At 66.9% G+C, this 55713-nt stretch carries 57 protein-coding genes (1 of these 57 cut by a window edge); 22 read left to right on the top strand and 35 right to left on the bottom strand.

Going from position 1 to position 55713, the window contains the following annotated elements; translation table 11 throughout:
- Positions 1-97: 97 nt before the first annotated feature.
- Complete coding sequence (locus NATPE_RS14040; RefSeq protein ID WP_006181170.1) at positions 98-1063, bottom strand: MBL fold metallo-hydrolase; 966 nt, start codon at positions 1061-1063, stop codon at positions 98-100.
- 268 nt (positions 1064-1331) lie between these two features.
- Here NATPE_RS14040 and NATPE_RS14035 point away from each other — a divergent pair, with 268 nt between their 5' ends.
- From NATPE_RS14035 to NATPE_RS22755, 3 genes are all read left to right on the top strand, one after another.
- Complete coding sequence (locus NATPE_RS14035) at positions 1332-2072, top strand: SDR family oxidoreductase (RefSeq protein ID WP_006181168.1); 741 nt, start codon at positions 1332-1334, stop codon at positions 2070-2072.
- A gap of 59 nt (positions 2073-2131) precedes the next feature.
- Positions 2132-2326: a methylmalonyl-CoA mutase family protein gene (locus NATPE_RS14030; protein ID WP_006181167.1), complete on the top strand. Its 195-nt coding sequence runs from the start codon at positions 2132-2134 to the stop codon at positions 2324-2326.
- Positions 2327-2426: 100 nt separating this feature from the next.
- Positions 2427-2564: a hypothetical protein gene (locus NATPE_RS22755; RefSeq protein ID WP_006181166.1), complete on the top strand. Its 138-nt coding sequence runs from the start codon at positions 2427-2429 to the stop codon at positions 2562-2564.
- A 1-nt stretch (position 2565) separates the two neighbouring features.
- Here the strand turns inward: NATPE_RS22755 and NATPE_RS14025 are convergent, their stop codons facing one another.
- The 4 genes from NATPE_RS14025 to NATPE_RS14015 form a co-directional block, all read right to left on the bottom strand.
- Entirely contained in the window at positions 2566-2814 is a 249-nt protein-coding gene (locus tag NATPE_RS14025; protein WP_006181165.1) for a DUF6684 family protein, read from the bottom strand.
- Positions 2815-2842: 28 nt separating this feature from the next.
- Positions 2843-3253, bottom strand: a complete 411-nt coding sequence (locus tag NATPE_RS14020) for a DUF7541 family protein (RefSeq protein WP_006181163.1) — start codon at positions 3251-3253, stop codon at positions 2843-2845.
- 174 nt (positions 3254-3427) lie between these two features.
- Positions 3428-3565 carry a hypothetical protein gene (locus NATPE_RS22750; RefSeq protein ID WP_006181161.1) on the bottom strand — a complete coding sequence of 46 codons (138 nt, stop codon included), beginning with the start codon at positions 3563-3565 and terminating at the stop codon, positions 3428-3430.
- A gap of 79 nt (positions 3566-3644) precedes the next feature.
- The gene (locus NATPE_RS14015; protein ID WP_015299149.1) at positions 3645-3866 is read right to left on the bottom strand and encodes a hypothetical protein; all 222 of its coding nucleotides are present in this window, start codon (positions 3864-3866) and stop codon (positions 3645-3647) included.
- A 146-nt stretch (positions 3867-4012) separates the two neighbouring features.
- On the opposite strand from NATPE_RS14015, the gene NATPE_RS14010 reads away from it, so the two are divergent.
- From NATPE_RS14010 to NATPE_RS13995, 4 genes are all read left to right on the top strand, one after another.
- Complete coding sequence (locus NATPE_RS14010) at positions 4013-4567, top strand: GMP synthase subunit A (RefSeq protein ID WP_006181159.1); 555 nt, start codon at positions 4013-4015, stop codon at positions 4565-4567.
- Between the two features lie 573 nt (positions 4568-5140).
- Positions 5141-5647, top strand: a complete 507-nt coding sequence (locus tag NATPE_RS14005) for an LUD domain-containing protein (RefSeq protein ID WP_049804891.1) — start codon at positions 5141-5143, stop codon at positions 5645-5647.
- Between the two features lies 1 nt (position 5648).
- On the top strand, positions 5649-7976 hold the full coding sequence (locus NATPE_RS14000) for an LUD domain-containing protein (protein WP_006181157.1): 2328 nt from the start codon (positions 5649-5651) through the stop codon (positions 7974-7976).
- A gap of 79 nt (positions 7977-8055) precedes the next feature.
- Positions 8056-8496: a hypothetical protein gene (locus NATPE_RS13995; protein ID WP_015299148.1), complete on the top strand. Its 441-nt coding sequence runs from the start codon at positions 8056-8058 to the stop codon at positions 8494-8496.
- A gap of 39 nt (positions 8497-8535) precedes the next feature.
- On the opposite strand, the gene NATPE_RS13990 is transcribed toward NATPE_RS13995, so the two are convergent.
- From NATPE_RS13990 to surE, 12 genes are all read right to left on the bottom strand, one after another.
- A complete protein-coding gene (locus tag NATPE_RS13990) occupies positions 8536-8790 on the bottom strand; it encodes a hypothetical protein (RefSeq protein ID WP_006181155.1) in 255 nt (84 codons plus the stop codon).
- Positions 8791-9183, bottom strand: a complete 393-nt coding sequence (locus NATPE_RS13985; RefSeq protein WP_015299147.1) for a prefoldin subunit beta — start codon at positions 9181-9183, stop codon at positions 8791-8793.
- 85 nt (positions 9184-9268) lie between these two features.
- Positions 9269-9817, bottom strand: a complete 549-nt coding sequence (locus NATPE_RS13980; RefSeq protein WP_006181153.1) for a DUF2243 domain-containing protein — start codon at positions 9815-9817, stop codon at positions 9269-9271.
- A gap of 60 nt (positions 9818-9877) precedes the next feature.
- Entirely contained in the window at positions 9878-10144 is a 267-nt protein-coding gene (locus NATPE_RS13975; RefSeq protein ID WP_006181152.1) for a KEOPS complex subunit Pcc1, read from the bottom strand.
- 1 nt (position 10145) lies between these two features.
- Positions 10146-10280 (bottom strand): DNA-directed RNA polymerase subunit P, encoded by a 135-nt coding sequence (locus NATPE_RS13970; protein WP_006181151.1) that lies wholly within the window; start codon positions 10278-10280, stop codon positions 10146-10148.
- A gap of 17 nt (positions 10281-10297) precedes the next feature.
- On the bottom strand, positions 10298-10564 hold the full coding sequence (locus NATPE_RS13965) for an eL43 family ribosomal protein (RefSeq protein WP_006181150.1): 267 nt from the start codon (positions 10562-10564) through the stop codon (positions 10298-10300).
- A 75-nt stretch (positions 10565-10639) separates the two neighbouring features.
- A complete protein-coding gene (locus NATPE_RS13960; RefSeq protein ID WP_006181149.1) occupies positions 10640-10846 on the bottom strand; it encodes a hypothetical protein in 207 nt (68 codons plus the stop codon).
- A gap of 138 nt (positions 10847-10984) precedes the next feature.
- The gene (locus tag NATPE_RS13955; RefSeq protein WP_006181148.1) at positions 10985-11740 is read right to left on the bottom strand and encodes a DUF2103 domain-containing protein; all 756 of its coding nucleotides are present in this window, start codon (positions 11738-11740) and stop codon (positions 10985-10987) included.
- A gap of 81 nt (positions 11741-11821) precedes the next feature.
- A complete protein-coding gene (locus tag NATPE_RS13950) occupies positions 11822-13396 on the bottom strand; it encodes an Ig-like domain-containing protein (RefSeq protein WP_015299146.1) in 1575 nt (524 codons plus the stop codon).
- 2 nt (positions 13397-13398) lie between these two features.
- Positions 13399-15684: a type II secretion system F family protein gene (locus tag NATPE_RS13945; protein ID WP_006181146.1), complete on the bottom strand. Its 2286-nt coding sequence runs from the start codon at positions 15682-15684 to the stop codon at positions 13399-13401.
- 3 nt (positions 15685-15687) lie between these two features.
- On the bottom strand, positions 15688-17511 hold the full coding sequence (locus tag NATPE_RS13940) for a type II/IV secretion system ATPase subunit (RefSeq protein ID WP_006181145.1): 1824 nt from the start codon (positions 17509-17511) through the stop codon (positions 15688-15690).
- A gap of 81 nt (positions 17512-17592) precedes the next feature.
- The gene (gene surE, locus NATPE_RS13935; protein WP_006181144.1) at positions 17593-18432 is read right to left on the bottom strand and encodes a 5'/3'-nucleotidase SurE; all 840 of its coding nucleotides are present in this window, start codon (positions 18430-18432) and stop codon (positions 17593-17595) included.
- A 153-nt stretch (positions 18433-18585) separates the two neighbouring features.
- On the opposite strand from surE, the gene NATPE_RS13930 reads away from it, so the two are divergent.
- On the top strand, positions 18586-19107 hold the full coding sequence (locus tag NATPE_RS13930; RefSeq protein ID WP_006181143.1) for a hypothetical protein: 522 nt from the start codon (positions 18586-18588) through the stop codon (positions 19105-19107).
- 15 nt (positions 19108-19122) lie between these two features.
- Here the strand turns inward: NATPE_RS13930 and NATPE_RS13925 are convergent, their stop codons facing one another.
- The 5 genes from NATPE_RS13925 to NATPE_RS13905 all read right to left on the bottom strand — a co-directional run bounded on the left by NATPE_RS13925 (position 19123) and on the right by NATPE_RS13905 (position 23191).
- On the bottom strand, positions 19123-19449 hold the full coding sequence (locus NATPE_RS13925) for a hypothetical protein (protein ID WP_006181142.1): 327 nt from the start codon (positions 19447-19449) through the stop codon (positions 19123-19125).
- Positions 19450-19535: 86 nt separating this feature from the next.
- Entirely contained in the window at positions 19536-19832 is a 297-nt protein-coding gene (locus NATPE_RS13920) for a hypothetical protein (RefSeq protein ID WP_006181141.1), read from the bottom strand.
- Positions 19833-19961: 129 nt separating this feature from the next.
- Positions 19962-21338, bottom strand: coding sequence for a tRNA pseudouridine(13) synthase TruD (truD, locus tag NATPE_RS13915; protein ID WP_006181140.1), 1377 nt, complete (start codon positions 21336-21338; stop codon positions 19962-19964).
- Positions 21339-21425: 87 nt separating this feature from the next.
- Complete coding sequence (locus NATPE_RS13910; RefSeq protein WP_006181139.1) at positions 21426-22199, bottom strand: ABC transporter permease; 774 nt, start codon at positions 22197-22199, stop codon at positions 21426-21428.
- A complete protein-coding gene (locus tag NATPE_RS13905) occupies positions 22196-23191 on the bottom strand; it encodes an ABC transporter ATP-binding protein (RefSeq protein ID WP_006181138.1) in 996 nt (331 codons plus the stop codon). The genes NATPE_RS13910 and NATPE_RS13905 overlap by 4 nt, the downstream gene beginning before the upstream one ends.
- Positions 23192-23554: 363 nt before the next feature.
- Between NATPE_RS13905 and NATPE_RS13900 the strand changes: the two genes are divergently transcribed.
- The gene (locus tag NATPE_RS13900; RefSeq protein ID WP_006181137.1) at positions 23555-24511 is read left to right on the top strand and encodes a TIGR03557 family F420-dependent LLM class oxidoreductase; all 957 of its coding nucleotides are present in this window, start codon (positions 23555-23557) and stop codon (positions 24509-24511) included.
- Between the two features lie 66 nt (positions 24512-24577).
- On the opposite strand, the gene NATPE_RS13895 is transcribed toward NATPE_RS13900, so the two are convergent.
- On the bottom strand, positions 24578-26203 hold the full coding sequence (locus tag NATPE_RS13895; protein ID WP_006181136.1) for a potassium channel family protein: 1626 nt from the start codon (positions 26201-26203) through the stop codon (positions 24578-24580).
- A 177-nt stretch (positions 26204-26380) separates the two neighbouring features.
- Here NATPE_RS13895 and NATPE_RS13890 point away from each other — a divergent pair, with 177 nt between their 5' ends.
- Together NATPE_RS13890 and NATPE_RS13885 are read left to right on the top strand one after the other, a co-directional pair.
- Positions 26381-27400 (top strand): aldo/keto reductase, encoded by a 1020-nt coding sequence (locus NATPE_RS13890; protein ID WP_006181135.1) that lies wholly within the window; start codon positions 26381-26383, stop codon positions 27398-27400.
- Positions 27401-27501: 101 nt separating this feature from the next.
- Positions 27502-27939: a cupredoxin domain-containing protein gene (locus NATPE_RS13885; RefSeq protein ID WP_015299145.1), complete on the top strand. Its 438-nt coding sequence runs from the start codon at positions 27502-27504 to the stop codon at positions 27937-27939.
- A 184-nt stretch (positions 27940-28123) separates the two neighbouring features.
- Here NATPE_RS13885 and NATPE_RS13880 read toward each other — a convergent pair whose 3' ends face one another.
- Positions 28124-29320 (bottom strand): M24 family metallopeptidase, encoded by a 1197-nt coding sequence (locus NATPE_RS13880; protein ID WP_006181133.1) that lies wholly within the window; start codon positions 29318-29320, stop codon positions 28124-28126.
- 99 nt (positions 29321-29419) lie between these two features.
- On the opposite strand from NATPE_RS13880, the gene NATPE_RS13875 reads away from it, so the two are divergent.
- The 3 genes from NATPE_RS13875 to NATPE_RS13865 all read left to right on the top strand — a co-directional run bounded on the left by NATPE_RS13875 (position 29420) and on the right by NATPE_RS13865 (position 33132).
- Positions 29420-30568: a LolA family protein gene (locus NATPE_RS13875; protein ID WP_006181132.1), complete on the top strand. Its 1149-nt coding sequence runs from the start codon at positions 29420-29422 to the stop codon at positions 30566-30568.
- Positions 30569-30608: 40 nt separating this feature from the next.
- Positions 30609-31904, top strand: a complete 1296-nt coding sequence (gene aroA, locus NATPE_RS13870) for a 3-phosphoshikimate 1-carboxyvinyltransferase (RefSeq protein ID WP_006181131.1) — start codon at positions 30609-30611, stop codon at positions 31902-31904.
- Positions 31905-31989: 85 nt separating this feature from the next.
- Complete coding sequence (locus NATPE_RS13865; RefSeq protein ID WP_006181130.1) at positions 31990-33132, top strand: thiolase family protein; 1143 nt, start codon at positions 31990-31992, stop codon at positions 33130-33132.
- Positions 33133-33509: 377 nt separating this feature from the next.
- Here the strand turns inward: NATPE_RS13865 and NATPE_RS13860 are convergent, their stop codons facing one another.
- Entirely contained in the window at positions 33510-34085 is a 576-nt protein-coding gene (locus tag NATPE_RS13860; RefSeq protein WP_006181129.1) for a DoxX family membrane protein, read from the bottom strand.
- Positions 34086-34240: 155 nt separating this feature from the next.
- Positions 34241-35413, bottom strand: a complete 1173-nt coding sequence (locus tag NATPE_RS13855; RefSeq protein WP_006181128.1) for an MFS transporter — start codon at positions 35411-35413, stop codon at positions 34241-34243.
- Positions 35414-35668: 255 nt separating this feature from the next.
- Between NATPE_RS13855 and aroC the strand changes: the two genes are divergently transcribed.
- Positions 35669-36820 (top strand): chorismate synthase, encoded by a 1152-nt coding sequence (aroC, locus tag NATPE_RS13850; RefSeq protein ID WP_006181127.1) that lies wholly within the window; start codon positions 35669-35671, stop codon positions 36818-36820.
- A 137-nt stretch (positions 36821-36957) separates the two neighbouring features.
- On the opposite strand, the gene NATPE_RS13845 is transcribed toward aroC, so the two are convergent.
- Positions 36958-39987, bottom strand: a complete 3030-nt coding sequence (locus NATPE_RS13845) for an MMPL family transporter (RefSeq protein ID WP_006181126.1) — start codon at positions 39985-39987, stop codon at positions 36958-36960.
- A 538-nt stretch (positions 39988-40525) separates the two neighbouring features.
- Between NATPE_RS13845 and NATPE_RS13835 the strand changes: the two genes are divergently transcribed.
- Positions 40526-41134, top strand: a complete 609-nt coding sequence (locus NATPE_RS13835) for a TetR/AcrR family transcriptional regulator (RefSeq protein WP_006181124.1) — start codon at positions 40526-40528, stop codon at positions 41132-41134.
- A 797-nt stretch (positions 41135-41931) separates the two neighbouring features.
- Here NATPE_RS13835 and lonB read toward each other — a convergent pair.
- Positions 41932-44088: an ATP-dependent protease LonB gene (gene lonB, locus NATPE_RS13830; RefSeq protein WP_006181123.1), complete on the bottom strand. Its 2157-nt coding sequence runs from the start codon at positions 44086-44088 to the stop codon at positions 41932-41934.
- Between the two features lie 323 nt (positions 44089-44411).
- On the opposite strand from lonB, the gene NATPE_RS13825 reads away from it, so the two are divergent.
- Both NATPE_RS13825 and NATPE_RS13820 read left to right on the top strand, forming a co-directional pair.
- Positions 44412-45440 (top strand): LLM class flavin-dependent oxidoreductase, encoded by a 1029-nt coding sequence (locus NATPE_RS13825; RefSeq protein ID WP_006181122.1) that lies wholly within the window; start codon positions 44412-44414, stop codon positions 45438-45440.
- A 96-nt stretch (positions 45441-45536) separates the two neighbouring features.
- Positions 45537-45962: a zinc ribbon domain-containing protein gene (locus tag NATPE_RS13820; RefSeq protein ID WP_006181121.1), complete on the top strand. Its 426-nt coding sequence runs from the start codon at positions 45537-45539 to the stop codon at positions 45960-45962.
- Between the two features lie 24 nt (positions 45963-45986).
- Here NATPE_RS13820 and NATPE_RS13815 read toward each other — a convergent pair whose 3' ends face one another.
- Entirely contained in the window at positions 45987-46583 is a 597-nt protein-coding gene (locus NATPE_RS13815) for a TetR/AcrR family transcriptional regulator (protein WP_006181120.1), read from the bottom strand.
- 319 nt (positions 46584-46902) lie between these two features.
- On the opposite strand from NATPE_RS13815, the gene NATPE_RS13810 reads away from it, so the two are divergent.
- Both NATPE_RS13810 and NATPE_RS13805 read left to right on the top strand, forming a co-directional pair.
- Complete coding sequence (locus NATPE_RS13810) at positions 46903-47715, top strand: polyprenyl synthetase family protein (protein ID WP_006181119.1); 813 nt, start codon at positions 46903-46905, stop codon at positions 47713-47715.
- 190 nt (positions 47716-47905) lie between these two features.
- Positions 47906-48238 (top strand): hypothetical protein, encoded by a 333-nt coding sequence (locus NATPE_RS13805; RefSeq protein ID WP_006181118.1) that lies wholly within the window; start codon positions 47906-47908, stop codon positions 48236-48238.
- Positions 48239-48313: 75 nt separating this feature from the next.
- On the opposite strand, the gene NATPE_RS13800 is transcribed toward NATPE_RS13805, so the two are convergent.
- Complete coding sequence (locus NATPE_RS13800) at positions 48314-48607, bottom strand: PadR family transcriptional regulator (RefSeq protein ID WP_006181117.1); 294 nt, start codon at positions 48605-48607, stop codon at positions 48314-48316.
- Positions 48608-48800: 193 nt separating this feature from the next.
- Here NATPE_RS13800 and NATPE_RS13795 point away from each other — a divergent pair, with 193 nt between their 5' ends.
- Complete coding sequence (locus NATPE_RS13795) at positions 48801-49628, top strand: HpcH/HpaI aldolase/citrate lyase family protein (protein ID WP_006181116.1); 828 nt, start codon at positions 48801-48803, stop codon at positions 49626-49628.
- A gap of 47 nt (positions 49629-49675) precedes the next feature.
- Complete coding sequence (locus NATPE_RS13790) at positions 49676-50398, top strand: class I SAM-dependent methyltransferase (protein ID WP_015299144.1); 723 nt, start codon at positions 49676-49678, stop codon at positions 50396-50398.
- Positions 50399-50428: 30 nt separating this feature from the next.
- Here NATPE_RS13790 and NATPE_RS13785 read toward each other — a convergent pair whose 3' ends face one another.
- The 5 genes in view from NATPE_RS13785 to NATPE_RS13765 are tightly spaced (at most 48 nt apart) and all read right to left on the bottom strand, a layout consistent with a single transcriptional unit that may run on beyond the window.
- Positions 50429-50893, bottom strand: coding sequence for a MaoC family dehydratase (locus NATPE_RS13785; protein WP_006181114.1), 465 nt, complete (start codon positions 50891-50893; stop codon positions 50429-50431).
- A gap of 28 nt (positions 50894-50921) precedes the next feature.
- Positions 50922-52676, bottom strand: a complete 1755-nt coding sequence (locus NATPE_RS13780) for an acyl-CoA carboxylase subunit beta (RefSeq protein WP_006181113.1) — start codon at positions 52674-52676, stop codon at positions 50922-50924.
- Positions 52677-52681: 5 nt separating this feature from the next.
- Positions 52682-54454 (bottom strand): acetyl-CoA carboxylase biotin carboxylase subunit, encoded by a 1773-nt coding sequence (locus tag NATPE_RS13775; protein WP_006181112.1) that lies wholly within the window; start codon positions 54452-54454, stop codon positions 52682-52684.
- Positions 54455-54456: 2 nt separating this feature from the next.
- A complete protein-coding gene (locus tag NATPE_RS13770) occupies positions 54457-55623 on the bottom strand; it encodes an acyl-CoA dehydrogenase family protein (RefSeq protein ID WP_006181111.1) in 1167 nt (388 codons plus the stop codon).
- 48 nt (positions 55624-55671) lie between these two features.
- A protein-coding gene (locus NATPE_RS13765) for an acyl-CoA synthetase (RefSeq protein ID WP_006181110.1) crosses the window boundary here: on the bottom strand, positions 55672-55713 show its 3' portion. The gene runs 1692 nt beyond the window's last position; 42 of the gene's 1734 nt are visible here — the last part of the coding sequence; its start codon lies beyond the right edge, outside the window; the stop codon is at positions 55672-55674.

Genomic DNA, 55713 nt, shown 5'->3' with positions numbered 1-55713 from the left:
GGCACCGACAATACTTCGGCTCAGACGCTCTCGAGCGGCTCTTGAGAACAGTGAATACGTGTGGTGTTTGTGACTTCGGACGCCGTCAGTCAGCGGCTCAAACGATCCGTTCCGTAGCGTTCGGTTCCCGCTCGAGGCGATACGTGCCGCCATCGGCCGTGACAAAGCCCTCGTGGCGGAGGTGATCGAGGTGGGCGTAGGCCTCGCCGGGACCGTGGACGATGTGGATTCCCTCGAGGTCGCCGAACAGGTGGGCACTGATCGTCCAGGCATCGGCCGGCCCATGGTCGGCCAGCAACTCGACGATCGTTGCCGCCCGCTCGCGGTGATGCTCGAGGATCGTCTCGGCGCGGGCAGTCGGGTCGTCGATGGGGTCGCGGTGGCCGGGCCAGGCCCGGTCGTAGTCGCGGTCGGCGAGTCGTTCCAGCGTGTCGACGTACTTTGCGAGGGGGCGCTCGACCCGGACGTCCGCGCCGCCGACGTTCGGGGTGTACACTGGTAGCAAGGCGTCGCCGACGAACGCCTCGTCCCCGTCGTCGATCTCGAAACAGCACAGGCCCGCCGCGTGGCCCGGCGCGTGGACCGTCTCGAGACGGTGGCCGCCGACCGCGAGGACCTCGCCGTCCTCGATGGGCGTCGGCTCGGCCGGCGGCCCCTCGATCTCGGCCGACTCGAAGAAGGTACGCAGTTCCCGCCGGGCGTCCTCGGGGACGCCCCACTCCGCGAGCAGTTCGCGACGGCGATCCTCGACGGCCGCGACGGCGTCTTCCGCCCCGGCGACGAGCGGGGCGTCGGCCTCGTGGACGTAGACGGTGGCCCCGCTTTCGGCCTGAATCTCGCCGGCCAGTCCGGCGTGGTCGGCGTGGAAGTGCGTGAGGACGATGTCGTCGATATCGGCAATCTCGTAGCCGCGGTCGGCCAGCCCGTCACGGAGGTCCGTTCGGACCGGATCGACCGCGATCCCCGTATCGACGAGCGCGAGTTCGCCCGCGGCGTCGTCGGCGAGAACGTAGGCGTTGTTCCGACCCTCGAACTCGTCGTTGCCGAGCGAAATTCGATCCATGTCGGCTATCAACATGTCCCCAGTTAATAATTGGCGCGGTAACGGATCGGGGGACTACGACGGCAAGACGATCGGTCGACCGACTCGAGCCGGATCGGGATTCGGTCCGGCCGACCATCCCGACTGCGAAGTTCGTGACCTGTCCTCACCGGCGAACGACGCGTTCGGTTCCGGTCGTGGCATCGCCCGGCGTCTCGCACTCGGCGGAGACTGTCATGCCCACCGACCGCTGCTGAGGGTTTTCCGTGTCGATCCAGTACCTGATTCGATGACCGACTCCCACCCACTCGACCGCGTCCTCGTCGCCGGTGCCAGCGGGGCCACCGGCGAGGAACTGCTATCCGTCCTCCGACCGACCGATCTCACGGTCCGCGCGACGACGCGCTCCTACGGGAACGTCGACACGCTCGAGCGCCACGGGGCCGACGAGGTGATCGTCGCCGACTTCTTCGACTCGGGCGACGCTGTCGCGGCCGTCGAGGACTGTGACCTCGTCTGCTGTGCGCTCGGGACGCCGCCGGGCCTGCGTCACACGATCGGCACTAAACTGGTCGATCGGACCGGCGTCATCAACCTCATCACTGCCGCCGTCGCCGCGGACGTTTCGTACTTCGTCTTCCAGAGCGCGATCGGCGTCGGCGACTCGAAGGCGGGGCTGTCGCTCCCGGCTCGGCTCTTGCTCCGGAGTTCACTCCGGGCCAAACGGGACGCCGAGACCACGTTGCGCCGATCCGGACTGGGGTACACGATCGTGCGCCCGGGACGACTCACGGACGATCCGCCAAGCGGCGACGTCGTCGTCGGCCAGGGCGGGGACTCCGTCACCGGCTCGATCCCCCGGGCGGACGTCGCACGGATCATGGCGGCCGCACCGTTTACCCCCGACGCACGGAACCGGACGTTCGAGATCGTCAGCCGCGACGGACTCTCGGGCACACCACACCACCGCGTCGACGTCGACTGGGCCGACGACATCCTTACGGCCCGACACGGTCACCGACACGCTTGACCTCGCCGTCGAGCCCGAACGGTGGCGTTCGAAGCAGATCCATCACCCCCGACCGTTCATTGACGCTGGCGGCAAATATCACGAGCAGGTACGACGACGAGGATCTCGAGGCGCTCGACGAGGCCTGCGAGCGCGGCGCGAACGCGATGCCGTACATCGTCGACGCGGTGAAGGCCGACGCGACGCTGGGCGAGATCATGGGCGTCTTCGAGGAGCGGTACGGTGCCTACAGCGAGGAGATCGGGCTGGCTTGAGGGGGTACAAAACCGGCCCCGACCGCGACCGGTGACGGCGGGGACGATTACACCGGCCCGGGAAACGCTCTTTTGGGGCCGCGGTGTAGCCGTCGTGAGAATGTCTCCGAACGAGATCGACGACGGGACCACTCGGGACGCTCGCGGCCGACTCGCGGAGAAGGAGCTGTTTCTCCTTTTGCTGGTCGGCATCGCCGTCCTGATGGCGATCACCGGGTTCGTGTTGGTGATCAACTGAGTCAGGTGTCGCTCGTGTCGTGGCGGGTCCGATCGTCGGTTTCGATCACCCGCGCGGCCAGATAGGTCGCGACCGCGAGCATCCCCATCGTCGCGAACAGGATCGAAAACTGGAGCGCCGACTGGAGCGGATCGACCCCCCACGGGTTGAAGACGGCAAAGACGCCGACGAAAAACGCCATGATCAGGAACGGCAGCAGGTTGACCGCGAGGTCGAGCGTGACTTCGGCGTCGAAGGCGCGTCTGCTCATTGTCTTGGTCCTCGAGTGGGTTGTGTGGTTATCGATCTGGGCGTTCGTCCGCCGGTCGCCGCGTCAACAGCAGCCCCGCACCGCCGATCGTCACGAATCCGGCGACGACCAGCGCCGCGCCGCGACTCGCGAGCCCGGAGAGTGGCTCGAGGGGTGCGATCGGCACCGTTCCGGTTCCGTGGGCGGTAAGTACCGCGCCGACGGCCACGAACGCCGCGCCCGTTTTGGCCGCGAACGGAAGCAGCCGAGCGACGTAGCCGGCATCGGCCAGGATCCCGGCGATGCTGGCGGCGAACACGACGAGACCGGCGACGGCGACGGGACCGAGGCCGACGACGATGCCGACCTCGGAGCCGGCGAGGCCGAGGGCCACGAGGACCGGCCATGGACTCGTCCCGTCGGCCCGCTCGGGCTCGATTCGCTGCGTGTGGTCGCTCACAGGCGACCGTCCACGTCGAGGGAGTAGTATCTGGCCCTACCCCTCAGCGGCCGTGACTGTCGTGAGAACGGATCCGAGAGGACGCGAGCGACTGTCCGGAACTCGTTCGTCGCCGCGAGTGGCACAGGAGTTCCTCACGGTGGGACGGTGCCGACTGACATCGAGGGCCGTCGCCTACAGCGCCGAGAAGACGAGCCACGGGACGATGAACATGGTCAGCGTCAGTACTGCGAGGATCAGCGCGTACCCGAGGCCGGTTCCTGCCACGGTAAGCCACGACGGATGATCGAATTGACCGAGATCGACTGCCATACCGTTGGCATCCGGTGACGAACGCATAAACGTACCGGAACGCGCAACTCGAGCGGTGCGATCCCGCCGCGGGATCGGCTCAGCGGTAGATGTTTTGATACCGTTCGCGGTACTCTCGGAGTGCGAGTCGGGCCCTGCGCCGGGAGGTAAAGCCGAAGCCGACCGCCACGCAGTGGTCGGCATCGCACTCCCAGCGGAAGGTGTCGGAGTCGGGATCTCTCCGAACCGAGACGTCCGTCCCGCAGCGGGGACAGGTCCAGCCCCATCGCACGTCGCCTGCGTGTGTTCGCCGTCGGCTCATGCTGTCTTCGAAACACGTGGTGGCGGCGTTCGGAAACGCGTTCACCTCCACCCGTGGCCGCTTTATAAGACCCAGTCTGTCGGCGCGAGGACTCGCGAGAGCGCGTTCCGGACTGCTTTTATCGGCCCGTCCGCTACAGACACCCAATGACGAAGATCGTCGTGGTGGACAACCACGGACAGTTCACCCACCTCGAGGGCCGGGCGCTTCGCGACCTCGGCGTCGACACGGAGATCGTAGACAACGACACGCCGCCCGAGGAGGTCGACGCCGACGGCGTCGTCCTCTCGGGTGGCCCGGACATGGACCGGATCGGGAAGTCCGCCGACTACCTCGAGGCGGACGTGCCGGTACTCGGCATCTGTCTGGGGATGCAACTGATCGCCGCGGAACTGGGCGGCAGCGTCGGAAGCGGGGAATACGGCGGCTATGCGGACGTGACCGTCGACATCGTCGACGACGACGACCCGCTGACGGGCTCGCTACACCCCGAGACCCGCGTCTGGGCGAGCCACGCCGACGAGGTCACGGAACTGCCCGAAGGGTTCGAACTGACCGGCCAAAGCGACGTCTGTGACGTCGAGGCGATGAGCGACACCGACCGCGACCTCTACGGCGTCCAGTGGCATCCGGAGGTCGCCCACACCGAAGAGGGCGAGGAGATCTTCGAGAACTTCCTGGCGATCTGCGAGTCGCAGTAGGCGTCGTCGGCCCCTCTCGATCGGCGACTCCATCGTTTTCGTTGCACGCTCGTCGTTTGTCAAATAGAAGCTGTCCTCTCCGGCGAGTGCTATGACGATCGTCTCGACCGAACAGTTCTTCATAGATGGCCTGAGGCAGGTATATTACACCGAACTACGATTCGTCGACACTCCCGAGGGCCTCGGGCGAGGAACTCGTCTCGAGCTTCGCCGAATGCCGCGAGGAGACACAGCACCACCGAGCGCCTCGAGGACGTGTTCCAGCGGGTCGACGTCAACGCCGAGGCGAGTGAGGGCCCCGTCGTTGAGCGGATGATCGAGGCCCACGGGGAGTTCCTGGCCGAGGAGTTCAGTTAGGAGGCGATCGACCGGTTCAACGCCGCGGCTATAGTAGCCACTGAAACGATTCACACACTGATCGCAATGCTGTCGTACGATCAGGTGTGCAATGACTTTCAGTGGCTACTATAGGAGTCCGAAGGCTACGAGATCGCCGGTCGATCGAGGGCTCTCCGTCAGTCGGTCCCGACCCGACCGTCACGCTCTTGCCGGTCCGCCCGGATGTGGGAGACGATGACAGTCGACACTGTCGGTCGGTTCGAACGCGCACTCGAGGGACTCGAGGTGGGACTCGAGCGCGTGTCGGCCGCCGACGCGAGCGAGCGGATCGAACGGATCGTCGAAGAGCCGGCAGTCGGCGCGTCACTGCCGTTCGAGGGCGTCTCGCTCCCCGAGGGCGTGACGACCGAGCCGACGGCGGGAGAACTCGAGGCGGCCCGGACCGGCGTCACGCCGGTCGGGTTCGCCGTCGCGGAGTACGGTACCGTCGCGGTCGAGTCGACGGCCGACGGGGCGGAGCCGATCAGCCTCTACCCGGACCGCCACGTGGCCGTCGTCGCCGAGAGCGACGTCGTCCCCGATCTGAGCGCCGGCTTCGAGCGGCTCGCGGAGGGGTTCGACGCGGGCCGGGACAGCGTCGTCTTCGCGACCGGCCGGAGCGCGACCGCCGACATGGGCGACCTCGTCCACGGGGTCCACGGCCCCGGCGATGTCGACGTGATCGTCTTGGAGGACCGATAAGATGGCACAACGATCCCGCGCGGGGACGGCCGATCGCATCCGCCACTTGCTCGAGACCGAGGGCGAAGCTATCCACGCACAGGCCAGTCACTCGAACGAGCGCCGCGGTGCGGCCTACGAGGCGACCGACGACATCGAGGCACTGCGAACCGAGGCCAGGGCGATCAAGGAGGACGCCATCGACCGGCTGCCGGACCTGATCGAGACGGTCCGCGAGGCCGTCGAGGCGAACGGCGGCACCGTCTACGTGGCCGACGACGCCGCGGACGCGAACGCCTACGTGGCCGACGTGGTCGAGAACCGGACCGAGGAAAACGGGGTGGCCGGGGAGACCGACACGCCGTCGGTCGTCAAATCGAAATCGATGACGACCGAGGAGATCGACCTCAACGACGCGCTCGCGGCCGAGGGGATCGACGTCACGGAGACCGACCTCGGCGAGTGGGTTCTCCAAGTCGCGGACGATACCCCCTCCCACATCGTCGGCCCGGCGATGCACATCTCCCGCGCGGAGATCGCCGAACTGTTCAACGAGCGGTTCGACCCCGACGAGCCCTTCGAGACCGCCGAGGAACTCACGCGGTTCGCCCGGGACCACCTCGGCGAGATCATCACCGAGGCCGACGTGGGGATCACCGGCGCGAACTTCGTCGTCGCCGACAGCGGGACGATCGCGCTCGTGACCAACGAGGGCAACGCCCGCAAGTGTGCGGTCACGCCCGACACCCACGTCGCGGTCGCCGGCGTGGAGAAACTGATCCCGACGCTGTCGGACCTCGAGCCGTTCGTCGACATCATCGCCAAGAGCGCGACGGGCCAGCCGATCTCCCAGTACGTGACGATGCTGTCGCCGCCGACGGACTCGCCGACGCTGGATTTCGACTCGCCGGACGAGCCGATCATGGGCGACGGGGCGGATGGAGTGGATGGCACGGGAGCGACCGATGGAACCGGCGATCCGGACCGGGACTTCCACCTCGTCCTGCTGGACAACGGCCGCATGGACATGCGCGAGGACGATCAGCTCCGGGAGACGCTGTACTGCATCCGCTGTGGGGCCTGCTCGAACTCGTGTGCCAACTTCCAGTCCGTCGGCGGCCACGGCTTCGGCGGCGAGACCTACTCGGGCGGGATCGCCACCGGCTGGGAGGCCGGCGTCCACGGCCAGGAGTCGGCGGCGGAGTTCAACGACCTCTGTACCGGCTGTACGAACTGCGTCGACGCCTGCCCGGTGAAGATCGACATCCCGTGGATCAACACCGTTGTCCGGGATCGCGTGAACCGCAGCAGCGAGCCCGAGTCCTACGATTTCCTCGTCGACGGCCTCACCCCCGACGCGGAGTCGGGCGGGCTCGATCCCGGCAAGCGCTTCTTCGGCAACATCGGCACCGTCGCGAAGGCCGCCAGCGCGACTGCACCCGTCTCGAACTGGCTCGCCGACGCCGGTCCCGTCCGCGCGGCGCTCGAGCGAACCCTCGGGATCGACCGCCGGCGCGATCTGCCGACCTTCCAGCGGGAATCTCTTGTCGACTGGTTCGAGGACCGGGGTGGCGTCGCCGCCTCGAGCCGACGGGCGGACCAAGCCGCCGCTCGGAGCGGCGGGACCGACCTCGAGCGCGAGGTCGTTCTGTACCCCGACGTCTACACGAACTACGTCGACGTCGAGCGCGGGAAGGCCGCGGTCGAAACCCTCGAGGCGCTGGGGGTCCCGGTCCGCGTGCCGGACCTGCCCGAGAGCGGGCGGGCCGCGCTCTCACAGGGGATGATCGCGACGGCGGACGAGCAGGCCAGCCGGCTCTACGCCGCCGTGGCCGAGGACCTTGATGCCGGCCGGGACGTGGTCGTCGTCGAGCCGTCGGACCTGGCGGCCATGCACCGCGAGTACGAGCGCCTGCTCCCCGAGGCCTCCTTCGAGCGGCTCCGCGAGAACAGCTACGAGATCTGCGAGTACGTCTACGGCCTGCTCGAGAACGGGGCCGCCCCCTCGGCGCTGTCGACCGGCGACGGGGCCGAGCCGATCGCCTACCACTCCCACTGCCAGCAGCGGACCCTCGCCCTCGAGGCACCCACTGTGGCCGTCCTCGAGCAGTGTGGGTACGCGCCCACGACCTCCGACGCCGAGTGCTGCGGAATGGCCGGCTCCTTCGGCTACAAGCGGGAGTACTACGAACTCAGCGTGGACGTCGGCGAACGGCTGGCGACGCAGGTCGAGGACGCCGAGACCGTCGTCGCGTCCGGCACGTCGTGTGGCGACCAGCTCGAGGCGCTGCTCGAGCGGTCGGTTCCGCATCCGATCGAGTTGCTCGCTCCCGACGGCCGGCGGACGTAGCGGGCGCTCGGCCTCGGTGCCGACCGTCGCTCGCGGTCGAGCCTCCAGTATTACGTAGTTCCGGTGACGCCGTACCGGTATGCAGTCACTTTCCATGCGCGATCACGTCCGGCCGACCGACGGCGACTATCCGGGCGGAATCTACCGCGCCGTCGGGACGGGCGACGCCGTGACCCTGCTCCGGGTCGGTGACGCCGACGGCCGGCGGGTCAACACCGGCGAAATCGTCACCGTCGAGGAAAGCGATCTCGAGGCGTTCGAACCGGCCGACAACCCCGACGGGAACCGGCCGCTCGGGGCGACCGTCGCCTCGAGCCTCGAGATGCTCTACTGGCGGCTCAGAGCCTTCGAACAGCAACTGGTGGCACACCTGATCCCAGCCACCGCCGTAGGGGCGCTCGTCGCGGTCGGGTACGTCGGTGACTCCATCGGTCCCCTCTCGGGGTCCGTCGCAAGCGTGGTGCTGTTGATCGGTGCCGTTGGACTCGCGTTCGTCGGCGGCGGCTATCTGGACCGATGAGTCGAGAGAAGGGGCGATCCCGACCGCCGAACCGGGCCGCTACGCTTCGAACAGGTCGTCGACGGCCTGTCGCGCGGTGAGCGCGGCGTCGTCGGCGACCTGCTCGGGGTCGGGCTCGTCCTCGCCCTCCGGCGCGTTGAGGTAGACGTCGACTTCCAAGACGCCGTCCTCGAAGACGACGGTGACGTCGTAATCGCGCACGTCGGACTGTTTGTACTGTGAAAAGATGACGCCCTCCGCGGCGTCGGCGGCCGTCCGAACGACGGTCTCGTCGGACGGCTCGTCAGGTGACATTTACGCGCCGCCAGCGCCCGGGCCGCCGGGGCCGGCCGGTCCGCCGCCCATGCCGCCGAGCATGTCCTCGAGTTCCTCCTGCAGGCTCTCGAACTGGTCCTGTACGCGCTCTTCCTGCTTCTCGAGGGTCTCGAGGCGGATCTCGAGCGAGTCGACCTTCTCGTCGAGGTCCTCCTCGGCCTGCTCGTAGTCGGTCTCGACGAGGAGTTCGCCGACGTTTCGGTACATCGTCGTCCCTTCGTCGATGTTCTCGAGTTCGTCGAGGGCGTTCTTGGCTTCGGTAAGGTTCGATTCGGCTTCCTGCTTCTGGACGGCGACTTCCTGTGCCGTCTCCTGCAGGTCCTGGAGCTGCTCGATTTTCTCCTGGGCTTCAGGAGGCAGATTTCCTTGCATGTCTCGACCGTCGCCCTCCGGACTGATAAAGACCAGCTTTGTCTTCCGGTCCGATCGCAACCGGTCGACGCCCGCTTGGCCCGCGTTACTCCGGGCCGCGTCCATCGGCCGCGACCGCCTCGTCGCCGGCCGTCGCCGCGGCCACACCGTCGGTTCGGATCACGAGGTAGCCGCCGCCCAGGAAGAGTAGCCCCCACAGCAGGAAGAGCATGTCCCACAGCAGGAGCGGGCCGGGGCCGGCGGGCCAGACGTGGTGGAGCCCCAGCAGCTGGTGGTCGACGAGTCCCTCGACGACGTTGAACGCGCCCCAGCCCATGATCGACGCACCGAGCAGCGTTCGTCCGGACCCGGGTACCGATGGCAACCGCCATGCGCGAAACAGGAGGACCACGCCCATGATCGTGAAGGTGTAGGTCGCGAGGTGGAAGATCCCGTCGGCCATCACGTTGAGTTCCAGATCAGTCGCGACGCTCGCGTCCGGATACGACGAGAGCATGTTGTGGATCTGGAGGATCTGGTGAAAGACGATACCGTCGAAAAACCCGCCCAGCCCGATGCCGAGTGCGAGCCCGGCGATCACCAGCGGCTTGGCGGCGGCGTCGAGCCCGAGCCACGTTCCGTTCCGGTCGGCCATAGGTCGGGTTCGGTGACGGGAACGAAGACCCCGCTGCCTGCCGGTACAGGGGAGGTGGAACTATCGGGACTCGAGTGCCGTCTCGCCGACGTCGGCTGTCCGTTCCGCGACGTCGATCAGCGAGAACCAGGTGTTCAACGCCGCACGAAGGGCGATGACGTCGTCCGCGTCGATCTCGACGAGAACGCGCGAGTCCGTCCGTTCGAGGGTCGTCCGCGAGCGGTCGTCGTCGATCTCGCCGATCTCGCGGGCGACCGATTCGGCGACGAGCGCGGCCCGCGACGGCCGGTCGTAGTCGAACTCGAGGGTCGCCTCGTGGGCGGCCACGTTACTGAACGTCGACTTCCTTGACGTCGCGGCTGCGTTCCTTCAGGAGGACGCGGTGGCCGCAGTAGGGACAGCGGACGCCGCCGTACTCGTCGAGTTGGACGTCGCGTTTACAGCGGGAACATTTGTAGCTCATACTGGGATCGAAGGGAGTTATTCGTCGTCGTCCTCTGCGAGGGCAGCGCGGATCGAGCGCTGGGCGGTGCGGCCGGCGGGGGTCTCGGGGCGGTAGGCACCGCCGGTAAAGACCTTGCCGGTCTCCTCGTTCTTCCAGATGCCGGTCCCAACGCGGGTGACGTCGTCGCCGTCGACCTCGGCGTTTTCCATGTCGTCTTCGATCTCGCTGACGCGGCGTCGCGCGACGCGACCGTAGCGGGCACCGAAGCGGCCGGCGCTACCGACGCTTCCTTTCTTGGCCATAGTGACCGTCACTATCGGCAGCGGATTCTTAAACCTGTTGAGTCGCACCGATCCCTGAACTCCCCGTGTCGGCGATCACGAGCCGCCGACCCGTTCGGCGACCGGCCACGCGAGCAGTTCCAGAAAGACGACGGCGAGCGCGGCGAGGTAGCCGGCCACGGCAAGCGGTGCAGTGACCAGCCCCGTCCCGACGGTCGGGGCCGCAAGTAGCGTCCGAATCCCGAGGCCGCTGACTGCCAGCAGGGGGATCAGCGTCAGTACCGCGTCCGGTCGCTCGAGCATGCTAATTATATCTAATTACACCGGGCCCATTAAGGCTCGGACAACCAGCAGGAACTGACTCCTCCACCGATTCGGTACAATACTTGCCTCGAGAGAGTCACGGCCGGACGACTGCCGTCGGGACCGAAATCGACGCCGTCACTGGAATTCCGCGTCCGAGAGGACGTCGTTCAAGTCCTCGCGGATGCGCTCGCCCATCTCGCGATCGCGGGCGGTCGTGACGACGCGGTTCTCCTGGACGCTCGAACCGTCTCGGAGCAGCATGCGAACGTTGCCGCCGTCGTCGGCACGGGTCACCTTCGCGCGCATGCCGGACTGAGAGCCCTTGCCGCCGGCGTCGATGGGGCCGGGGATCACCTTCTTGACGTGTGGGTGTCCGGCGACGGTCTGGATAGCGCTCATCCCCGTTCGGCCGCCGATCAGCGTCGAGTGGCTGCCGCCGATCTTCTCGGCCGGCGGCGTCTCGACGACGTCGAGCGCGCGATTCCCGCGACGCTCGAGGACCGCCTGCACGGGATCGTCGTCGTCGACGCGATAGAACGGGTGGTGGACGTCCTCGCGGACGGCGCGGATCACCGCCCGCGACCCGCCGGCGTAGACCTCCTCGGGGCGCTTGCGGCGGATCTCGTCGCCGATCAGCCCCGCGAAGTTCCGGAGTTCGATCGGCTCGTTCTCGCCGTCTTCCGGCGTCGTCGTGATCGTCGTCTCCCCGAGGACCAGTTCCTCGGGGTCGGTTGCGTCCGGATCGCGCTCGTCGGGCTCGCCGGCGAGCATCGTAATCGTCGCCCTGTCGCGTGCCGCCTCGAGGACGATCGCTTCCGTGTTCGCCTCCCGGCAGACCAGACAGAAGTCGCCGGGTTTCTCGAGGGGCGACGCGCAGTGACGACACTCCATACTCGCCGTTGAGGGGACGGACCTAAAACAGACTTGCGTTCGAACGGGCACGGCGGCGGTCGCCCGTTGCCGCGGCTGGCGTCAGCCGCTGACGATCCGCTCGTCGCTCGCGACGTTGCCGGCCCCGTCGGTGACGGTCGCGACGATCCGGTAGCTTCTGCGGCGGTCGTTCCCGCGTGCCGTTAGTCTCGCGCTCGCGGTGTCGGCGTCGCCGCGCAGGCCCCGTTCGACCCGGTCGATGACGGTTCCGGTGTCGGGATCGCGCAGTTCGAACACGGCCCCCGCGAGGTCGCCGTTGACGTCGGTCGCGTTGAGCGTGACGTCGTAGCGGTCGTTCCCGCCGGTGTTTGCGACCACATCGGTGATCGTCGCGCCGGGCGCGACGGACGAGGTGGCCCCGTCGCCGTCCCGGTCCATCACGCGGATGTCGAACGTTGCCGTCCGCTCGGCTCCGTCGCCAAACTGCAGGGTCGCCTCGATGTCGCGGGTCCCGTCCACGTCAGCCGGGGCCTCGTAGACGAACGTCGCCCGTCCCTCGGCGTCGGTGACCGGCTCGACCGGCCGAACCGTTCCGTCGCCGTCGACGCTGCCGGTTACCGCCACGCCGCTGACAGGGTTGTCGAACCGATCGCGGGCCTCGACGACCAGTCGCTGGCGGCCGCTTTCGGGGATCGCGGTCTCGTCTCCCTCGAGGTCGGTGAGATACGCCGCGGTCCCGTCGCTCCCACCGTCGCCGACCGAGACCGCCCCAAGCCGGAGTTCGTAGGTCGCCCCTTCCTCGAGGGTCAGGGTCACCTGTCCGCAGGGCTCGGGCGGCGCTTGCCGACAGTCCACGCTCGTGACGTACCGATCGTCATCGGAATCGCCTGCAGGGTCGAGTTCGGCCGCGAGGAGGTCCCGCCACTCGTCCTCGGAGAGCCGGCTCGGCAGCGTCAGCGTGATCGGCTCACCTCGGTCGCTAACCGTCACTGTCCGGGCCGGCGCGCTGGTCGGGTCGACGTCGATCGAAACGTCGTCCGCCCGCGAGACCGACCGCTCGCCCTCGAGCGCGACGAGATCGAGCCGGCGACCGTCGACGAGGTCCTGCTCGGATCGCGTGACGGCTCGCTCGTCGAACCGGTCGTAGCGGACCCACGGCTCCACGACGGTCGTCGGTGCGCCCCCGTACTCGTTGTAGTCGGGGACGTACTCGAGCGCGCGGGTCTCGAACGTCCGCGGCGTGCCGTTCCAGTAGTCGCCGGTCTCGCCGGCCGCCGCGGCGTTGTCGATCGCGACGGTCCCGGCGTCGGTCGTCCGCACGGTCCCGGACGCCGGCGGCGGGTTGACGAAGAATAGCCGCGGCGGATAGCGGAATCCGGCCCCGATCGCGACCGTCTCCCCGTTGCCGGACGCGGCCACCCGATCGACGGCTCCGTCGACCTCGCCCAGGTCGCCTCGAACCCGGTCGTTGTGCTGGAACTCGAGGTTCTCGTTCAGGGCAGGGATCGCCGTCGTCTGGAGGAGCGCGAGCAAGGCGAGCGCGAGCGCGAACATCAGGATCGCGCCGATGACCGGCGAGACGGCCCGATCGGCATCCGAGCCCGATCCGGAGCCGCCGAACCGCCCGATCGGTCGCGAGTCGGTGTCGTGCCGGTCGTCGGAGTGAGGTCCCATCATGGTTACACCAGGAGGTAGAACGCGACGACGGTGAGGACGACCAATCCCAGCCCGTACTTGAGGCCGCTGACGACGTCGTTGTCGGCCAGTTTCCCTGCGATGAGTCCGCTCCCGAACCCCTGAATGAGCGCCGAGTGGAGGAAGAGGGCCTCGTAGGCATCGACGGGAATGTCACCCAGCGAAACCGGACTCTCCGCCGTGGCCGCCGTCGCGTCCGACTCGGCGGCCAACTCCGCGATCGGTGTCAGGTAGCTCGCACTGACCATGACGATCACCAGCAGGTAGACCAGAAAGCCGATCACGACGATCGCTACGTAGGAACCGACCTCGCGACGGCGCTCCCGGGCGATCTTCGCCTGTGCCCGAGTGTTTTTCGCCGCGATCTCGAGCAGGCCATGGAGGTCGCCGCTCGAGCGGCTTCCCTCGGCGACCAGCGTCATCGTCCGGGTGAGCTGGGGGACGTTCAGCCGGTCGGCGAAGGAAAGCAGGGCACCGGTCAGGTCGTGGTTCCACGCGACGTCGTTGCGGACACGACGGAGTTCGACCGCGAGCGTCCCGCTGGCCCACCGCGTGACTAGTTCGAAGGCATCGACGACGTCGACCCCCATCTGGTTCGCGCTGGCGAGGATGCCCAACACGTCGGGGAACCGCTCGGTGATCGTTTCGGTCCGCCGGCGCTCGCGCTCGTGGAGGACTGCAAGCGGTGCGGTCGCGGTCACCAGCGGCGCGACGGCCAGCCCGACGGTCGACTGCAGCGGGGCCGCGAGGACCCCGGCGACGGTCGGGTCGGCCATCCCGGACCGGATCGCGAGGCCGGCGACGGCGAGACCCGCGGGCACCGTCACCGCCAGCGAGAGCCGCGGCTGGCGTCGGATCGCTCGGAACGGGTCCGACAGGAACGCCCGGACGCCCGTATCGCGCTTGGCCCGTTCGTAGGCGTCGAATCGCGGATCATCGGCGACGTCCTCCGGGTCGACCGTCCGGTCGTCCGCATCCGCGAGCGTGGCCGTCGGCACCTCGAACGGCCGCGAGAGCAGGTCGACCAGCAGTAAGAAGCCGATCATCGCCAGCGGGAAGCCGACGTAGACGAGGACGGCTATCGTGCCGACCGTCTCCGCGCCGAGGAAGCTCACGACCATCAGGACGACGATCAGAAACAGCGGCGCGGCGACGAACGCGACGACGAACACCTCGCTGAGTACTCCCAGCGTCTCGATGAACGACGACTGGGCCTCGAGTGCGTCGTCGATGGCTTCCTCGGACTCCGCCTCGAGGAACGTCTCGAGATCGCCGCCGGACTCGATGACGCCCAGTAGGTCGTCGAGGAACCGGCGGAACTCGTCGCTGGGGGTCAGCGTCCGGACGTTGTCGAGCGCCCCCAACAGGTCGTTGCCGAACAGGTCGATCTCGCGGACGACGAGGTCGAACTCGTTTGCCACCTCGCCGTAGACCGCCTCGCTGTCGCCCAGTCGGCGACAGACCTCGATAACGTTCATCCCGCCGCTGGTCAGCGCGTACATGAACGTGATCGCGTAGGGGAGGTTCAACGCGATGCTGCGGCGTCGCGCCGCGACGACGGTGCGCGGGTAGTAGTAGTTCCGACCGATCCAGACGGCGCTTGCGGCGACGGTCGAACAGACGACCGGCACTACCAGCCCCGCCACGAGCAGCGGGGCCGTCAGGAAGACACCGCGAGTGATACCGGCGAGGCCGAACACCGGCCCCAGTACGTCGACCAGCGTCCCGGTAAGCGCCGACCCGAGGAGCCCGAGGAACGCGACGACCCACGCGCCGATCGCCGCGATCGCGGCAAGTCTGACGCTGTCGGTCAGATACGTGTCGTAGGTGGCCCGGATCCGGGCCTGCTTGAGCCGCCGTTGTAGCCCGCGATATCGCTCCGGCCGGGTCTTGAAGAACGTTCGGACCCGCCCGTAGGCCTCGCGCAACTCGAGTTGCTCCTCCGCGCCGAGCTGGCGCTCCTCGAGGAGGGGCTGGCTGAGCGCCTCCTCCGGTTCCGGCTCGGCTTCGCGGCGGTCGCCTCGCCCGTCTCCCTCGAGCGCGTCGAACAGCGCGGCCGCCTCCGACTCGTCGCGTTCCGCGTCGCCGTCGTCGCCGGTGGTCCGATCACCGTCCCCCGCTTCGAGCGGGTTCGGACCATCGTCGAACGCGTCCTCGAGGACGGCCTCGGCCGTCTCCTCGTCGACCGCCGGTTCGCGGAAGGAGGGGTCGTCGGTCGCGGGCGCGGAATCGCGGTCGGGACCGTCGTCGGTTCGGTCGCGGTCGGTCACGGTTCAGTCGTCGGCCTCCGTTACTGCGATGGTCTCGGGATCGAGGTCGCCGGCGCGGACCTCCTCCAAGACGTACGTTGGGTCCCGGATGAATCCCTGAATCACGCGGGCGACGCGCTCGTAGTCGGTGATCCCCTCGTCGAGGAGGTACTCGAGGACGGCCGCCCGGCGCTCGAGTTCGCGCTCGATGCGGCCGTGGGGCCACCCTCGCTCGTCGGCGATCCGCTCGAGGACTCGCGAGTCGGCGCTCCGCTCGAACCCGTCCGATGCGGGCTCGTACCGGAACACCTCGTGGGGGTCGACGCCGTCGCCCTCGTCCTCGTGGTGGCCGAACTCGACGAGCCGGCGGTTTCGCCTGACGCGTTTGCCCTCCTGTGTCGTCTGGCGCTGGATGGAGACGATGTCGAGGTTGCCGATCATCCCCGTCGGGACGTTCAGCGGCTCGTTCTGCAGGCGGCTCAGCAGGCCCCGCACCGAGTCGGCGTGGAAGGTCGTATAGGCAGTGTGGCCGGTGGCGATCGACTGGAAGAAGGTCAGGGCGACGTCGGTCTCGGTCCGGATCTCGCCGATGACGAGATACTCCGGCCGCTGGCGCAGAGCGGCCTGCAGGAGGTCGAACATCGAGACGGAGCCACGGCCGCCGGCGGTGACCCCCTCGCGGGTGACGCTTTGAATCCAGTTGTCGTGAGGCAGGGTCAACTCGGGCGTGTCCTCGATCGAGACGACCTTGCTTTCAGGCGGGACAAACATCGAGACGGCGTTGAGGCTCGTCGTCTTCCCCGAGCCCGTGCCGCCCGCGAACAGCACGGAGGCGTTGTTCTCGACGGCCAGCCAGAGGTAGGCCATCTCCTCGAGGCTGAAGGTGCCCCAGTTGACCAGATCCACGGGCGTGAACGGCACTTCGGCGAACTTCCGGACGGTGAAGTTCGGCCCGCCGGTGGTCACCTCGCCGCCCAGCGTCAGCTGGACCCGGGAGCCGTCGGGCAGGGAGGCGTCGACGAGCGGATCGGCTACCGAGAGGTGTTTGCCGGCCCGCTGGGCGAGCCGGACGACGTAGGCGCTCAGGCGCTCGTCACTAAAGGAGAGGTTCGTCCGCAGGTCCCGGTAGCCGTGATGGTAGACGAAGACCGGCCGGTCCGCGCCGTCACAGGAGACGTCCTCGACGCCCCGGTCGCGCATGATGGGGTCGATCTTCCCGTAGCTCACGAAGTCCCGGCGCAGGTAGTACAGCAGCTGGTGGAGCGAGCCGTCGCCGACGGTAGCCGCGTGTTCGCGCATGACGCGAGGGACCTCCTCGTCGAAGGTCGCCGCCCGGTCGACCTCGCCGTCGAACTCCTTGTACAGCAGGTCGCTGCGCAGCGATCGGATGAGGTCCTCGCGGACGTACTCCTCGAACTCGTCTAAGTCGGGTTCGACGACGTGATACCGGTTGGTGTTGGTCGCCTCGTCGTAGAGGATCGTCACGTAGGCGTAGGGGCGGTTCACCCAGTAGCGCTCGACCTCTTCGTAGGCCTCGAGATAGCCGAAATCGAAGAACTCCTCGTCGATGAACGCGTCGGAGGGTCGCCCCGGAAACGCGTCCGCAGGCCGGTCGTCGAAGGACGCGCGAACGTCGTCGAGGACGGCGTCTCTGATCGCGTCCGCAGACCGGGAGTCGTCCGGGGCGATAGCCGAGGTCGGATCCGGGCCAGTCCCCGTCTCGAGCGCGTCGTCAGTGCCGGCGTCGCCATCGTCCTCGAGGCTCGAGGCCGGGCCAATGTCGCTGGGCGGGTTCGAGGGAACGCGGCTTGGGTTCCCGTCTCCTGTCGAATGGTTGCCGTCCGGCATCGATGAACTGCGTTTTCCTTGTGACCGAACCACCTAAACCGTCATGGTCGATGAAGGTCCGGCCGCCGCGACAGTCACCGGCTACAGGATGTCGGCGAGGACGTTCCGAACCGGCTCCGTGTCGACGACCTCGTAGGGGACCCGCAGCGGCGAGACCGACACCTCGTTCTCGAGGACGGCGTGGCGGTCGGTATCCTCGCCGTCGGGGATGTCCCGGTTTGCCATCTGTTGCCAGAGGCGATTGGTCAGCTGGAACCGGCCGTTCTCGAAGGCGGCGTCCATCTCGTAGACTTCTGTCGGCCGGGTCAGCGCGTGACCGTTGGGCTCCCGATCGGGACGCGGGACGTTGACGTTCAGGTAATCCACGCGATCGAAGAGGCCGGTTCCGGGTGCGCCGGCCACGAGGTCGGCGGTGATCTCGCCCGCCCGCTCGAAGGCCGCCGGCTCGAGGTCGTCGTCGTAGCCCAGCGTGTCCAGCGAGACGGCGATCGACGGCGTCCCGAGGAACGCAGCCTCCATGGCGGCGCTGACGGTCCCCGACCGGGAGAAGACGTACGCGCCGAGGTTCGCCCCTTCGTTACAGCCCGAGACGACGATGTCGGGATTCGGCTCGAGTCCTTTCGCACCGACGATGGCGCAGTCACAGGGGGTGCCGTCGACGGCGTAGCCGAGTTCGTGATCGGTGTGGGGGACCGGCGCGGTAAAGGAGTCAGCCTCGAGGTCCAGCTCGAGATCGCCGCCGCTCGAGGAGTTCGTCCGCCCGTAGGACAGCGACCGGCCGACGGCACTCCGGTTCCGGTCCGGCGCGATGACGGTCACCTCGCCGACCGCCGAGAGCGCGTCGTGGAGCGCCCGGATGCCGGGCGCGTCGATCCCGTCGTCGTTCGTCAGGAGGATGTGCGGGTCCGAGTCCAGTTCCATTGGCTGGTGGATTGAGGGCGAGCTACGTAGCTGTTCGGTTCAGCGAAGTCGATTCCCCGCGGAGCAGTCGCGAGCGAACGGCCGGTCGTCGGCGACTCGAGGCGGTACCAAAGCGACACCGCAGTTTATACCGCAACCGGACGTTCTGGGGATATGATCGGATTCGACTGGCCGACCCTCGCAGTCGCGGTGATCACGCAGGTCGATCCCGGGATCGACATCGACGTCGGGACGACCGACGGCCTCCTCGGGGGTGCGATCACGGCTGCCCTGACGACGCTCGTCGTCGGCGCGATCCTCGTCGCGATCGCGCCCGACTACACGGACCGGATGATGGACGACGTCCTCGCGGACCCGTTCGGATCCTTCCTCTACGGCATCGCGTCGCTGCTTGCGATCGGGCTGTTGATACTGCTGTTCGTCGTTACGATCGTCGGGATCGTCGTGGCGATTCCGCTGTTCCTGCTGGCGTATCTCGTCTGGGCGGTCGGCGGCGCGATCGCGTATCTCGCCATCGCCGATCGGCTGGTCGGGCGCAACGACGAGTGGCTCAAACGGCTGCTCGTCGCCGCGGCGATCAGCGGCGCGCTCGCGGTCACCGGCGTCGGTGGTCTCCTCGCGCTCTGTATCGGTGCCGCCGGCTTCGGCGTGGTGCTTCGGAGCGCGCTCGAGTGAGGCATCGACTCCCGCTCAGTGCAGGCGTGTCCACGCTCGCTCGAGGATGGGGCTCCCCGAGACGCCGATCGATCGGTACAGCCAGCCCTGTACGAGGATCGAGACGAGGAGTCCGAGGGAGAGAATCGTCGGATACCACGCCGTCGGGAGACCGTACAGCCACACCCACGACGCGCTGGCGATGCCGGCGACGAGGAACGCGATCGAACTGCCGAGATGCACGCTCGCGGCCGGTTGTGCGCGCGATCGCTGGTCGCCGGTGAGGACGCGCTGCTCGGTCAGTCCCAGCAGGCCCTGCACGACGTACAGCACCGAGGTAAACAGCGAGAACGGCTCGAGCATACGAACGATGTCTCGTGACAGTCAGATAACTTCTTTGCCGATCGATACCGCCGGTGGTTCGAACGGGATCGAAACGGGCGGACTCGTCACCACGGCAGATAGCGCCGGAGGCGATCGATCACCGACCGCTCGCGGCGGACCCGCAGCGTCGTGCCGTCGGCGTCGAAGGCGGCCTCGGTCGCGGGGATCCGTTCGCCGTCGGGCATCTCGAAGTACTGTTCGCCGGCCGGGACCGTCCCGCCGCTGCCCGCGCCGAACAGCGTCTTCGAGCGGCCCGTCGGCTCCGGGACGGGCTCGCTGTACTCGATGACGTACGCCGTCCGCCCGTTCTCCGTCGTCTTCTCCCAGTCGACGATCTCGCGGTCCTCGGTCGTGCCGATCATACGCGAGGGCCACCCCGGTTCGACGGCCGATTGCGTGCGGAGCCCATGATTGTCGTCCACTTCTCGTGACGCCGTGCTAAAAGCTTCGCCGCGGTGGTTCGGACGGCAACGCCCGACTCGAGCCCCGCCTTACCCGAGGTTGATCGGGTCGACCTTCAGGAACTCCCGGGAGACGACGGTCGCGTACGACCCCTTCGGCAGCGCGAACTCGAGGGTCAGCGGGTCGGTTGCGAGGCCGAGATCGGTCCGCAGGAGGATCGCCCGCCGGGTGCCGGTCGAGCCGAACTCCCCGGGCAGGTCGAAGTCCGCCGGCTCGAGGCCGAGGTCGTCGAGGACGGCGCGTTCGATCTCGCCCTGCTCGCCGTCGGCCAGTTCCGTCTCGGTGCCGACCAGCGGCGCGGTGACGAACGCCCGGCCGCGCTCGCAGTGGCGGGTCACCGAGTCGACCCGGCGCTCGTCGACCCGCTGGAGCCGGTCGGTGTCGGGCAGTGCGAGCCCGTCGGGCGCGTCGGTATCCGAAAAGCAGACTACGTCGCCCTCGACGGGCCGGTCGAAGGGCAGCCCGCGCTCGAGGCGCTCCGAGAGCATCAGGTTGAACGCGTACGATTGGGCCGCGTGGACGAACAGCCGCTGGAGGTTCGAGGGCACCCGCTCGAGGGCCTCCCTGTACTGGTCGGGCCCCGGCTCGCCGTCGTGTTCGGCGAGCGCGTGGATCATCGACCGCTCGTAGCGCAGGCGGTGCGGAACGCGTTCGAGGGCTTCCTGCCAGTCGCGGGTCTCCGCAACGAACGCGCGAGCCTCCTGGGTCCCCGCCGGCTCCGCGTCGGTTGGGTTCCCGAGGTAGGCCATCACTGCGCCCTCCCAGTCGTCGCGAGCGATCGCGAGGCCGACCTTGTGCGTGACCGGCCGACGGCTACCGAAGCGCTGCTGACCGAAGAAGTTGGGGACGCCGATCGAGGTCGCGTCGTCGCTCGAGCCGTCCGCACCGTCGCTCCGGTGTTCGTCCGCGAGCCCGCCGAATGCCCGCAACTCGTCGGTGATCGCGTCGGCGTTGTCCGGTCGCACAGGGTCGGTGACCCGGAGTTCGAAGGCGTTGCCCGCCAGATCGCCGAACTCGAGGTTTCGGCCGGCCCGGCCGAGGACCTCGATCTCGACGCCGTCGATTTCCGGCAGCTCCTCGGGATCGGCTCCGTAGACCGAGAACAGCTGCGTCGTCACGGCGTATTTGTCCTTCGTGCCGGCCCAGTTGACCCGCTCGCGGGAGATGCCGAGCGCGTCCGAGACCCGCGCGGCGAAGTCGTTGGTGTCCCAGCCACGCAGCGTCGCCCGGAAGACGAGGTGGGGGTAGGCGTCGGTCGGTGCGTCAACGGGTTCGGTGTCGAACCGCTCGAGTTCGCGCACCCGGAAGTCGGCGTCGTCCGCGCGGAGGCGGCCGCCGACGCCGTCCGCGTCGCTGACGTAGTACTCCATCCCGACGGTCGCCTCCCTGGGGTGACTCGAGCGCATGTCGGCCGGCGATTCGAGCGCCGCGCGTAAATCGGTTCGTTCTCGCGGCGAACGGCGGGCAACGGACGCCGCCGGTCCGACCCCGTTTCAGTCCGTCTGTGGGATCGACCGCGCGCCCAATGCGAACGCGAGGACGGCGAGGACGGCGAGGATCCCGAGGTTCGCGAGCGCGGGATCGACGCCGGCGACGGCCGCCGTCTCCGCGCCCGAGTAGGTCGCCGCCCGCACGCCGCGTGCGAAGTAGGTGAGCGGCGAGAGGTTCACCAGCGGGCCGAACCAGCCGGGGAGCAGTTCGGGCGAGACGAACGTCTCCGAGAGAAAGAGCAGGGGCAGTCCGATCCCGTTGCTGGCCGCGACTGCGCCGTCCTGGGAGTCGGTGTAACTGCCCAACATCGCGCCGATCCCGCAGAAGCAGACGACGCCGACGAGGACGTAGGGCACCAGAAGCGGCGAGAACGCGATGTTCGCGCCGGTCAGGACGATGACCAGCCCGAGAATGAGCAGGCTCGCCAGCCCGATGATTGCGGCGTTGACCGCCGTCTGGGCGAGCAGCCATTCAGCGCGCGTCAGCGGGGTCGTCGCGAGCTTCTCGAAGCGGCTCCCCTCGCGGTGGCGAGCCACCTCGCTGCCCATCCGCGACAGCGGGGTAAAGAGGACGACGACGGCCAGATACCCGGGCACGTAGTAGGCCGCCGGCTCCGTGAACAGCCCGCCGCCCGCGGGATCGGTGCGGACGAGCGCCCCGAAGATGACGATCAGGATCACCGGGAAGAAAAAGGTGAAAAAGACCGCCGTCCGCCGGCGGACGAACGACCGCCAGCCGGCGCTGGTCTCGGCCCTGACCCGCCCCATCCGGCTCATGCGGTCTCACCCGCCTGTGCGAGGTCGGAGTCGTCCGCCGCGGCGTCGCCGCTCCCGCCCTCGAGCGGAGCCGTCCGCTCCCGCTCGGTCGGTTCGGCCAGCGCGAGGTAGACGTCCTCGAGGTCGGGTTCGGCCCACGAGAGCCCGGTGTACTCGATTCCGTTGGCCTCGAGGTAATCGACCACGCTCCCGATCGCGGCGGGGTCGATCTCCCGGACGACGACCGCCGCCTCGGGCGTTCGGTCGCGGCCACGCTCCGGCCGTTCGACGGGGTACTCGAGGTCGTCGAAGGCCGCCGGGTCGGCGGCCGTCTCGACGGTCAGTCGGCTCGAGCCGCCGTACTCGCGGACGAGGTCCTCGGGCGGGCCCTGGGCGACGAGCGAGCCGTCGGCGAGCAGGCCGACGCGGTCGGCGAGGTGTTCGGCCTCGGCCATGTCGTGGGTGGTCAGGACGACGGTCGTTCCGGCGTCGGCGAGGTCCTCGATCAGCCGCCAGACGGTGCGGCGGCCGGCGGGGTCGATGCCGGTCGTCGGCTCGTCGAGAAAGAGCAGGTCGGGGTCGTTGACCAGCGCGGAGCCGACACAGACCCGCCGTTGCTGGCCGCCCGAGAGGTTCTCGTACCAGGTGTCGCCCGCGTCGGCGAGGCCGACGTCGGCGAGGACGTCGGCGGGGTCACGCGGGTCCTCGTAGAGCCCGGCGTAGTACGCGAGCAGTTCGCGGGCGCTGAGCCGGGCCGGCGGCGAGAACTCCTGCGGGAGGACGCCGAGGCGGTCGCGGTCGACGGCCGCCGGCGACGTGCTGAGGATCGCCGCCGTCCCGCCGTCGGGCTCGGTCGTCCCCGTCAGCGACCGGACGAGCGTCGTTTTGCCGGCCCCGTTCGGGCCGATCAGCGCGAACACCTCCCCCTGTGCGACCGATAGCGAGGCCCCCGACAGGGCGACGGTCTCGCCGTAGACCTTCTCGAGGTCCGTCGCGTCGACTACGGCTTCCATACGGGCCGGTTCCGGCCCGTCGTGGGTAAGGAGTTCGGTTCGGGGTTCACGTGGGCTTGTGATCGGTGATGGAACTACATACGGTGTGTACTCGAGGGAGGATGATGGAACGGAAGTCTCCTGCTATCGTGGCAACACGGAGTAGCCACGCCCTCCCCAACCGATTCGCTCACGCCTGACGGCGTTCGCTCATCCCTCGCACGGCATCGAACTGTGCCTCACTTCCGTTCGGCACAGTTCAGCGCGCGCCACGGCAGATCGACTCGAGCAGCTGTCATCGGCGTCAGGAGTCGAGTCACTGAAACGCGCCCGCGCTCTTGCAGGTGCAACCGTTACCCGTCGATTCGTGGTAGCGGGCCGGGAATGACGCAACTCGGGTACACCCTCTCGAGCGAGGAGTTCGGGCCGACGGAACTGGTCGACATCGCACGTCGCGCGGAGGCGGCCGGTTTCGACTTCGTCTCGATCTCGGACCACTTCCACCCGTGGGTGTCGGCACAGGGCGAGTCGCCGTTCGTCTGGTCGACGCTGGGAGCGATCGCGGAAGCGACCGACGAGATCGACGTCGGCGTCGGCGTCACCTGTCCGACGATCCGGATCCATCCGGTCAACGTCGCCCACGCCGTCGCCACCGTCGACGAGCTGCTCGGCGACCGCTTCACGTTCGGCGTCGGCACCGGCGAGAACCTGAACGAACACGTCACCGGGGAGCGCTGGCCCGAACACGACGTGCGCCTCGAGATGTTGGACGAGGCACTCGCGGTGATGCGCTCGTTGTGGACCGGCGAGACGACGAGCCACCACGGCGAGTACTACACGGTCGAGAACGCGCGGCTCTACACCTGTCCCGACGAGCAGCCGACGACGATCGGGAGCGCGTTCGGCCCACAGACCGCCGAATGGGTGGCCGAGAACGCGGACGGGCTCTGGTGTTCCGGGCCGAAGTCCGAGCCGGTCACAGCCTACGAGGACGCCGGCGGCGACGGGCCGAAATACACGCAACTGCACGGCTGCTACGCCGACAGCGAAGCGGAGGCGATCGAGACGATCCTCGAGCAGTGGCCGAACGGCTCGCTTCCGGGAGAACTCGGGCAGGAGCTACCGACGCCGGCCCACTTCGAGCAGGCGGCGGGGATGGTCGAGAAAGCAGACATCGCCGAGGCGGGGACGACCACTGAACCCGACCCGCAGGCACACATCGACAGCATCGAACAGGCGATCGACGCCGGTTACGATCACGTCTATTTCCACCAGATCGGTGACGAACAGGAGCAAGCGATCGAGTTCTACGAGGGCGAGGTGTTGCCGTCGTTCGAGTGAGTCGGGTGAGCGCCGCTCGAGGCGGGGAGGGGGAGACAACTGCTCTCGAGCCGACCGCTGGACGTTTCAACACGCCAACGAGACGAACCGGTTGACAGCCTCGTCACTTCCCGCAACGATCAGCATGTCGTCCTCGTGGACGACGAACTCCGGCCCGAGGTCGGTCAGTAGGTCCTCGCCGCGTTCGACCGCGACGACGGTACACCCGGTCCGCGCCCGCAGGTCCACGTCGCCGAGGCTCCGTCCGGCGAGCTGTGGGGCGGTCGTCCTGACGAGTTCGAACTGGGTCTCCGGCGTGAGGATCTCCTCGTCCTCGATCAGGATGGACCCGAGCATCCGGCCGGTGACCGTCGACAGCGAGAGGACGTACTCCGCGCCTGCCCGGTAGAACTTCGGGATGTTCTCGGTCTCGTTCGCCCGGACGATGATCTCGACGTCGGGGGCGACCTGTTCGAGGACCAGCGTCGCGTAGATCGACGTCGAGTCGTCGTCGAGGGTCAGAATGATCGCCCGGGAGTCGTCCACGTCGACGGCCTCGAGGACCGCCTCGTCGGTGACGCTCCCGACGACGTCGACGCCGGGGAGGTCCTCGAGATCGACGACGGCCGTCGAGACACCCCCGGACGCCAGCGTCTCGACGGCAGTCCGGCCGACGACGCCGTAGCCGCCGACGACGATCCGGTCCGGGTTGTACCGCAGCGCGGAGACTGTCCGCGATTTCAGCTCCGTGAGATCGTCGCGACGGCCCGCGACGAGCAGGATCGTGTTGCCGTCGATCACGTTTTCCGTCCCCGGAACGGGGACGAACTCGCCGTTGAACCACGCGCCGATGACGGTGATCCCCATCCGGTCGCGGATGCCCGACTCGGGGATCGTCTGGCCGACCAGATCGCTGTGGTCTTGAACGAGCAGTTCGGTTACCGCGAGGTCCTCGCTGAGTTCGATCGTGTCCCGGAGATCGGCCGAGACGGTCGTCGTCGCCTTCGTCGCGAGGCTCTGGCCCAACACCCGACGTGGCCGGACGATCTCGTCGGCTCCGGCATAGCGGTGGTAACTCGCGACTTCGTCGTCTTCGACCACGCTGACGATCCTGAGGTCGCTCGAGAGTTCCCGCGCCGTGAGGATCACCATCGCGTTGGTCTCGTCGTCGATGTCGGTGACGAGCGCGTCAGCCCGCTCGGCGTTTGCAGCCCGTAGCGTCTCCTCCTGGTCGAGTTCGCCGTAGATAGCGTTGGTCCCCTCGTTGTTGAGTTCGACGACGAGTTCGGCATCGTCGTCGACGAAGACGTAGGGGACGCCCGCCGCCTCGAGTTCACCCGCGAGGACGTCCGATCGCGGCGTGTACGAGCAGATGACGACGTGGTCGGTGAGGTCGGTCGACTCCGGCGGCCGATCCTCGAGGGCCTGCTGGAAGAGCGGGACGACGATCAGCGGCAGGGCCAGAAAGACCAGCAGGACGCCCGTGAGGTTCATCCCGATCACAAAGAGGTTCATCGCGGTACTCTCCCAGGGGGCGTCACCGCCGAACCCGGCCGTCGTCAGCGACTCGATGACGGCCTGGATCGACTGCGCGTACGTCTTCGTCTCTCCCTCGAAGGCGGCCATTCCCAACTGATAGAGCCCGGCGTAGACGAGAACGAGTACGAGGACGGCGACCAGCGAGAGCGCGATCCGCCGCCACCAGTGATTCATCACCGGGTAGTGACTGTCGAGCGGTTTGTAGCTTCGGAAACGGGGACCGCTTTCCGAGCGCCGAACACGTCGGTCGGACGGTCGCCGGGAACGCGTTCGCAGGATCGCCGATGCGCTCGACGGCCGCCGTTCGCCGCTTCCCCATCCGTTTTGGACGCGGCGGGCGAACCCGCGTCCATGGAGTACACTCGGCTCGGCGATACCGGAACGACCGTTTCGAAGCTCTGCTTCGGCACCTGGCGCTTCGGGAAGGAAAGCGACGGCACCGTGGAGACTGACCGCGAGGAGGCCCACGACCTGCTCGACGCCTGTTGGGACCACGGGAGCAACTTCATCGATACGGCCAACGTCTACGGCGATCCCAACGGGAAAAGCGAGCGCTGGATCGGCGAGTGGCTCGCGGATCGCGAGGACGTCGACCGCGAGGATCTCGTACTCGCCTCGAAGGTCTACTTCCCCTTCGACGGCCGCGGCAAGCCGGGGCCGAACGACTCCGGCCTCGGGCGCAAGCACATCCGGGCCCAGATCGAGGGCACGCTCGAGCGACTCGACACCGACTACCTCGACCTCTATTACATCCACCGCTGGGACGAGGAGACGCCGATCGAGGAGACGATGCGAACACTGACCGAACTCGTCCGCGAGGGCAAGGTCCACTATCTGGGTGCCTCGAGCATGGCCGCCTGGAAGCTCACCAAGGCGCTGTGGACGAGCGACGCCGAGGGCCTCGAGCGCTTCGACGTGACCCAGCCGATGTTCAACGCTGCCGATACGGACGACGTGAGCGACTACCTCGACGTCTGTGCGGATCAGGACATCGCGGTCTGTCCGTACTCGCCGCTGGCCGGCGGCTTCCTCACCGGGAAGTACGAGCGGGCCGACGACGGCACCGTGATCGCGCCCGACGGCGCTCGCGGCAGCCTCACGGATCTGTTCGAGGACCGCTACACGAGCGAAAAGGCGTGGGAGGTCCTCGAGGCCGTCGAGGGCGTCGCCGACGAGATCGATGCCACGCCGGCACAGGTCTCGCTGCGGTGGCTGATGGAGCAGGACCGCTTTACCTGCGTGCCGATCGTCGGCGCTCGGACGCCCGCTCAACTCGAGGAGAACGTCGGCGCGGTCGACCTCGAGCTGTCCGACGAGCAGTTCGAGCGGATCGACGCGGCTCGCGGGCCGGACGACGACGGCTATCGCTGAGTCCGGAGGCCGTCGGACGGCAACGTTCCCAGTCGTCCGGATTCTCCAAGGCGCTTATTGCTACTGCATACCAAATCCGGTTGATGGCACAAGATGGGGCTATGTCCCGGCGGCGAATGCTCGGGCTGACAGGTGTCGCAGCATCGACGGCGTTTATCGCCGGCTGTGGTGGCAACGGCAACGGTAACGGCGACGGTGATGGCGGCATCGAGATCGATCCTGATACCCAGATCGAGTTCGACGGACAGACGTCCGGCTGGGTCGGCATCGCCCCCGACTCGATCGCCGACGAGGAGAACCCGACGCTCATCCTCCAGGAGGGGGAAACCTACGAGATCGGCTGGACGACCGGCGACGGCGCCGAACACAACATCGCGATCTACGACGAGAACGACGAGGTCGTCGACGACCTCGCGACCGATCGGGTCACCGAACCCGGGGACGATCAGTGGCTCGAGTTCGAGGCCAGCAGCGAGATGGTCACGTACATCTGTGAGGTCCATCCGACGTCGATGGTCGCCGATATCGAAGTCGAATAGCAGTAACGGCGACGACACGGGCGAATCCCGCCCGCGATTCGAAGTCACTCATTTTCCCGGAGAAGACGCCGTCGTACTCGCCGGTGTTCGTCGATCACCGACGTCGGTCCCGCGCTCTCGCTCGCGACTGCTGGTCTCCGTGGACGGTGCCGGAGCCGGCGGACTCGCGACCGCCCGTGTGAGGTCACTCTCGAGCGTCGGTGGTCGGCTCGAGTCCCACCCGATACTCGGTCAGGTTCTCGTAGCCGTCCTCGGTGACGACGATCAGGTCCTCGATGCGGACGCCGCCGACCGCGGGGTCGTAGATCCCGGGCTCGATCGAGATCACGTGGCCGGGCTCGAGGTCGCCGCCCGAGGGCGAGACGCTGGGCTGTTCGTGGATGTCCAATCCGACCCCGTGGCCGGTGCTGTGGATGAAGCCGGTCTCGGTGTTGGGGTCGCTGCGCAGCGTCTCGTAGCCCGCGTCCTCGATCACGTCACAGGCCGCGCCGTGGACGTCGGCTCCGGTCACGCCGGCCGCGACCGTCTCGAGGGCGGCCTCGTAGGCCTCGTGGGTGACCTCGTAGCGCCGGCGGGCCTCCTCGCCGGGGTCGCCACGGGCGAAGGTGCGAGTCATGTCGGCGAAGTAGCCCGTCTCCTTGTCCCGGGGGAAGATGTCGATCACGATCAACTCGTCGGCCTCGAGCGGCCCGCTGCCCCGGTCGTGGGGGTCCGCACCGTCGGCCCCGCAGGCGACGATGGTCTCGTCGAGGGCACAGCCGTGGCGTAGCAGGGTGACCTCGATCTCCTCCGTGACGCGTTCGCTGGTCAGGGGTTCGCCGTCGTGAACGAGCGTGCCGTCCTCGATGTCGGCGGTGGCGATCAGCTCCTCGGCCCGCGCCATCGCGGCCTCGTTCGCCCGCTGGCTCGCCCGGATCCGCTCGACTTCCCACTCGGTTTTCGTCGCCCGGATGTCCGTGACGATCCCCTCGGGCTCGACGGTTACCGCGACCCCCTGTTCGCGCAGGCCGTCGGCGGTCCCCGTCGGGAAGGTCCGCGGGACCGAAAGCGCGTCGACGCCGTGGTCCTCGAGGAAGGCGGCCAGCGTCCGCAGTTTGCCCTCGTACTGGCCGTGTTCGGCCACCAGCCGCTGATAGTCGTAGGCGGCGCGGCGGCTGACTGAGTCCGCACCGGCCTCGGCGGCGGCGCGTCCGTACTCGAGTCCGGAGACGAGCAGGTGGACGCCGTCGGCGGTGACGAGCGTCTGGTAGGGATCCGGTGCGGTAAAGCCCGAAACGTACCGCTGGTCCGCATCCGATGCGTCGTCGTCGATCAGGTAGCCGTCGGCTCCTTCGGCGGCGAGATACTCGCGCAGCGGGGCGAGATCCACGTCGACGTTCATATTCGGATCGATGACAGCTGGCCACATAATCCCGCGGATCGAGGTTGGATATCGTTTCGAACCCGCAAACTTATGACTAAACGTGGCAATCCCCCGCGTATGAACCGGCGTCGGATTTTGGCGGCAGGAACCGGGGTTGTACTCGCCGGCTGTATCAGCTATCCGAGCAGCGACGAGTCCCCCTCCGGCGCGGAGATCGTTCAGGATGCGGTCGACGCACGTCGCCACATGTCGGCGCTCCGAGCCCGTCGGTCGATGACGATCGAAACGCCGGGCGAAACCGACACGCGGACGGAACGGATCGCCCGCGAGCCGCCGGCCAAACAGCGCATCGAAGTCCTCGAGTCGACCGACGAGGACGTGCCCGTCGGCTCGGTCAGCGTGACGAACCGGGCGCAGACGTGGGAGTACAACCCGTCGACGGGGATCGTGGAACTCCAGTTCCACGGGACCAAGACCGACACGGATCGGACGCTGCGGGTACTCGAGGCCCTGCTCGAGGAGTATCGACTCGGCTACGCCGGGACGGAACCGGTCGACGGGCGGGAGGCACACGTCATCGAGACGCGGCCGCCGGTCGAGGACAGGGGGTCCTCCATCGATCTCGTCGTCGGGGACACCACCTACAGCGTTCCGTTGAGCGCCGACGAACTCGAGGAGTTGGACATTTCCCGGACGATCTGGATCGACGACGAGACCCGCTACCCGATCAAGGAACGAAACGCGGTCAGCGACGACGGCGAAACGCTGTACGCGCAGACGGTCACGTACGAGGAGTTCACGATCGACGACGGCATCGACCCGGAGACGTTTACTTACCAGCCCCCGGCCGACGCAGAGGTCGTCAGCGACGGCGCGAAACCGGCGGGAATCTTCCGGTCCCGCGACGCGGCCGCGGACACCGTTCCCTACGATCTACCCGATCCCGATCTCCCGGGGTCGTACGTACTGGACCGGATCACGGTCGTCGAGCGAAAGGAACGGTACGGCGGCGTGACGACGACGCTGTGGTACGACGATCCGAACGTCGTCGCCCGGGAACTCTTCGTCGTCGTCCGCGAGGAAGGGCGGTTCGATCCGTCGCTCGATAGCCTCGAGCGAACCGAGGTCGACGGGCAGACGACGTACTTCCGGGACGGCGGCGTCAAGAGCTTCTTCTGGGACTGTGAGGACGTGAGCTACGAAGTCTCGAGTCTGGTCACGGACGATCCACTGCGCGAAATTACGGCGTCGATCGGCTGTTCGTGAGATCGGTATCGGTAAGACGGGGCCACGCCACAGGGTGACCATGAACGTTACCATCTCCCCCTCGAGCGTCGCCGGTACGGCGCGGGCACCGCCCTCGAAGAGCTACACCCACCGGGCGATCCTCGCAGCGGGCTACGCCGACGGCGCGACCGTCCGCGACGCGCTCTGGAGTGCCGACACGCGGGCGACCGCTCGCGCGATCGGCCTGTTCGGCGGCGACGTCGACCGCGGCGACGACGGCCGTCTCGAGATCGACGGTTTCGACGGCCGGCCCGACGTGCCGGCCGACGTCATCGACTGCGCGAACAGCGGGACGACGATGCGACTCGTCACCGCGGCCGCGGCGCTGGCCGACGGGACGACGGTCCTGACCGGCGACGAGTCGCTTCGCTCGCGGCCCCAGGGGCCGCTGCTCGAGGCGCTTTCCGATCTCGGCGCGGCGGCCGACAGCACCCGCGGGAACGGGCAGGCCCCGCTGGTCGTCACCGGCCCGCTGTCGGGCGGCGAGGTGTCGATCCCGGGCGACGTCTCCTCGCAGTACATCACCGCCCTGCTGATGGCCGGTGCGGTCACCGACGAGGGAATCGTGATCGACCTCGAGACGGAACTCAAGTCCGCGCCGTACGTCGACATCACGCTCGAGGTCCTCGACGACTTCGGCGTTGACGCCCGCCACACCGAGGACGGCTTTGCGGTCGATGGCGGCCAGTCCTACGCGCCGGCGGGCGGGGAGTACGCCGTTCCCGGCGACTTCTCCTCGATCTCGTACCCGCTGGCCGCGGGTGCGATCGCCGCCGACGGCGAGGGGATCCGAATCGAGGGCGCACATCCCAGCGCACAGGGAGACACCGCAATCGTGGAGATCGTCGAGCGGATGGGTGCCGACGTCGACTGGGACCGAGAGTCGGGGACGATCGACGTCGCAGCCGCCCCGCTCGCCGGGATCGAGGTCGACGTCGAGGACACGCCCGACCTCCTGCCGACGATCGCGACGCTGGGGGCGGTTGCGGACGGCGATACGAAGATCACGAACGCCGAACACGTCCGCTACAAGGAAACCGACCGCGTGAGTGCGATGGCCGAGGAACTGGGCAAGCTGGGCGTCGAGACGACCGAAGAGCGGGATTCATTGACGGTCCACGGTAGCGACTCGCGACTCGAGGGCGGGACCGTCTCCGGATGCGACGACCACCGGATCATCATGGCGCTGGCACTGGCCGGCCTCGCGGCCGACGGCGAGACCACGATCGAGGGCGCCGACCACGTCGACGTCTCGTTCCCCGGTTTCTTCGACCTGCTCGAGGAGCTAGGCGTCGCGCTCGAGCGGCGGGCGTAGCCGACGCCAGCCATCGACGATTCGAGACCCACGTTATCTTCCGCCAAGGGTAGCTATTTATCCCCAGGAAAAATAATGGCATACAATGTCAGGCAATACGCCGGTAATCGTTAGCGCTGTTAGGACCGCACAGGGGAAAGAAGACGGAGCCCTCGCGGAGGTTCGGAGCGAGGACCTCTCGATTCCGCTGGTCGACGAGATGCTCGCCGAGACCGGCGTCGAGGGCGACGACGTCGACGATCTGATGTGGGGGTGTGCCCAGCAGCGCTCGGAACAGCGGACGAACATCGCGCGCCAGATCGCACTGTTCTCCGAGCTGGGCGAGTCGGTCCCTGCGACGACGGTCGACCGCCAGTGTGCCTCCTCGGCGCAGGCGATCATCAGCGCCGCGGACTCGATCGCCGCGGGCCGCCATCAGGCGGTCATCGCCGGCGGCGTCGAGAGCATGAGCCGCGTGAAGATGGGCGCGGCCGACAGCGGCGAGATGTACCCGAAACTCGACGAGGAGTACGGGATGCGGAACCTCCAGATGGGGATGACCGCCGAGAAGGTCGCCGAGAAATACGACATCAGTCGCGAGGAACAGGACGAGTACGGCGCGCGCAGCCAGCAGCGCGCGGTCGAAGCGACCGAGGCGGGCAAGTTCGACGACGAGATCGTCCCGATCGAGACCGAGGACGGCGTCCACGACGAGGACGAGGGGCTCCGTCCGGGGACGACCCCCGAGAAGCTCGCCGAACTCCCGACGGTGTTCAAGGAGGACGGCACGGTCACACCCGGCAACGCCTCTCAGATCGCCGACGGCGCGGCCGGCGTCATGCTGACCAGCCGGGAGTTCGCCGACGAGAACGACCTCGAGGTCCTCGCCGAAGTCGGCACCAGCTACGTCGCCGGCGTCGACCCGACGGTCATGGGCGTCGGGCCGGTCCCCGCGACGGAAGGACTGCTCGAGCGCGCGGGTCGTGACATCGACGACTACGGGCTGGTCGAGATCAACGAGGCCTTCGCCAGCCAGACGCTGTACTCCCAGCGCGAACTGGGCATTCCGGACGATCAACTGAACGTCAACGGCGGCGCGATCGCGATCGGCCATCCGCTGGGCTGTTCCGGCGCACGTCTCCCGGTGACGCTGGTCCACGAGATGAACCGCGAGGGCGTCGAACGGGGCATCGCGACGGAGTGTGTCGGCTTCGGTCAGGGTGCGGCGATCGAGTTCGAACTGCCCTGATACGTTCGAATTAGCCCTTTTGGTCCAGATTTTGCGAGCGAGGAGCGTGCGGTTTGAAGCGAACGAAGTGAGCGAGAACCGCAGAACGCGAACGGGGAGCAAAGCGACCCGTGAGCGGAGCGACGAGCGAGACAAAAGGTGGTCTTGTCAGGGTGCGGCGATCGAGTTCGAACTGCCCTGAAGCGGTTGCGTTACCCCTTTTTGATCCAGCTTTCCGACCGGGTTCGAACTCCGTCGCTCCCTGCTCCGATACTCAGGAGGGGTTTCAGCGGGTCCGAAACGATCCGTGATAGTCTCCTTTTCGAGCAGTGAGCGCGTATATCTTTCTTACAGTTCAGATATCTGCCTTACTGTCCGAGAGAAAAGAGCGGAGCCGCCTATCCGAGGAGATACTCGAGTCGGGGGTAGCGCTCGAGCAACGTCTCGCCGCCGAGATCGTAGCTTTCGATCCAGGCGTCGAGGCCGAGGATGCGGCCGGCGCCGAAGGCGGCGACGGCGAGGAACACGAGCATGTACGCGAAGTCACCGTTGATGACGCCGTGGGCGATGTCCCAGTTCCCGAAGTAGAACATGAGCATCATGAGCGCGCCGAAGAACGCCGCGAGGCGGACGAGCGCGCCGACGAGCAGGCCGAGGCCGATCAGGAGTTCGCCCCACGGGACGGCGACGTTCGCGAACTCGACGAACCACGGCGTCGAGCCCATCCAGGCGAAGAGGCCGGCGAGGGGGTTGCCGTTGGTCGCGGCGACGTTGGTCAGGTAGCCGCCGGCGCTGAACGGTTCGGCCGCGACGAGCTTGGTGAACCCGGAGTAGGCGAAGGCCCAACCCATCATGAGCCGGAGCGAGAGGACGAACCAGGCCGAGAGGCTGTGGGCGCGACCGCCGACCGTGTAGCCGCCGACGGTGCTTTCGAACGTGTTGCGAGCGTCTGTGGAAATAGGGGATGCAGTCATGGTAACGGAAGAATACTTCCTACTCTCTAGAATACCACGCGAGTATATATAGATGGGCTGATGTGTGATAGCATAGGTTTTCATAACGTATCTATATCATACGGCGGGAGGCGAGACACACCCCATCGACCGACGACCCGTCGCTGCGCTCGCGATCAATAGCCGAGTCCGAACGCCCAGTTCACGGCCAGCGCGAGGAACGTGATCGAAAACAGCCCGCCGAGAACGACAAACGCCACACCCCAGCCGAACAGGTCGGCCAGCAGGCCGACGCCGACCGAGCCGGCGGAGCCGACGACGGTGTAGCACGTCCGGACGAGCCCGAAGCCGGCCCCGCGTTCGGTGTCACCGAACTGGTCGAGAAACCGGGGATCGATCGCCGCGAAGAAACTCGAGCCCAGGCCGGCTGCGAGAACGGCAATGCCGACAGTGGCGCGGCTCCCGCCGCCGACGAGGCCGAACAGGCCGACCGATCCGGCAAACAGCGACGCGCCGATCACGAGGTCGCGGCCGTACCGATCGGAGAGTTCGCCGACGGCGAACTGGCCGACGGTCCGGACGAAAAAGAAGGCCGAGAAGGCGGTTCCGGCGAGCGTCGCCGAGTAGTGGTGGTGTTCGACGAGAAACGTCGGCAGGAACGTAAGCAACCCCTGGACGATGAAGGTACCGAGCATGGCGATCGCGAGGGTAAAGGCGACCGCCGGCCGCGAGACCAGTTCGAGCAGGGTGGCGAGTTCGAACCGCTCCCGCATCGGCTGGTCCGGCCGCCGCGGTTCGGTCGGGCGGATCCGCCACGCGAAAAGGACGAAAACCGGCAGGCCGACGACGAGCGTGAGCGCGAGCGCCGGCCGCCAGCCGAACCGGACGCCGACCCACGCCGCCGCGACGGGGGCGACGAGCCCGGCCAGCGGGCCGCCGATCGAGTGGATCCCGACCGCGCGGCCGAGTTCGTCGTAGGTCCGCGAGAGCAGCGTCGTCGCGACGGCGTAGTGCAGCCCCGCGACCGAGCCGAGGAGAACGGCGAAGACGACGAAGGCGGCGAAGATCGGCGAGAACGCGAGCAATACGCTCGCGATTACGGTCCCGCCGACGGCAACGAGGATCACCGGCTTCTCCCCGTAGCGATCGCTGAGGACGCCGCTGGGGAACTGCGAGAGGCCGTAGGCCAGCCACATTCCCGTCAGCGCGACCCCGGTTGCCGTGTTCGAGACGCCGAAGTCCGCGACGATGAACGGGACGACGGGACTGATCGCCATCCGGGCGAAGTACGTGACGAAGAACGCGAGCAGACAGAGGCCGAGGACCGTCGTCCGGTACTGCCAGCGCATGTACTCTACCGGTGACTTTCTCGCTGAGCTGTATAAGCGTGATTACATCGGATCGTCGGGAACGACTCGACCGCAGTCCCGTACTGCTGTCGCGTGCTTTCGGGTACATATCCGGACGCTTTCATACTCGAGGCCGGTCCGAAACGGAACGGCTTCGACGCGTGCAAGCTGTCGCCGACTGCCCGGGCAGCGGCGGCCCGCCGGCCGTGGCCGAACCCTGCAGGGCTAAGTGGCCCGGTCCCCGAGGACGTGGTAATGAACGGCAACCGCTTCGGTCGCCTCTTTCAGGTGACCACGTTCGGCGAGAGCCACGGGGAAGCGATGGGTTGTACCGTCTCGGGCTGTCCCGCCGGCCTCGAGCTGTCCGAGGAGGACATCCAGGCGGACCTCGACCGGCGAAAGCCGGGCCAGTCGATGATCACGACGTCTCGGGGCGAGCCCGACGATGTCTCGATCAAGTCGGGAATTCAGGACGGCTACACCACGGGGACGCCGATCGGGCTGGTCATCCAGAACAAGGACGCCCGCTCGGGCAAGTACGAACCCTTCATCACCGCACCCCGGCCGTCCCACGGCGACTTCACCTACTCCGCGAAGTTCGGGACGCGCAACTGGGGCGGCGGCGGTCGCTCGTCGGCCCGTGAAACGGTTAACTGGGTCGCTGCGGGCGCGATCGCGAAGAAACTCCTCGAGCGAGAGGGGATCGAACTCAAGGCCCACGTCAACCAGATCGGCGACATCGAAGCGCCCGACGTGAGCTTCGACCAGATCAAGGAACACTCGGAGGAAAACGACGTCCGCTGTGCCCACCCCGAGACCGCCGAGCGGATGCAAGAGCGGATCGAAGAGTATCAGGAGGAAGGCGATTCCATCGGCGGCAGCATCTACTTCGAGGCACAGGGCGTTCCCGTCGGGCTGGGCGCGCCGCGGTTCGACTCGCTGTCCGCGCGACTCGGTCAGGCCATGATGGCGGTACCCGCCACGACCGCCTTCGAGTTCGGCCTCGGGCGCGAGGCCCGCGAGTGGACCGGCAAGGAGCGCAACGACGATTGGGAGTTCGGCGAGGACGGCGACCCGGTTCCAGTCGAAAACGACCACGGCGGGATTCAGGGCGGTATCTCGAGCGGCGAACCGATCTACGGCGAGGTCACGCTGCACGCGCCGACCTCGATCCCGAAGTCCCAGCAGACCGCCGACTGGGAGACCGGCGAGATAACAGAGGAGCAGGTCATCGGCCGCCACGATCCCGTCCTCCCGCCGCGTGGGGTCCCCGTCGTCGAGGCGATGCTCGCGCTGACGCTGGTCGACTTCATGCTGCTGTCGGGCCGACTCAACCCCGACCGCGTCGACGACAGCCCGGGGGAGTACGACACCGACTACCACCCGAGTAACCCGGAAAACGAGTAGCGCCGAAGCTGGAACGGCACCCCGCGATTCTTTTTGATCGCCTGAGACGCTCCTGAGTAGCAAACCGGTAGAACGGAATCGGTCCGTCCGTGTTCCGCGTCGCTCGAGCGAGGATCGAACGGCGGACCGGGACCGAGTTACTCCTCAGTTCGGTCCGGCTGATCCGCTGGCTGCCCGCCGTCGCTGGCCGTGGGTGCGGGCGAACTGTTCGGCGCGTCGAACGAAACGTCCGGCCCGAGATACCGCGTCCAGACCACGAGCAGGCTCGGGAGGACGAGGACGCTCGCGAGGAACGCGTAGATGATCGTCAGCCCCGTGATGATCCCGAACTGCTGGAGCGGCGGGAGGATGGCGAACGCGAGGACGCCGAAGCCGCCGACGGTCGTCGCGGCGCTGCCGAGCAACGCACCGCCAGTGCCGGTGACCGTCCGGGACATCGCCTCCCAGACGGAGCCGGTCCGCTCCAACTCGAGGCTGTAGCGCTCGCTCATGTGGATGCTGTAGGCGACGCCGAGCCCGACCGTGAGGCTCGTGATCATCCCCGTCATGACGTTGAACGGGATCTCGAGCAGGTACATCGTCCCGAGAATCCACGAGACGCTGAACACGACCGGCAACAGCGTCACCGCACCGAGGGTCGCACTGCCTTTCGTGAGCCGGTAGGCGATCATCAGGAAGGCGAAGACGGCCACGAGGGTGATCAGCAGGCTCTCGATGACCGTGTCCATGAGTTGGTCCTGGATGATGTCGAACAGGATCGTCTGCCCGGTCGCGGTGGCCTCGAGCCCGTTCCCGTCGATCCCGTCCGCGATGGATCGCATCTCGGTCGTGACGTCGCTCATGGCCGCGGTGCCGCTCGTCGAGATAACCAGTCGGGCGGCCTCGTAGTCACCGTCCGCGGTCCGGTGGAGGACGGCGCTCGCTTCGTCGGGGGCGACCGCGAACAGGTCGTCGTACACCTGCTCGAGGTTCCGGTCGGGGACGCGGTCACCGTCGGTATCCGCCGCGGTGAGCGTCGCGTTGAACGATTCGTTCTCGCGTGCGACCTGCTGCATCGTCCCGATCGGACTTCGGACGTCGGCCTCGCCGCTCGAGAGGGTGGCGGCGACGGAGCTGTTGGCGGCCTCGCGTTCGGCCGCCTCGAGCCGCTGTATCGTCGCCGGATCAGTAACGTTGCCCTCCACGAGAATCTGTGCCTGTGAATCCTCCCGAACGAAGTTCTCGTTGACGAACTCGAGGTTCTCCTTCATCGAGTAGTCGTCGGGTTTGAACGGCTCGGGCAGATCGTCCGTCCACGCCGGTGGGTCCTCCGCGATGAAGTCCTCCTGACTGAAGCTGGTATCGACCTGCGTCGCGCCGTAGGCACCGCCGGCGCTCACGAGAAGCGCGAGCAGGATGACGACGATCGGGATCCGGCGTGCCGCCGTCGAACCGGTCGACAGGAGTTGGCTGAACCGCCCGCCGCCGGTCCCGAACGCGCGCTTTTTTCGGTCGAAGCCGCGGCTCTCGAGGAACTCGTCGAGTTCGATCTTGAGCGCCGGAATCAGGACGCCGAACACGAGCAGGGCGACCGTGATCCCGACGGCGCTGACGATGCCGAAGTCCTGAATCGGTGGCACCGGACTCGTGAGGTTCGAGAGGAAGCCGATCGCCGTCGTCGCGGTCACCAACACGAGCGCGACGCCGACGCCGGCCAGCGCGGTCCCCATCGAGCCGCGCGTGTCGTCGGCATCGTACGCGCCGCCCGCCTGCCGCTGTTCGCGGTGGCGCATGAAGATATGGATCGCGTAGTCGATCGAGAGCCCGATCAGCAGGACCGGGACCGCGATGAACATCTGGTTGAAGTCTATTCCGGTCCAGCCCATGAAGCCGAACGTCCAGAGCAAGACGGCGGCGATGCCGAACAGGCCGAGGAGGATATCTAGAAGATCGCGGTACGCGACGATCAGGGCGACGACGACGAACAGCAGCGCGAGCGGGCCGACGATCGCGAGGCTATCGCCCATCGAATTGTCGATCTCCTCGCCCATGATGCCGCCGCCGAAGACGATGACGTCGGCACCGTCGGATTCGAAGGCGTCGGTGGCGATGGACTGCATGGCCAGTTGCGCGTCGACGAGCGCGTCGGAGGCCATTCCGCCCTGGCCGCCATCACCCTCGGTCTGGTGGGTGACCAGCAGCATCGTCGCGTTCGCGCTCGTCGATCCGGCCTCGTAGCTCGTCGGCATGAAGGCCAGACCGCTCGTCCGACCGGACGAGTCCTCGCTCAGGACGGCACCGAGGGCGCGCTCGTACTCGGTGGCGTTCATCGACTCGAGCGCATCGATCTGTTCGGGCAGCGTCGGTGAGGTTGCGTTCTCGAGGGCGGCTCGCTCGGCCGACAGTTCAGCGCCGAGCGACTGGAGTCGCTCGCTCCGTGACTCGAGGGCCGTACTGCGCCGGTCGAGGGCCGCGTACTCGTCTTCGAGGACGCCCTGTGTCCCGAGGCGGTACGCCGCGTCGATCCGTGACTCGTTCTCGGCGGCACGAAGGCGCTGTGCCGATTCGTTGAACGTCGCGTACTGCGTCTCGTTCAGGTCGACCGACGAGTTCTCGTCGACCGTCGCGAACTGTTCACGCGGCGACGCCGACGGATCGGCCCGAAGCGTCTCGAGCGCCCCGCGAAGTTCCGCCCGTGTGGCGTTCAGCGCCGCGCTCCGTTCTGCCACGGCGGTGCGTTCCGCCTGGACGGTCGCGTTCAGTTCCTCGAACTCCGCGGCCGTCGCCTCGAGTTCGCGCTGTTGGTCGGCGGTAAGCGACGAGATCGCGACGAGGTTTGCCGCGCCGACCGTCGGCCGGTCGTCGACGAGCGTCCCGGAGACCGTCTCGTTCTCGCGGAACGATTGTTGGAGTCTGAGCGTCTCGACCATCGACTCCTGGGAGAGGACGTTGTCACCCCTGACGATCACCTGTGCCGCCGACGTGTTCTCCTGCCCGGTCGAGAAGTTCTGCTCGACGTACTCGAGTTTCTGTGCTTCCTCGGTGTCGCTCTGGAACTGATCGAGCGACGAGGATTGCTCGATCATGCCGGCTCCGGAGCCCGCGACGACCGTGAGAACGAGCATGACGGCGATTACGAGCCGACTGTGTTCCGTGACGCCGTCGGCGATCCGGTCGATCCAACTCATGTGCCGGTCTTCCCTCCGCGAACCGTCGCGGCGTCAGGACGACGCGATCCCGATCGGGATCGACCGCGACCCGCCGGACTCGCGGCCGCGATCGGGCGGCGGGTCCACGTCGGCCGATCCGACAGTTGTTCCGTCGGGACACGAACGCGTGCCGGTGTCTCCGACGCGGTTCGCGACCGTCTCGATACTGCTCTCCGTTCCGGACGGGAGAACGCTCCGACGACGGCCGTCGGCCACCCCGTCTCGGGAGCCCGTCTCGATTCTTCGGCCATATACTAACTGAATATTCAGTCAGTGCTTATCTACTTTCTCCCTCTAGATCGGTCCTGCTACCGACCGTCACACGAGACTCGGACCGAATCGGTAGCACCGACAGTTGACCATTCAATCAATTTTTATACGTTGCAGCGGTACGTCGTACTCAGATGGAGGCTGTTACGGCAGCGGATCGGACGGCGGGCGACGCCGGGACTCGAGTCGAACCACCGGAGCGGGGCGACTGTCTGCCGCTCGTTGAGTCGGGGGGGACGCGACCGCTATGACGCAGTTTCCGCCGTTCCTCGAGGAAACGGACGACACGCGAGACGCCATTATGCGGGCGACCTACGCCGCGCTCTGTGAACACGGCTACAACGAACTGACCATCCAGCGGATCGGGGACGAGTTCTCGAAGAGCAAGTCGTTGCTGTATCACCACTACGACAGCAAGGACGACCTCCTGCTCGATTTCCTGTCGTTCATGCTGGACCAGCTCGAGGGACAGATACCGACGTATCGCGCGGGCGGGGCCGACGACCACATCGCGGAAATCGTTGAACAAACGTTCGATCTCGGAGTCGCCGAGATGGGGACCGACTTCACCCGGGCACTCGTCGAGTTGCGTGCGCAGGCAGCCCACGACGAGGGCTACCGGGAACACTTCACGCGTAGCGATCAGTTCGTCCGCAAACACGTCGCCCACACGATTCGCTCGGGCATCGAACAGGGCGTCTTTCGGGACGTCGATCCACAGGAAACGGCGGCGCTGTTTCAGCTCGTGTTCGTCGGAACGATGACCCAGCGCGTCACCAGCGACGACGACATCCTCGAGGACGGACGGAGTGCGTTCGAACGATACGTCCGCGAGTGCCTCCTCGAGGCGGAGTGAATCGCCCCGAGAACGGACTGTCGGACGAACTGGGACCGGGTCACGGACGAGGTCCCCACCTCGTCGCGCTGGGTCTGCGTCGCGTTTCGCAGTCGAACGTCTCAGTTGGTCACCGGTCAGTTGCTGACCCGAGACGTGACTCGACCGAGAGCGCGTTTCTGCGCCGGTAAAGCGGTTATCCCGGTCCACGTCGATGACGACTGTCCTGCCGACGATGCGCTGTCTCCGATAACTAACTGTTCAATTATCGATTATCACTCGATGATGGATCGATGTCGCTGTCTCGAGCGTGCGTTACAGAAGCGGAGGGGAGACTGCACCGTGACTACGGATCCGTACCTCTCTCGCAACACCGTACGATCATTCTCTGCGGTGTCCGTTTCCCCTGTTGGGGTAGCGACGATACCAGCGACGGCCGCCGGTCTACAGCTGTGTCGTCAGTAACTAACCGATTAGTAACTTTTATAACTATGCTGGCCAATATTTCGATTAGCGATAGCGTCGCTTTTGGTTACATACGTATGGGTGTAAACGGATCGGCCGGTTTCCGTTTCGATGCAGTCGTCGACACCCTGCGGTAACCTGTTCTCGAGGACCTCGCCAGCCGAATCCAACGCCGTCGATCGGTCTCTCGCCGATCATGTGGTGTCCCATCGGCGGTCCGGTCGGCGGTTCCGATGCGTATCGACACCGCGGCGAATCGGATCGAAAGCGCTGTCGGCTCCCACTCGATCGGAGACGCGGACGGCAAAACTGAGAAGCGACGGCGGTTTCGTCGGCCGAGCGCCGTTAGTCGGTTACTGCGGGCTCGGACTCGAGCCGCTCGCGGAGCCGACGGCCTCCTGTTCGAACGCGGTGCCGGTGATCGACCTGAGCCGGGCGACCAGCGAGTCCTTCTTGGGTTCGCCCATCAGGGCGACGTCGAGAACTTCGCTGATGTGCGAGCAGGGGATGATCTCGATCATGTCCTCGTACTCGTCTTCGATCATCACGTCCTGTTCGTTCGCTTCGGGGATGATGACCTTGGTACAGCCGGCCTTGGCGGCGGCCTCGATCTTGTGGGTGACCCCACCGACCGGCAACACGTCGCCACGGACCGACAGCGAGCCGGTCATCGCGACCGACTGGTCGACCGGGATGTCCTCAAGGGCGGAGATGACGGCAGTCGCCACCGTAATGGAGGCGGAGTCGCCGTCCACACCGCCTTCGCCGGCTTGAACGAACTGGATGTGAATGTCCTTCTCCGAGAGATCGACGTCGGAGAACTTCTTGATGATCGCGGAGACGTTCTGGACCGACTCCTCGGCCATCTCCTTGAGCTGGCCGGTGGCGATCACCCGACCGCCGCCCTGCGTGGGGGCGATCTCGGCCATGACCGGGAGCATGATGCCCGAGTCCTCGCCCATGACCGCGAGACCGTTGACCCGGCCCGCCACGCCGTCCTTGGTGATCTGCAGTTCGTAGTCCTTGCGGCGCTCGATGTAGTCGTCGGCGAGCTGTTGCTCGATCGAGCGCGAGCGGTCCTTGGCCCGGAGTACGTCGTCTCGAGTCGTGTGTTCTCGGTCCTCGGCGCGGGCGATGTCACCCGCGACACGGACGAGTCCACCAAGGGTTCGGAAGTGCAGCGTGAGGTGGTTCTTGCGACCCGAGCGACGCTTGGCCTCGAGGATGAGTTCCTCGACGGCGTCGTCGGTGAAGTGCGGGAGGCGACCGTCGCGTTCGACCTCCTGGGCGATGAAGCGGGCATACTTGCGCCGCATTTCGGGGGTGTCCTCGATGGTGTCGTCCATGTAGACTTCGTACCCGTACCCTTTGATCCGGTTGCGCAGCGCGGGGTGCATGTTCTCCATGGCGTCGAGGTTCCCGGCGGCGACCATGATGAAGTCACAGGGGACGGGTTCGGTCTGGACCATCGCGCCCGAGGAGCGCTCGGACTGGCCGGTGATCGAGAACTCGCCCTCCTGGATCGCCGTCATCAGCTTCTGCTGGGTCTGAATGTCGAGCGTGTTGATCTCGTCGAGGAACAGCACGCCCTTGTTGGACTGATGAATCGAGCCAGGTTCGACCCGCTCGTGGCTCGGCGTTCCCATGCCGCCGGACTGGAAGGGGTCGTGGCGGACGTCGCCCAGCAGCGCGCCGGCGTGGGCACCGGTCGCGTCCTCGAACGGTGCGACGCGCTGATCGCCGTTGTTGACCAGCAGGTTCGGCACCATCGCGTCCGAGCCCTGGCCCAGCGTCCGGAAGATGAACCAGATAACGCCTGCCGCGAGGAGGCCAAGCAGGAGCGAGGATCCCGACAGGATCGTATAGGCGAGGATCACTGCGATGACGACCCACATCAGGATCGATCGCATCCGGTTTCGCTTGCTGGCTTCCTCCTTGTGAGCGTCGACGATCTGATCGCCCTTGCCGGCGGGAACGGTCCGAACTTTCGGCTCGTTCTCGTCGTCGGGGTTGGGATAGACCAGAACGTCCTGGAGGTCTTCCTTGGGCAGCAGTTGACTCATCGCCTTGGCCAGCATCGATTTGCCGGTCCCGGGCGAGCCGATCATCATGACGTGGCGGCGCTGCTTGGCCGCCTTGATGATGATATCGCGTGCTTCGTCCTGGCCGATGACCTGATCGACGAGCCGCTCCGGGACCTCGATGTCCTCGGTGGTATCGATCTTCAGTCCACCGAGAAGGTCGTCCTCGGCGATCTCCTCGTCAACCTCGACGCCGGGATCGACCTCGACCGTGCTGCCGAGGTCCTCGACTGTCTCGAGGTCGTCGTCCTCGTCGGACGACGGGTCGACCCCGTCGATCGGATCGTCGGCGCTGTCACGACGGCCGCTCTCGTCCTCGGGCGACGATCGATCTCCCTGACGCTCGGCGGGCTCCTCGGGTCGCTCGTCGGTCGGAGCGGGCTCCGAGGCGTCTTCGGGAGGATCGCCGCCGTTCGTATTCTCACTCATAAAACTCCGTTCAGTATCCGACCCGAAGGGACTGCGACTGATATACTTTCTCCACGTGATAGTTGCGAGCGATCGCCTCGAGCGGCCGATACGACGACTACAGACGGCAGTTCCGGCAGGTGGGTTCCGGTCCGTGCAGACGCCGGGCGGTGCCGTTCCCGAGCGATGTCTGCGGATGGGTCCGACCGGGCGGACGTGAACTGGGCACCGATACGAACCGGATCCGACGATGGTACAGCGGGGACGGCGGTGCGGTGGCAGCCGGTCGCGTACAGACGTACTGCTAACCGAACCGTTATGTCTCGCAGTCTCCGAGGATCGGTATGGAACTCTCCGCCGTAGACCTCTCTCCGGTCCCGGACGACGGTACCGCGACCGACGCCTACGCGAACACCGTCGCGGCCGCACGACAGGCCGAGCGGCTCGGCTACTCACGGTTCTGGGTCGCCGAACACCACGGCATGGCGACCAGGATCGCGGGCACCGCACCCGAAGTCTTGCTCGGCCATCTCGCCGCGGAAACCGACGCGATCCGCCTTGGCTCCGGGGCGGTCCTGCTCAACCACTACAGCCCGTTCAAGGTCGCCGAACAGTTCGGCGCACTGGACGCGCTCGCGCCGGGCCGTATCGACGCGGGTCTCGGGCGGGCGAACGGCTCGCCGGCCGCCGACCGCGCCCTCGGCACGGACCGACGCGTGCAGAACCCCGACGAGGACCACACCGAGAAGATCAAGGCCGTCGTCGATCACCTCTACGACGACTATCCCGAGGGACACGCCTACAGCGACCTCGAGATCCCGCGCTCGGGCGAGGCCGAGCCGGTCCCGTGGGTCCTCGGCTCGAGTCCGTCCAGTGCGGCGATCGCCGGTGAACTCGGCTTGCGATACTGTTTCGCGGCGTTCATTCGGCCGCAACTCGCCACGCGCTCGTTCGAGGCCTACCGTGATCACTTCGAGTCGTCGCGGCTGGCCGACGGACTCGACGAACCACAGGGGATGCTCGCGGTGAACGCGGTCTGTGCCGAAACGGACCAAGCGGCGGCGCGGATCCGAGCGGTCGCCGAGGCGACGTACAAGCGGATGCAACGCGGCGAAATCGGGACGAGACCGTCGATCGAGGACGCCATCGACGAACTCGGCGGCGTGCCCCAGCCGACGCCTGCGACGCTCGATGCCGAGGAGTGGCCGCGGGCGATCTCCGGGAATCCGGAGACGGTTGCAGGCCTCCTAGAGCAACTCGCCGATCGCGTCGGCGTCGACGAGGTGATGATCCAGCACGTCGTCCCCGATCACGACGTCGCGCTCCGTTCGCACGAACTACTGGCCGACGGCGTCGGCCTCACGGCTCGTTGAGTACCCGCTCCGAACGGCCCCGGATCACTGATTCGAGAGGGATCGAGGGTAGTCTGGAAACGAAGACTTATGCGATACTAACCGGTTAGTAAGTGTATGCCCAAGTCGATATCGCAGAAGCGACCGTGGCTTGCAGCACTGCTCGCGGCGCTCGCCACCGGACTCGGGCACCTGTACCTCCGACGGCTGCGCCGTGCGCTTGGCTGGATCGTCGTTTCGTTCGGCGTGTCCGCCGCGTTCGTCGATCCGGCAGCGATCGACGCGTTACTGGCCGGGAACGGAACCACGGAGACACTGCTTGCCGTCGCACCGATGCTCCTCGTCGTGGGACTCAGTACCGTCGACGCGTACCTGCTCGCGTACACACAGCAGACGAGGACGACCCCGTCACCGCCGTCCGAGACGGAACCGACTGACTGTCCCCACTGCGGAAACGAACTCGATCCGGACCTCGAGTTCTGTCACTGGTGTACGAGAGCGGTCGAGAACGCCGATCGAGACGCGGCGACCGACGGCACCTGAGATCCACGGAGAAAAGCGACGCGCTCAGTCGTTCAAGAGGACGCTCGTTACGTACTCGTCGGCGGTCCGTCTCGCCGTTGTAAGCGCACAGTCTTCGTCCAGTACGACCGCTCGAGTTCGGGCCCCGTCGACGATCGTCATGAGCGCGCGTGCGACGTGTTCGGTGTCGACGTCGACGAAGACGCCGTCCTGAATCCCCTGGTCGATCACCGTGCGAAGCAGGTACCGCACGTATTCGTCGTTCTGCCGAAACCGGTCGCTGAACCGGTCCTTGTACGGTGCCTGACTCCGCATCTCCAGGATCGCGACGAGTAAGTCCTGGTGGTCTTCGGGCTCGACGAGCAGTTTGTCGAGCAGTTTGTCGAGTCGCCGTTCCGGATCCGTCGTTTCGACCTCGTGGACGGTGTCCTTGAACCGATCGAGGACGTAATCCAGAAACGCCGCGAGCAGGTCCTCTTTGGTGTCGTAGTGGTAGTGGATCGCGGCCGTCGACTTCCCGTACTCGTCGGCGATCCGTTGGATCGTGAGGTCGGCGTATCCGTGTTCGCGAAGCGCGCGATAGGTCGCACGCATGATCTCCTCGTTCGGGTCGGAGACCGGCTCAGTTGGCGACTTTGCCATTGTTCGAGTGTCGGTCGGGCGGCGGATAACAGTTGTGACCTGCTCGTTAGCCCGTCGCGGGTCGTTCCGACTCCCCCACGTGAGTCTGTCGGATATCGACTCCGAAACGCCCCTCTCGAGTCGATACCGTTCCCGAACGCTTTTGACTAACTGGTTAATAGCCAAGAACACGGAACGACATGGATACCGATGCAGTAGCCGAGAGTTCGTGCAGTAGGCATCGAACGCGGGATGGGTTCGTGACGTCGGCGACGGTGCCGTCCGAAACGGACGTCGGTGTTCCCGCGATGACCGCGACCCGGTCGGAGACCAACCGTCGATGACTCGTGAACTCTCGCTCAGCGAACGTCGGGACGCGATCGACGAGCGGCTCGAGGGGACGCTCGAAACCGCGCGTGGCGACTACCTGCTGCCGGCACGGACGGCCGTCGTCGACCGGGACGATCGGTGGTACGGACAGCTCGTCGCGCTCGTCGCGAACTCGGTCACGGACGCGCCGGACTCGCCGTCGATACTCCGGGCTGCGACCGCGATGGAGCTGTTCCGGGGCTACTCGCACCTTCGGGAACGGTTGCTGGCCAGACTCGACACGCCGGGAACCGAAGCAGTGGCGTGGGAGTCGAACGCGGCGTTACTGGCCGCCGACTACCTCCAGACGGCGGCGTATTCGATGCTCGGATCGCTCGAGGGAACAGCGGGAGGGACGTGCATCGAACGCCTCGCAACCGTTTCGGAGCGACTCGTCGAAACGCTCGCCGACGCGGATTTCGACTCGCAGCCGACGCCGGCGGCGTACCGGTCGTTCGTCGACGGAACGGCGGGTGCGCTCGGTCGCGGTGCGGCCGATATCGGCGCGACGCTTGCGGCTGTCGACGATCGGCAGCGAGGTCGCTTCGAAACGGTTGGACGCGGCGGCAGTGTCGAACGGCGCATCCGAGACGACGTTGCAACCGACACGGTGTCGTCCCGTCCCGGCCCCCGAGTCCGTGACGACCGGCAACTGCGTCGGTACGCACGATCCCAGCACGCGGACGCGACTCGAGCGCTTCGGACCCTCTCGTCGACCGCGGACGTCGACTCCCTTCGCGAATTTCTCGGTCGAACCGTCCCGAGCGATCCCGAACTCCACTGACTGCCACCACTTCCCGTCGCCCCGGAAATGACAGCGCAGGCGGTTGTATAATCGCCGTGTCAGTATCGGGCCGAACAACGACACGAACCGATGAGAGTACTCGCGCCGGTACCGGCACGGTCCCGCTTTCGCTGGTCAACCCACCGGATCGATCTCGGGGTTTATCGCCGACAAACCCATTCGTAAACACATGGCACATCGATTCGTGCGCGCCCGGCCGAAGCGCGAGCGACTCCCCGAGTTACGCGATCGGCTCGACGACGGCGATATCGAGCAGTTGGACCCGTTCGGCCGTGCGATGACGACGGCCCTCGAGAACGCACGCTTCGATCCGACGACCGGCGAGGCGGTGTGGATCGAGGAGGACTACTGTACGCCGCCACTGGCGATGGAGCGGGGCGCGGTCCTCGAGGAGTACTTCGACGAGATCACGGTCGTCGCCGACGACGTCGACGAGGCGGCCGGCTGGCAACGCATCGACGAGTTGCCCGGACTGTGGGGGCAAGTACTTGACGAGGCGTAGTTCCCGCTGCACCCGTCGTCCGGAGAGATGGCCGGCAGCTGGGTCCGGATATCGATGCGGCGATAGCGGCCGTTCTCACTCCGACTCCGAGAGCAATTCCTCGACGTACTGATCTTCCCACTCCCGGCGCGCCTCGAGTTCGCGCCGCCCGCGCGCCGTGATCGTGTAGTAGTTCGTCCGCTGGTCGAGTTCGCCCTTCTCGACGAGACCCTTCTCGACGACGTCGTCGAGATTCGGATAGAGTCGCCCGTGGTGGATCTCCTTCTCGTAGTAGGTCTCGAGTTCGTCCTTGATCGCGAGTCCGTGCGGCTCGTCCTGTCCGGCGATCACGTACAGCAGGTCACGCTGAAAGCCCGTGAGATCGTACATGTCCGGGCTTTGGTCGGGTCGCGTATAAGAACCGCGGAACGAGATACGGTGTGTCCAATTGGGACAGACCCACAACCGACGAGTCGGGGCTCGCTCGCGACCGGTCGACCGAGCGGGCGGCGATCGGTGCGATACCGCTTTTCTTGGGATGACGAACCACACCGCTTAATCGGGAGAACTACCAACAGGATGTATGGTTCGCCGAAGCGTTCTGTTCGCCCCGGGAGACGAACCCGAGATCATGCGGAAAGCGGCCACGAGCGAGGCGGATGTCGTCGTCTTCGACCTCGAGGACGCGGTCGCACCGGCCGACAAGGCAGCCGCACGCGAGGCCGTTCGCGACGTCCTCGACGACGGCGCGGCCGAGCCCGAACGCTGCGTTCGCGTAAATCCGGTCGGCACGTCGGCCGCGACCGATCTCGAGGCGATCCTCGAGGGAACGCAGCCGGATAGCGTGATGCTCCCGAAAACGGAGTCAGCAGCCGACGTCCGAACGGTCGAGCGCCTCTTCGACGAATACGATGCCGATCTCCCGGTCCTATCACTGATCGAGTCCGCCGCGGGCGTCCTCCGGGCCGACGAGATCGCCACGGCCGCCGCGACCGACGCACTCTTGTTCGGCGCCGAGGACCTCGCGGCGGACATCGGCGCGACGCGGACGAGCGAGGGAACGGAGGTGTTGTACGCTCGAGAGCGGACCGTTCTCGCAGCCAGCGCCGCCGGCGTCGACGCTATCGATACCGTCTATACGGACTTCACGGATACGGACGGGCTTCGCGACGAAACGGCCTTTGCCGCGCGGCTCGGGTACGATGGGAAGATCGCGATCCATCCCGCGCAGGTCCCTGTCATCAACGACGCCTTCACGCCGAGCGACGACGACGTCGAGTGGGCGGAGCGCGTTCTCGACGCCCGAGACCGGACGGATGCGGGCGTGTTCGAAGTCGACGGCGAGATGATCGATGCGCCGCTTATCGCACAGGCCGAACGCATCCTCGAGCGTGCCGAGCAGGTGGAGTGAGCCCTCGACCGATAGGAATAGGTGGTTCCCACCGTCCAGTGGACGTGATGAAGGCCGCCGTCCGGACGAACTTCGACGAGAGCGTCTCTGCGTACGACGCCTACGAGCAACGCACCGGTCGGTTCACCGCACTCGCGAAGCTGTTGGCCGCCGAACTGTCGGCTCGAGCGGATGGTCCCGTCGATGCCGTCCTCGACGCCGGTGCAGGTACGGGCGTGAGTACGCGCGTCTTCGCCGACCGGGCCCGGCGAACGGTCGCGCTGGATATCAGCCGTGAGATGCTGCGCGAACTCGAGGGCGCGCCGCGGGTTGAAGCCGATTTCGATCGCCTCCCCTTCGTCGAGGACTCGTTCGACGCCGTCGCGTTTACCGCGTCGCTCTTTCTGGTCCCGGATCCCGCGGTCGCGACGCGGGAAGCGGCCCGCGTCCTGCGGCCGGGCGGGGTCGTGGGGGCCGTCGCGCCGCTTGGCTGGGTCGACGCCGACGGACGGGACGTCTTCGCGGCCCTCGAGCGGGAGTCGCGGTCGCCGACGGGTGCCGACGCGGTCGAGGCGGCGCTCGCCGAGGAGTTCACCGTCACGACGGGGACGTGGCGGTTCGCGACGACGGCCGCGGACGTACGGCACTTTCACGCGATTCCGGCGATGGCGGCGCGGCTCTACCCGAAACTCGACGCCGAGGAGCGCGTCGCGAAGGCGCGCGATCTGCTTGGTGGCCTCGAGGGTACCGTCGAACAGCGGTGGCGATGGATCGTCGGCGTCGTCGACTGATGGTTCCCCGACGTTCACGCCGAGGGGAGGTCAGTCGGCGTGGTCGCGTTTCAGCGAGAGCGCGGTCCGGTCGAACGCACAGACCAGCGGCTCCTCCGGATCGTTCACTTTGAACACTTCGACGTGCATGGTGACGATGCCGCGTTCACCGTCGCTGGTCTCGTGCTTGTCGGTGACCGTCGACTGGACCCGGATCGTATCGCCGTGATAGACCGGGTTCGGATGCTCGACGTTGTCGTAGGAGAGGTTCGCGACGATCGTACCGTCGGTGGTGTCGGGGATCGTGAGCCCGACGGCCAGACTCATCGTGTAGAGCCCGTTGACCAGCCGGCCGTCGAACTGCGTCGCCGACGCGAACTCGGCGTCGAGATGCAGCGGCTGCTGGTTCATCGTCATATCGCAGAACTGCTGGTTGTCGCGTTCGCTGATCGTCCGTCGTTTCTCGTGTTCGATGGTCTCGCCGACCTCGAACTCCTCGTAGTAGCGTCCTGTCATTGGTAGTTGTGAAACGTTCGAAGGGGAATCAGAGAACGGTGCCGTGTTTCTTGTCGGGCAGGTCCTTCTCGACGGTCTCGTAGAAGGCAAATCGAGCCTCGAGTTCCTCCCGCAAGTCGCTCGGCGGGACGATCTCGTCGACGACGACCTCGCTGGCCATCCGGTGGACGTCGATGTCCTCGCGGTACTCCTCGCGGAGTTCCCGTTCCATCCGTTCGCGTTCGTCCTCGTTGTCGATTTCGGCGAGTTTGCGGGCGTAGACGGCGTTGATCGCCGCTTCGGGGCCCATGATCGCGATCTCGCCGGAGGGGAGCCCGATGACGCTCTCGGGGTCGTAGGCGGGGCCGGACATCGCGTAGATGCCCGCGCCGTAGGCCTTGCGGACGACCACCGACTGTTTCGGTACCGTCGCCGAGGAAGTCGCGTAGATCATCTTCTTGCCCTGCTCTAGGATCCCGTCTTTCTCGACCTGTGAGCCGGCCATGAAGCCGGGCGTGTCACAGAGGTAGAGCAAGGGGATGTCGTAGGCGTCACAGGTCCAGATGAACTCGGCGGCCTTCTCGGCGGCGTCGGGGAAGATCGCGCCAGCCCGGTGTGCCGGCTGGTTGGCGACGATCCCGATCGGCCGGCCGTCGATCCGGGCGAAGGCGGTGATGATCTCCGGGCCGTACTCGGACCGCAACTCGAGCGTCGACCCCGCGTCGACGATCCGGTCGATGACGTCGAACATGTCATAGCCCTTGTTGGGCTCCTGGGGCACGACGGCGTCGATGCCGTCGGGCGAGGCGGCGGGTGCCCGCCCGTCCGTTCGGGGCGGGGTCTCGTCGCTGTTGTTCGGGAGATAGCCGATGAGTTTCGCGACCAGTTTCCGGGCGTGTTCCTCGTCGTCGGCGATGAGGTCCGCGCTCCCGGAGTGGGCGGCGTGGACGTCCGGCCCGCCCAGTTCCTGGAGGTCGATCTGCTCGCCGGTGACCATCTCGACCATGCGCGGGCTGGCGATGGCCATCGCGCTTACGTCCCGGACCATGACCGTGAAGTCCGCGAAGACGGGGGTGTAGGCCGCACCGGCGATACAGGGGCCATAGAGGACGCAGATCTGGGGCACCCGACCCGAGAGCATCGAGTGGTTGTAGTAGTACTTCCCGATGCCCTCGCGGTTGGCGAAGAAGCCGGTCTGCTGGTCGATCCGTCCGCCCGAGGAGTCCATCAGGTACAACACCGGCTTCCCGGTCTTCAGGGCCCGTTGTTGCATCCGGAGGAACTTCTCGACGCCCTTCGCGGCCATGCTTCCGCGTTTGACCGTGTAGTCGTTGGCCATGAAGTGGACGTCGCGGCCCTCGAACTCGGCGGCGCCGGTGATCAGACCGTCGGCCGGCAGCCGGTCGTCGTCGTCCGCGTCGGTGTTTGCACCGTCCGGATGCCAGTCGTCGAACGCCGCGAACTTCCCGTCCTCGAAGAGGAAGTCGTCGCCGAACCAGAGATCGATCCGGTCGCGGACGAACAGCTTCCCCTGATCGGGCAGCTGATCCTTGTACTTCTCGGGGCCGCCCGCGAGGATATCGTCGATCTCCGCCAGCAGCGCCTCCTCGCGGGCCGTCGGTCCGAGTTCCGGTTCCGGCTCGGGGTCGGCCGGTTCGTCGGTCCCACCGTCGGCGGACGCACTGGCGAGTTCCGTCCCGCCGTCGTCGACGACGGTGACGTCCTCCCGGTACTTCGACGCCATCGCTTCGGCGATGGCCCGCGCCTGCGCGTCGGTCGTGTCGCTTGCAATTTTGACTCGCATCGATATCACTCCAGTGTCACGAGGGTGTCGCCCATGTCGACGGAGTCGCCCGCCGAGATCGGCACCGACTGGACCGTACCGTCGGTGCTGGCGACCACGTCGTTCTCCATTTTCATCGCCTCGAGGACACAGAGGACGTCGCCGGCCGCGACCTCGTCGCCTTCCTCGACGGCGACCGAGAGGATGGTCCCCTGCATTTCGGCGGTGACGGCCCCGGCAGCGGCGAGTTCGGCGTCGTCCCCGCCCGCGGCCCCACCGCCGGAAGCGGCTCCCGTCTCGGTTCGGGCTCCCGTCGCCTGCGACACGCCGTCCTCGATGACGACGTCGAACCGTCGGCCGTCGACCTCGACGGTGACCTCGCTCGTCGTCGCCGTGGACCCGTTCCCGTCGGTTGCCGTCGCGGAGCCCCAGCGATCGACGGCCGCCTCGAGCGCGTCGTCATCGAGTTCCCGGTCGAGATACGTCGTCGTGTGATCGCCGGTGACGAAGGTCTCGTCGTCGAGCAGCAGCCGGTGGAACGGGATCGTCGTGTGGACGCCGTCGACGGCGAAGTGTTCGAGCGCGCGTTTCGAGCGCTCGAGACAGTGGTCGCGGTCGTCGCCGCTGACGATCAGTTTCCCGATCATCGAGTCGTAGTCGCCGCCGATCTCGTCGCCCTGTGCGACCGCGTGGTCGAGGCGGACGCCGATGCTCGCCGGCGGCCTGTAGGTCGTCAGCTTCCCGGGGGTCGGCGCGAAGTCGGCGGCCGGGTTCTCGGCATTGATGCGGTACTCGACCGCGTGGCCGTCGATCTCGACGTCGGCCTGGTCGAAGGCGAGTTCCTCGCCGGCGGCGACCCGGAGCTGCCACCGGACGATGTCGATTCCGGTTACTTCCTCGGTGACGGTGTGTTCGACCTGGATCCGCGTGTTCACTTCCATGAAGTAGAACTCGCCGTCCTCGACGAGGAACTCGACCGTCCCGGCGTTCGTGTAGCCGGCCTCGCGGACGCCCTGCCGGGCGGCCTCGCCGATTTCGTCGCGCAGGTCGTCGTCGAGCGCCGGACTGGGGGCCTCCTCGATGACCTTCTGGTGGCGGCGCTGCAGCGAACAGTCGCGCTCGCCGAGGTGCCGGACGTTGCCGTGCCGATCGGCGAGGACCTGGACCTCGATGTGTTTGGGTGACTCGAGGTACTTCTCGACGTAGACCGAGTCGTTGTCGAAGTAGGCCTCGCCCTCGCGCCGGGCGCTCTCGAGGGCGTCATCGACTTCGGCCTCGCTGCGGACGATCTTCATGCCGCGGCCGCCGCCACCGCCTTCGGCCTTGATCGCGATGGGGTAGCCGTACTCCTCGCCCAGCGTCCGCACCTCGTCGGCGTCGGCGACCGGCTCGGTCGTCCCGGGGACGACCGGGACGTCGGCCGCCTGCATGACGGTTCGAGCGTTCGTCTTTTCGCCGAGCGTCTCCATCGCGTCGCTCGGCGGGCCGACCCACGTGATCCCGTCGGTCGCTTCGACGCGACGGGCGAAGTCGGCGTTCTCCGCGAGAAAGCCGTAGCCGGGGTGGATCGCGTCCGCGCCGGCCCGGTCGGCGACGTCGACGATCGTCTCCTGGTCGAGGTACGACTCGCTGGCCGGTGCCGGGCCGACGTTGTAGGCCTCGTCGGCGTACTCGACGTGGCCGGCGTCGCGGTCGGCGTCGCTGTAGACGGCGACCGTTCCGATACCGAGTTCTTCGCACGCTGCCATCACGCGGACCGCGATTTCGCCGCGATTGGCGACGAGGACTTTGTCGAACATGGTCAGTAGGATTTGGGGAAGCCGAGTTCCTGGCCGATGTGGTTGTAGGCCATCTGCTGGGAGACCGGTGCGAGTCTCGTGAGGTTGATCTCGCGCCACCAGCGCTCGACGTCGTACTCTTTCGCGTAGCCCCAGCCCCCGAACGCCTGCATCGACTGCTTGACGGCTTCGATGCCGGCCTCGACGGCCGTCGCCTTCGCGACGTTCGTCTCGTAGCCACACTCCTCGCCCTGATCGTAGCGCCAGGCGGCCTTCTCGCGCATGAGCGCGGCCGTTTCCATCCGCGCGTAGGCCTTGGTGATGGGGAACGAGACGGCCTGGTGGCTACCGACCGGGGCACCGAACACCTCGCGGTCGGTGGCGTACTCGATGGCGGTGTCGGCGGCCAGTTTCCCGATCCCCGTCCCGGCCGCGGCGAAGCCGAGGCGCTCGGGGTTTAACATATCGAGCAGCGCCCACCAGCCCTCGTCTTCCGCCCCGAGCAGGTTCTCCTTGGGGATGCGAACGTCCTCGATGAACACCTCACAGGACTTCGAGTAGTTGATGCCGTGTTTGGGGATCGGTGAGACGTCGATCCCGGGGTCGTCCATATCGACGATGAACAGGCTGATGCCGTCGGTGCCACGGTCGACGTCCGCTCGCGGGGTCGTCCGGGTGACGAGGATCATGTTGTCCGCCCGGTCGGCGAAGGTGATCCACGCCTTGTTGCCGTTGAGGACGTACTCGTCGCCGTCTTTCTCCGCGCGCGTGGCGACGTTCAGCGTGTTCGTTCCCGCTTCGGGCTCGGTGATGCCGATCGAGAAGTTTCGCTCGCCGGCCGCGATGTCAGGTAAGTACCGCTCCTTCTGGGCCTCGGTCCCGTTCTCGCGGATGCCGACGGCGGCCATCCCCGCGGTAAGGACCAGATACCAGGTCCCGGCCATGCCACAGCCCTCGGCACAGAGCGTCTCCATCGCCAGGCCCATCTCCTGCATGCCCATGCCGGCACCGCCGTACTCCTCCGGAACCAACAAGCCGTGGAACCCGGCCTCCGCGAGTTCGTCCCAGAACTCCTGTGCGAACTCGCCGTCCGCTTCTTTTTCTCGCCAGTACTCCCGTCCGTATTCGGCCGCGACCGCCTCTGCGGTCGACCGGATCATCGCGCGTTCGTCGGTAGATTCGAAATTCATGTTGTGGGATAGATCGCTCGTGATCGAGGCGTCTCGAGGGCGGGTCGCTTACGGCGACGCCTCGGACTCTTCTTCCGCGTCGTCTTGCAG

This window comes from Natrinema pellirubrum DSM 15624, assembly GCF_000230735.2.
GTDB classification, from domain to species: domain Archaea; phylum Halobacteriota; class Halobacteria; order Halobacteriales; family Natrialbaceae; genus Natrinema; species Natrinema pellirubrum.
This window is presented reverse-complemented; position numbering and strand designations above follow the sequence as displayed.

Coding starts and splice junctions, on each gene's coding strand:
- NATPE_RS14040 (WP_006181170.1), bottom strand. CDS start 1,063: ATGGATCGAATTTCGCTCGGCAACGACGAGTTCGAGGGTCGGAACAAC.
- NATPE_RS14035 (WP_006181168.1), top strand. CDS start 1,332: ATGACCGACTCCCACCCACTCGACCGCGTCCTCGTCGCCGGTGCCAGC.
- NATPE_RS22755 (WP_006181166.1), top strand. CDS start 2,427: ATGTCTCCGAACGAGATCGACGACGGGACCACTCGGGACGCTCGCGGC.
- NATPE_RS14025 (WP_006181165.1), bottom strand. CDS start 2,814: ATGAGCAGACGCGCCTTCGACGCCGAAGTCACGCTCGACCTCGCGGTC.
- NATPE_RS22750 (WP_006181161.1), bottom strand. CDS start 3,565: ATGGCAGTCGATCTCGGTCAATTCGATCATCCGTCGTGGCTTACCGTG.
- NATPE_RS14015 (WP_015299149.1), bottom strand. CDS start 3,866: ATGAGCCGACGGCGAACACACGCAGGCGACGTGCGATGGGGCTGGACC.
- NATPE_RS14010 (WP_006181159.1), top strand. CDS start 4,013: ATGACGAAGATCGTCGTGGTGGACAACCACGGACAGTTCACCCACCTC.
- NATPE_RS14005 (WP_049804891.1), top strand. CDS start 5,141: ATGACAGTCGACACTGTCGGTCGGTTCGAACGCGCACTCGAGGGACTC.
- NATPE_RS14000 (WP_006181157.1), top strand. CDS start 5,649: ATGGCACAACGATCCCGCGCGGGGACGGCCGATCGCATCCGCCACTTG.
- NATPE_RS13995 (WP_015299148.1), top strand. CDS start 8,056: ATGCAGTCACTTTCCATGCGCGATCACGTCCGGCCGACCGACGGCGAC.
- NATPE_RS13990 (WP_006181155.1), bottom strand. CDS start 8,790: ATGTCACCTGACGAGCCGTCCGACGAGACCGTCGTTCGGACGGCCGCC.
- NATPE_RS13985 (WP_015299147.1), bottom strand. CDS start 9,183: ATGCAAGGAAATCTGCCTCCTGAAGCCCAGGAGAAAATCGAGCAGCTC.
- NATPE_RS13980 (WP_006181153.1), bottom strand. CDS start 9,817: ATGGCCGACCGGAACGGAACGTGGCTCGGGCTCGACGCCGCCGCCAAG.
- NATPE_RS13970 (WP_006181151.1), bottom strand. CDS start 10,280: ATGAGCTACAAATGTTCCCGCTGTAAACGCGACGTCCAACTCGACGAG.
- NATPE_RS13965 (WP_006181150.1), bottom strand. CDS start 10,564: ATGGCCAAGAAAGGAAGCGTCGGTAGCGCCGGCCGCTTCGGTGCCCGC.
- NATPE_RS13960 (WP_006181149.1), bottom strand. CDS start 10,846: ATGCTCGAGCGACCGGACGCGGTACTGACGCTGATCCCCCTGCTGGCA.
- NATPE_RS13955 (WP_006181148.1), bottom strand. CDS start 11,740: ATGGAGTGTCGTCACTGCGCGTCGCCCCTCGAGAAACCCGGCGACTTC.
- NATPE_RS13950 (WP_015299146.1), bottom strand. CDS start 13,396: ATGATGGGACCTCACTCCGACGACCGGCACGACACCGACTCGCGACCG.
- NATPE_RS13940 (WP_006181145.1), bottom strand. CDS start 17,511: ATGCCGGACGGCAACCATTCGACAGGAGACGGGAACCCAAGCCGCGTT.
- surE (WP_006181144.1), bottom strand. CDS start 18,432: ATGGAACTGGACTCGGACCCGCACATCCTCCTGACGAACGACGACGGG.
- NATPE_RS13930 (WP_006181143.1), top strand. CDS start 18,586: ATGATCGGATTCGACTGGCCGACCCTCGCAGTCGCGGTGATCACGCAG.
- NATPE_RS13925 (WP_006181142.1), bottom strand. CDS start 19,449: ATGCTCGAGCCGTTCTCGCTGTTTACCTCGGTGCTGTACGTCGTGCAG.
- NATPE_RS13920 (WP_006181141.1), bottom strand. CDS start 19,832: ATGATCGGCACGACCGAGGACCGCGAGATCGTCGACTGGGAGAAGACG.
- truD (WP_006181140.1), bottom strand. CDS start 21,338: ATGCGCTCGAGTCACCCCAGGGAGGCGACCGTCGGGATGGAGTACTAC.
- NATPE_RS13910 (WP_006181139.1), bottom strand. CDS start 22,199: ATGAGCCGGATGGGGCGGGTCAGGGCCGAGACCAGCGCCGGCTGGCGG.
- NATPE_RS13905 (WP_006181138.1), bottom strand. CDS start 23,191: ATGGAAGCCGTAGTCGACGCGACGGACCTCGAGAAGGTCTACGGCGAG.
- NATPE_RS13900 (WP_006181137.1), top strand. CDS start 23,555: ATGACGCAACTCGGGTACACCCTCTCGAGCGAGGAGTTCGGGCCGACG.
- NATPE_RS13895 (WP_006181136.1), bottom strand. CDS start 26,203: ATGAATCACTGGTGGCGGCGGATCGCGCTCTCGCTGGTCGCCGTCCTC.
- NATPE_RS13890 (WP_006181135.1), top strand. CDS start 26,381: ATGGAGTACACTCGGCTCGGCGATACCGGAACGACCGTTTCGAAGCTC.
- NATPE_RS13885 (WP_015299145.1), top strand. CDS start 27,502: ATGTCCCGGCGGCGAATGCTCGGGCTGACAGGTGTCGCAGCATCGACG.
- NATPE_RS13880 (WP_006181133.1), bottom strand. CDS start 29,320: ATGAACGTCGACGTGGATCTCGCCCCGCTGCGCGAGTATCTCGCCGCC.
- NATPE_RS13875 (WP_006181132.1), top strand. CDS start 29,420: ATGAACCGGCGTCGGATTTTGGCGGCAGGAACCGGGGTTGTACTCGCC.
- aroA (WP_006181131.1), top strand. CDS start 30,609: ATGAACGTTACCATCTCCCCCTCGAGCGTCGCCGGTACGGCGCGGGCA.
- NATPE_RS13865 (WP_006181130.1), top strand. CDS start 31,990: ATGTCAGGCAATACGCCGGTAATCGTTAGCGCTGTTAGGACCGCACAG.
- NATPE_RS13860 (WP_006181129.1), bottom strand. CDS start 34,085: ATGACTGCATCCCCTATTTCCACAGACGCTCGCAACACGTTCGAAAGC.
- NATPE_RS13855 (WP_006181128.1), bottom strand. CDS start 35,413: ATGCGCTGGCAGTACCGGACGACGGTCCTCGGCCTCTGTCTGCTCGCG.
- aroC (WP_006181127.1), top strand. CDS start 35,669: ATGAACGGCAACCGCTTCGGTCGCCTCTTTCAGGTGACCACGTTCGGC.
- NATPE_RS13845 (WP_006181126.1), bottom strand. CDS start 39,987: ATGAGTTGGATCGACCGGATCGCCGACGGCGTCACGGAACACAGTCGG.
- NATPE_RS13835 (WP_006181124.1), top strand. CDS start 40,526: ATGACGCAGTTTCCGCCGTTCCTCGAGGAAACGGACGACACGCGAGAC.
- lonB (WP_006181123.1), bottom strand. CDS start 44,088: ATGAGTGAGAATACGAACGGCGGCGATCCTCCCGAAGACGCCTCGGAG.
- NATPE_RS13825 (WP_006181122.1), top strand. CDS start 44,412: ATGGAACTCTCCGCCGTAGACCTCTCTCCGGTCCCGGACGACGGTACC.
- NATPE_RS13820 (WP_006181121.1), top strand. CDS start 45,537: ATGCCCAAGTCGATATCGCAGAAGCGACCGTGGCTTGCAGCACTGCTC.
- NATPE_RS13815 (WP_006181120.1), bottom strand. CDS start 46,583: ATGGCAAAGTCGCCAACTGAGCCGGTCTCCGACCCGAACGAGGAGATC.
- NATPE_RS13810 (WP_006181119.1), top strand. CDS start 46,903: ATGACTCGTGAACTCTCGCTCAGCGAACGTCGGGACGCGATCGACGAG.
- NATPE_RS13805 (WP_006181118.1), top strand. CDS start 47,906: ATGGCACATCGATTCGTGCGCGCCCGGCCGAAGCGCGAGCGACTCCCC.
- NATPE_RS13800 (WP_006181117.1), bottom strand. CDS start 48,607: ATGTACGATCTCACGGGCTTTCAGCGTGACCTGCTGTACGTGATCGCC.
- NATPE_RS13795 (WP_006181116.1), top strand. CDS start 48,801: ATGGTTCGCCGAAGCGTTCTGTTCGCCCCGGGAGACGAACCCGAGATC.
- NATPE_RS13790 (WP_015299144.1), top strand. CDS start 49,676: ATGAAGGCCGCCGTCCGGACGAACTTCGACGAGAGCGTCTCTGCGTAC.
- NATPE_RS13785 (WP_006181114.1), bottom strand. CDS start 50,893: ATGACAGGACGCTACTACGAGGAGTTCGAGGTCGGCGAGACCATCGAA.
- NATPE_RS13780 (WP_006181113.1), bottom strand. CDS start 52,676: ATGCGAGTCAAAATTGCAAGCGACACGACCGACGCGCAGGCGCGGGCC.
- NATPE_RS13775 (WP_006181112.1), bottom strand. CDS start 54,454: ATGTTCGACAAAGTCCTCGTCGCCAATCGCGGCGAAATCGCGGTCCGC.
- NATPE_RS13770 (WP_006181111.1), bottom strand. CDS start 55,623: ATGAATTTCGAATCTACCGACGAACGCGCGATGATCCGGTCGACCGCA.